At 40.1% G+C, this 57,671-nt stretch carries 47 protein-coding genes (1 of these 47 running past the window's edge); 7 read left to right on the top strand and 40 right to left on the bottom strand.

All coding sequences use genetic code 11. The annotated features are described in order from the left end of the window. From MWU56_RS08580 to MWU56_RS08600, 5 genes are all read right to left on the bottom strand, one after another. Window positions 1–503 (bottom strand): hypothetical protein (locus MWU56_RS08580; RefSeq protein ID WP_247043734.1); only part of this gene is annotated, 503 nt, incomplete at its 3' end. Window positions 504–676: 173 nt separating this feature from the next. Beyond that, entirely contained in the window at window positions 677–1,561 is an 885-nt protein-coding gene (gene fabD, locus MWU56_RS08585; RefSeq protein WP_247043736.1) for an ACP S-malonyltransferase, read from the bottom strand. Between the two features lie 112 nt (window positions 1,562–1,673). Continuing rightward, complete coding sequence (locus MWU56_RS08590; RefSeq protein WP_247043738.1) at window positions 1,674–2,189, bottom strand: gamma carbonic anhydrase family protein; 516 nt, start codon at window positions 2,187–2,189, stop codon at window positions 1,674–1,676. Window positions 2,190–2,246: 57 nt separating this feature from the next. Further along, window positions 2,247–2,978 (bottom strand): LytR/AlgR family response regulator transcription factor, encoded by a 732-nt coding sequence (locus MWU56_RS08595; RefSeq protein ID WP_247045216.1) that lies wholly within the window; start codon window positions 2,976–2,978, stop codon window positions 2,247–2,249. Next, window positions 2,978–5,194 carry a histidine kinase gene (locus tag MWU56_RS08600; RefSeq protein WP_247043739.1) on the bottom strand — a complete coding sequence of 739 codons (2,217 nt, stop codon included), beginning with the start codon at window positions 5,192–5,194 and terminating at the stop codon, window positions 2,978–2,980. The genes MWU56_RS08595 and MWU56_RS08600 overlap by 1 nt, the downstream gene beginning before the upstream one ends. Window positions 5,195–5,394: 200 nt before the next feature. On the opposite strand from MWU56_RS08600, the gene MWU56_RS08605 reads away from it, so the two are divergent. Next, entirely contained in the window at window positions 5,395–6,564 is a 1,170-nt protein-coding gene (locus MWU56_RS08605; RefSeq protein WP_247043740.1) for a vWA domain-containing protein, read from the top strand. Window positions 6,565–6,618: 54 nt separating this feature from the next. On the opposite strand, the gene MWU56_RS08610 is transcribed toward MWU56_RS08605, so the two are convergent. Next, window positions 6,619–7,614: a type IX secretion system membrane protein PorP/SprF gene (locus MWU56_RS08610; protein ID WP_247043741.1), complete on the bottom strand. Its 996-nt coding sequence runs from the start codon at window positions 7,612–7,614 to the stop codon at window positions 6,619–6,621. 125 nt (window positions 7,615–7,739) lie between these two features. On the opposite strand from MWU56_RS08610, the gene MWU56_RS08615 reads away from it, so the two are divergent. The 4 genes from MWU56_RS08615 (at window position 7,740) to MWU56_RS08630 (ending at window position 11,932) form a co-directional block, all read left to right on the top strand. Next, window positions 7,740–8,636 carry a NifU family protein gene (locus tag MWU56_RS08615; protein ID WP_247045218.1) on the top strand — a complete coding sequence of 299 codons (897 nt, stop codon included), beginning with the start codon at window positions 7,740–7,742 and terminating at the stop codon, window positions 8,634–8,636. Window positions 8,637–8,708: 72 nt separating this feature from the next. Next, window positions 8,709–8,909 carry a dodecin family protein gene (locus MWU56_RS08620; protein WP_247043742.1) on the top strand — a complete coding sequence of 67 codons (201 nt, stop codon included), beginning with the start codon at window positions 8,709–8,711 and terminating at the stop codon, window positions 8,907–8,909. 80 nt (window positions 8,910–8,989) lie between these two features. Then, complete coding sequence (locus MWU56_RS08625) at window positions 8,990–11,020, top strand: thioredoxin domain-containing protein (protein ID WP_247043743.1); 2,031 nt, start codon at window positions 8,990–8,992, stop codon at window positions 11,018–11,020. 84 nt (window positions 11,021–11,104) lie between these two features. Further along, a complete protein-coding gene (locus MWU56_RS08630) occupies window positions 11,105–11,932 on the top strand; it encodes a mechanosensitive ion channel family protein (protein ID WP_247043744.1) in 828 nt (275 codons plus the stop codon). Here MWU56_RS08630 and tsaB read toward each other — a convergent pair. From tsaB to ruvB, 24 genes are all read right to left on the bottom strand, one after another. After that, window positions 11,929–12,609: a tRNA (adenosine(37)-N6)-threonylcarbamoyltransferase complex dimerization subunit type 1 TsaB gene (tsaB, locus tag MWU56_RS08635; RefSeq protein ID WP_247043746.1), complete on the bottom strand. Its 681-nt coding sequence runs from the start codon at window positions 12,607–12,609 to the stop codon at window positions 11,929–11,931. The genes MWU56_RS08630 and tsaB overlap by 4 nt on opposite strands. 16 nt (window positions 12,610–12,625) lie before the next feature. Then, window positions 12,626–13,975, bottom strand: a complete 1,350-nt coding sequence (locus MWU56_RS08640) for a TolC family protein (RefSeq protein WP_247043747.1) — start codon at window positions 13,973–13,975, stop codon at window positions 12,626–12,628. A gap of 42 nt (window positions 13,976–14,017) precedes the next feature. Beyond that, window positions 14,018–15,136, bottom strand: coding sequence for an efflux RND transporter periplasmic adaptor subunit (locus MWU56_RS08645; RefSeq protein ID WP_247043749.1), 1,119 nt, complete (start codon window positions 15,134–15,136; stop codon window positions 14,018–14,020). Window positions 15,137–15,175: 39 nt separating this feature from the next. Beyond that, window positions 15,176–16,375: an ABC transporter permease gene (locus MWU56_RS08650; protein WP_247043751.1), complete on the bottom strand. Its 1,200-nt coding sequence runs from the start codon at window positions 16,373–16,375 to the stop codon at window positions 15,176–15,178. 59 nt (window positions 16,376–16,434) lie between these two features. Continuing rightward, window positions 16,435–17,664: an ABC transporter permease gene (locus MWU56_RS08655; protein ID WP_247043753.1), complete on the bottom strand. Its 1,230-nt coding sequence runs from the start codon at window positions 17,662–17,664 to the stop codon at window positions 16,435–16,437. Then, on the bottom strand, window positions 17,657–18,358 hold the full coding sequence (locus tag MWU56_RS08660; protein ID WP_247043755.1) for an ABC transporter ATP-binding protein: 702 nt from the start codon (window positions 18,356–18,358) through the stop codon (window positions 17,657–17,659). Before MWU56_RS08660 ends, MWU56_RS08655 begins: the two co-directional genes overlap by 8 nt. Window positions 18,359–18,634: 276 nt before the next feature. Further along, complete coding sequence (locus MWU56_RS08665) at window positions 18,635–18,847, bottom strand: hypothetical protein (protein WP_247043756.1); 213 nt, start codon at window positions 18,845–18,847, stop codon at window positions 18,635–18,637. Window positions 18,848–18,854: 7 nt separating this feature from the next. Continuing rightward, window positions 18,855–19,391 (bottom strand): DUF420 domain-containing protein, encoded by a 537-nt coding sequence (locus tag MWU56_RS08670; protein ID WP_247043757.1) that lies wholly within the window; start codon window positions 19,389–19,391, stop codon window positions 18,855–18,857. Continuing rightward, the gene (locus MWU56_RS08675; protein ID WP_247043758.1) at window positions 19,388–20,131 is read right to left on the bottom strand and encodes an SCO family protein; all 744 of its coding nucleotides are present in this window, start codon (window positions 20,129–20,131) and stop codon (window positions 19,388–19,390) included. Before MWU56_RS08675 ends, MWU56_RS08670 begins: the two co-directional genes overlap by 4 nt. After that, entirely contained in the window at window positions 20,112–20,744 is a 633-nt protein-coding gene (locus MWU56_RS08680; RefSeq protein WP_247043759.1) for a hypothetical protein, read from the bottom strand. The genes MWU56_RS08675 and MWU56_RS08680 overlap by 20 nt, the downstream gene beginning before the upstream one ends. Window positions 20,745–20,813: 69 nt before the next feature. Then, entirely contained in the window at window positions 20,814–21,197 is a 384-nt protein-coding gene (locus MWU56_RS08685) for a cytochrome C oxidase subunit IV family protein (RefSeq protein ID WP_247043760.1), read from the bottom strand. A 14-nt stretch (window positions 21,198–21,211) separates the two neighbouring features. Beyond that, window positions 21,212–22,186 carry a cytochrome c oxidase subunit 3 gene (locus MWU56_RS08690; RefSeq protein ID WP_247043761.1) on the bottom strand — a complete coding sequence of 325 codons (975 nt, stop codon included), beginning with the start codon at window positions 22,184–22,186 and terminating at the stop codon, window positions 21,212–21,214. Between the two features lie 92 nt (window positions 22,187–22,278). After that, window positions 22,279–22,860 carry a heme-copper oxidase subunit III gene (locus MWU56_RS08695; RefSeq protein WP_247043763.1) on the bottom strand — a complete coding sequence of 194 codons (582 nt, stop codon included), beginning with the start codon at window positions 22,858–22,860 and terminating at the stop codon, window positions 22,279–22,281. A gap of 1 nt (window position 22,861) precedes the next feature. Next, window positions 22,862–23,764, bottom strand: coding sequence for a heme o synthase (cyoE, locus tag MWU56_RS08700; RefSeq protein WP_247043765.1), 903 nt, complete (start codon window positions 23,762–23,764; stop codon window positions 22,862–22,864). 155 nt (window positions 23,765–23,919) lie between these two features. Continuing rightward, complete coding sequence (locus tag MWU56_RS08705) at window positions 23,920–24,624, bottom strand: energy transducer TonB (protein ID WP_247043767.1); 705 nt, start codon at window positions 24,622–24,624, stop codon at window positions 23,920–23,922. A gap of 61 nt (window positions 24,625–24,685) precedes the next feature. Next, the gene (locus tag MWU56_RS08710) at window positions 24,686–25,036 is read right to left on the bottom strand and encodes a VanZ family protein (RefSeq protein WP_247043769.1); all 351 of its coding nucleotides are present in this window, start codon (window positions 25,034–25,036) and stop codon (window positions 24,686–24,688) included. Window positions 25,037–25,085: 49 nt separating this feature from the next. Next, window positions 25,086–25,466: a glycine cleavage system protein GcvH gene (gcvH, locus tag MWU56_RS08715; protein WP_247043770.1), complete on the bottom strand. Its 381-nt coding sequence runs from the start codon at window positions 25,464–25,466 to the stop codon at window positions 25,086–25,088. 89 nt (window positions 25,467–25,555) lie between these two features. After that, complete coding sequence (gene sprA, locus MWU56_RS08720; protein ID WP_410548931.1) at window positions 25,556–32,659, bottom strand: cell surface protein SprA; 7,104 nt, start codon at window positions 32,657–32,659, stop codon at window positions 25,556–25,558. 5 nt (window positions 32,660–32,664) lie between these two features. After that, complete coding sequence (gene ruvA / locus MWU56_RS08725; protein WP_247043774.1) at window positions 32,665–33,246, bottom strand: Holliday junction branch migration protein RuvA; 582 nt, start codon at window positions 33,244–33,246, stop codon at window positions 32,665–32,667. A 16-nt stretch (window positions 33,247–33,262) separates the two neighbouring features. After that, on the bottom strand, window positions 33,263–35,560 hold the full coding sequence (locus tag MWU56_RS08730) for an NADP-dependent malic enzyme (protein WP_247043776.1): 2,298 nt from the start codon (window positions 35,558–35,560) through the stop codon (window positions 33,263–33,265). A gap of 126 nt (window positions 35,561–35,686) precedes the next feature. After that, window positions 35,687–37,012: an MFS transporter gene (locus tag MWU56_RS08735; RefSeq protein WP_262917813.1), complete on the bottom strand. Its 1,326-nt coding sequence runs from the start codon at window positions 37,010–37,012 to the stop codon at window positions 35,687–35,689. Between the two features lie 126 nt (window positions 37,013–37,138). Further along, complete coding sequence (queG, locus tag MWU56_RS08740; RefSeq protein WP_410548932.1) at window positions 37,139–38,065, bottom strand: tRNA epoxyqueuosine(34) reductase QueG; 927 nt, start codon at window positions 38,063–38,065, stop codon at window positions 37,139–37,141. A gap of 77 nt (window positions 38,066–38,142) precedes the next feature. Then, window positions 38,143–39,201: a c-type cytochrome gene (locus tag MWU56_RS08745; protein ID WP_247043780.1), complete on the bottom strand. Its 1,059-nt coding sequence runs from the start codon at window positions 39,199–39,201 to the stop codon at window positions 38,143–38,145. A 178-nt stretch (window positions 39,202–39,379) separates the two neighbouring features. Next, on the bottom strand, window positions 39,380–40,402 hold the full coding sequence (gene ruvB / locus MWU56_RS08750) for a Holliday junction branch migration DNA helicase RuvB (protein ID WP_247043782.1): 1,023 nt from the start codon (window positions 40,400–40,402) through the stop codon (window positions 39,380–39,382). 129 nt (window positions 40,403–40,531) lie between these two features. Between ruvB and MWU56_RS08755 the strand changes: the two genes are divergently transcribed. Further along, window positions 40,532–42,784 carry an acyl-CoA dehydrogenase gene (locus MWU56_RS08755; RefSeq protein ID WP_247043784.1) on the top strand — a complete coding sequence of 751 codons (2,253 nt, stop codon included), beginning with the start codon at window positions 40,532–40,534 and terminating at the stop codon, window positions 42,782–42,784. A 3-nt stretch (window positions 42,785–42,787) separates the two neighbouring features. Here the strand turns inward: MWU56_RS08755 and MWU56_RS08760 are convergent, their stop codons facing one another. The 9 genes from MWU56_RS08760 to MWU56_RS08800 form a co-directional block, all read right to left on the bottom strand. Beyond that, complete coding sequence (locus MWU56_RS08760) at window positions 42,788–43,615, bottom strand: GIN domain-containing protein (protein WP_247043786.1); 828 nt, start codon at window positions 43,613–43,615, stop codon at window positions 42,788–42,790. A 117-nt stretch (window positions 43,616–43,732) separates the two neighbouring features. Next, window positions 43,733–45,556, bottom strand: coding sequence for a cbb3-type cytochrome c oxidase subunit I (locus tag MWU56_RS08765; RefSeq protein ID WP_247043788.1), 1,824 nt, complete (start codon window positions 45,554–45,556; stop codon window positions 43,733–43,735). Between the two features lie 35 nt (window positions 45,557–45,591). Beyond that, window positions 45,592–46,719 carry a cytochrome c oxidase subunit II gene (locus MWU56_RS08770; RefSeq protein ID WP_247043790.1) on the bottom strand — a complete coding sequence of 376 codons (1,128 nt, stop codon included), beginning with the start codon at window positions 46,717–46,719 and terminating at the stop codon, window positions 45,592–45,594. A 28-nt stretch (window positions 46,720–46,747) separates the two neighbouring features. Continuing rightward, window positions 46,748–48,082: a quinol:cytochrome C oxidoreductase gene (locus MWU56_RS08775; protein ID WP_247043792.1), complete on the bottom strand. Its 1,335-nt coding sequence runs from the start codon at window positions 48,080–48,082 to the stop codon at window positions 46,748–46,750. A 17-nt stretch (window positions 48,083–48,099) separates the two neighbouring features. Next, window positions 48,100–48,669 (bottom strand): c-type cytochrome, encoded by a 570-nt coding sequence (locus MWU56_RS08780; protein ID WP_247043793.1) that lies wholly within the window; start codon window positions 48,667–48,669, stop codon window positions 48,100–48,102. 4 nt (window positions 48,670–48,673) lie between these two features. Next, on the bottom strand, window positions 48,674–49,201 hold the full coding sequence (locus tag MWU56_RS08785; protein ID WP_247043795.1) for a DUF3341 domain-containing protein: 528 nt from the start codon (window positions 49,199–49,201) through the stop codon (window positions 48,674–48,676). 2 nt (window positions 49,202–49,203) lie between these two features. Continuing rightward, entirely contained in the window at window positions 49,204–50,955 is a 1,752-nt protein-coding gene (gene nrfD, locus MWU56_RS08790) for an NrfD/PsrC family molybdoenzyme membrane anchor subunit (RefSeq protein ID WP_247043796.1), read from the bottom strand. Between the two features lie 34 nt (window positions 50,956–50,989). After that, a complete protein-coding gene (locus MWU56_RS08795) occupies window positions 50,990–54,112 on the bottom strand; it encodes a TAT-variant-translocated molybdopterin oxidoreductase (protein ID WP_247043798.1) in 3,123 nt (1,040 codons plus the stop codon). 32 nt (window positions 54,113–54,144) lie between these two features. Next, entirely contained in the window at window positions 54,145–55,506 is a 1,362-nt protein-coding gene (locus MWU56_RS08800) for a cytochrome c3 family protein (RefSeq protein WP_247043800.1), read from the bottom strand. A gap of 235 nt (window positions 55,507–55,741) precedes the next feature. On the opposite strand from MWU56_RS08800, the gene MWU56_RS08805 reads away from it, so the two are divergent. Beyond that, window positions 55,742–56,119, top strand: coding sequence for an SPOR domain-containing protein (locus MWU56_RS08805; RefSeq protein WP_247043802.1), 378 nt, complete (start codon window positions 55,742–55,744; stop codon window positions 56,117–56,119). A gap of 52 nt (window positions 56,120–56,171) precedes the next feature. On the opposite strand, the gene infB is transcribed toward MWU56_RS08805, so the two are convergent. After that, window positions 56,172–57,671, bottom strand: partial view of a translation initiation factor IF-2 gene (infB, locus tag MWU56_RS08810; protein ID WP_247043804.1) — the 3' portion only. 1,263 nt of this gene lie beyond the right edge of the window; only the last 1,500 of its 2,763 coding nucleotides appear in the window; the start codon falls outside the window, past its right edge — the gene reads right to left on this strand; it ends in the stop codon at window positions 56,172–56,174.

The raw sequence follows: 57,671 nt of genomic DNA on the forward strand, positions 1-57,671 counted from the left end.
AACGGGTCCGCAACGTCAAGACTGACCGTGAAGGTCAACGTCGCGGTGAGCGCATCGCCCTCCGCAACAGGAGCCGGGTCGTCTATCGAGACAACCACCGAGTCGTCGTCCGTGAAACTGCTCGTCCCCTCGCCATCAGTTGCACTGAGCGTCCCGTTGTCAGTGGAGTTCAGGGTAACGGTGACCACCTCGTCGGCCTCGATCACCGTGTCACCGTTGGTCGTGACATCTATCGTCGCACTCGTGCTGTTCGCGGGGATGACAACATCCGCCGTCGTGCCGTCCTCGTTTCCGCCGCTTATGGTATAGTTGACCGTGGTGGCGTTCAACGGGTCCGCAACGTCAAGACTGACCGTGAAGGTCAACGTCGCGGTGAGCGCATCGCCCTCCGCAACAGGAGCCGGGTCGTCTATCGAGACAGTCTGCCCAAAGCCAGTTCCAATTCCCAAAAAGAGAAAAAAGAACCCTAATAGACCGAAACGTCCAAAAATGATAGGAAGCATAGTTGAGGCTTTTGTATGTAAGTTCGACATCACCGGTTCAATCAGTTTCAATTGGGTTAAACACATTGCAAAAAGTAGGTGATTTGGTAGCCCCCAATATTACAAAAAAGGCGAGGAACATCCTCGCCTATTAGTTTAAATTTCCATTTAATCGGATAAACTGTGTTGCTTGCCTACGAAACCACTGCAGAGCTGGTTTCGGCCTCTCGGTGAATTTTCTTTACCAAGCCTTGCAATACCTTGCCAGGCCCCACTTCCACAAAGGATGTGGCCCCGTCTTTTACCATTTGTTGCACGCTTTGCGTCCACTTTACGGGAGCGGTCAACTGCAATATCAAATTCTTTTTTATTTCCTCGGCATCGGATACTGCTGTAGTGGTCACATTTTGATAAATGGGACAGCTGGGCTTCTTAAATTCCGTGGATTCTATGGCTGCGGCCAATTCTTCGCGGGCAGGTTCCATCAAAGGGGAATGGAACGCACCTCCCACAGGCAATAACAATGCTCTTCTAGCCCCGGCCTCTTTCATTTTTTCACAGGCTATGTTTACGGCATCCACCTCACCGGAAATCACCAATTGTCCGGGACAGTTATAGTTGGCCGGTACTACAATACCTTCCACCTCTGCGGTAATTTTTTCCACCACCTCATCTTCCAAGCCTAAAACAGCGGCCATGGTACTGGGTTGTTTTTCACAGGCTTTTTGCATGGCCAAAGCACGTTGGGACACCAATTTTAAACCGTCTTCAAAATTTAGGGTGCCGTTCGCCACCAAGGCAGAAAACTCCCCCAAGGAATGCCCTGCTACCATATCGGGTCTGAAATTATCGCCCAATACCTTGCTCAGGATCACGGAATGCAAAAAAATGGCCGGTTGCGTCACCTTGGTCTGTTTTAGATCCTCGGCATTCCCCTCGAACATGATATTGGTTATGGAAAACCCAAGAATATCGTTTGCTTTTTGAAAAAGTTCCTTTGCTTCTGTATGGTTTTCGAACAAATCTAGGCCCATACCTACAAATTGTGCGCCCTGTCCTGGAAAAATATATGCGTTCATCTTAGTCGAGTTTTTTTAAGTGGAACAAAAATAGGGAATATTCTTTGATAGCTTTTGAATGGCCATACGCTCAATTGCTGGATTCATTGAAGGCCGCGCAACCTTACATACATCAATCTTCTTTGAACCAGCTAGAATATTTTACATAATTTTCGGCAATCCTATCTATCTCCCCCTTCGAAAGTTCGGGACTGATATCCTTTATTTTTTTGGCGGGCATCCCAGCGTAGATACTTCCAGCCTCCACATGGGTACCTTTGGTAACTACCGCACCGGCAGCTATAATGGAGTTGCTCTCCACCACACAATCGTCCATAATTATGCTTCCCATTCCAACTAGCACATTGTCTTTTATAGTGCAGCCATGTACAAGGGCATTATGCCCAATGGATACATTATTACCAATGGTTGTTGGGGATTTTTGATAGGTACAATGGATTACCGCCCCATCTTGCACATTTACTTTGTTGCCCATTTTTATAAAATGGACATCGCCACGGATCACAGCATTGAACCAAACACTACATTGGTTGCCCATGCTAACCTCGCCCACAATGGTGGCGTTTTCGGCGATAAAACAATCTTCTCCTATTTCGGGTGATTTTCCTCTTACGGTTTTGATAATCATTAAATTATAAGTTTTTGAGGTTTATTGACCTAAGTGCTGATTTAAATAAGGGGCAATTTATTTAAAAAACGATAAAAGATCGGCTTTTTTGGACGCGGATACGGAAAGTTCCTTGCCATTGGAAAGCACTACGCTGCCACCTTTTCCTTTTTTGTATTTCACTACCTCGGATACATTGACCAAATAGGATTTATGAATGCGAGCAAAAGAGTACGGTTGCAGTGCCTCATCAAAATACTTGAGGGTTTTGCTCACCACTATCTTTTTATTTTCCAGGTAGATTTCGGTATAGTTGTCATCGGCTTTGCAGAAGTAAATATCGGACACGTCCAGCACTTGGAAGCCATCTTGTTGGGGCAATGTGATTTTCCCAGAAGTATGAATGGATTTAGCCTGAAGGACCTGTCCTTCCAAAGCGTTTTCTTTTTCCTTTACCGAACGAACATAATCCACCGCCTTGATCAATTCATCAATATTGATGGGTTTCATTAAATAATAAGCCGCATGATGATTAAGGGCATCCATTGCATATTGATTATAGGCCGTGACAAAAATGGTCTCAAAGGTGCGGTCAGGAATCTTGTCCAACAAATCAAAGGCATTGCCAAAGGGCATCTCCACATCCAAAAAAACCAGGTCCGGACTGTGTTTTTTGATTTGCTCAAGGCCTTCTTGGATGGTACCCCCCTCCCCCATTAGTTGTACACCCTCGCAATACTTAGCCAAATAGTTCCGAAGGATTTCCCGACTATTCGCTTCGTCTTCCACAATGACCGCTTTTAATTCCATCATTGTTTTTTAAGTTTAAGGGATACCCTAGTTCCAGTTTTATCATCATTTAGGTCGGTAATGGAAACATCCACTCTATTTTTATACATATCGTTCAAGATTTGGATTCGTTTTTGAATGTTGCCCATACCCTTCGATTTTTGTTTCTTTTGGTTGGTAGTCTTCAACTCGGCAGACTTCTTCCTTCCGATACCGTTATCCTCGATACAGATTTCCAACATATCATTGGTGATTTGTTTTACCCGTATTTTTAAAAATCCCTTCTCATCCTTATATCGCAACCCATGCCAAATTGCATTTTCGATGTACGGCTGAAGCAACATGGGCGGAATTTGGAAAGCATCTACATCTATTTGGTTTTCTACTTCGATTTCAAAGTCAAACTTATCCGAAAAACGTGAATGTTCCAGTTTCACATAGAGTTCCAACAGCTCCAATTCCTTGGCCAAAGGAATAAAATCCTCTTCGGAATTCTCAAGCACACTGCGCATCAGCACGGAGAACTCGCTCAAAAACCGGTTGGCACTCCGCTCGTCGCTCTTGGCGATATAATTGTTTACGGAGTTGAGCGCGTTGAAAATAAAATGTGGATTCATTTGGGTACGGAGCGATTTGAGGGCCAAAAGGTTATTGGCCAGTTTTTGCTGCTTGTTGCTCCTATAGTACAAAAAGGCAGTGATCGCCATAAAGGCAATCCCAAAAACAAGGGAATAAATAATCCATTTTTGACGTTTGCTGGTCTCCTCGTACAACTGTTGTTCGGTAACCGCCAAACTATACTTGCTTTGGCTAAGTTCCCGATCTTGTTCCAAACTGGATATACGGTTTTGGGTATTCGCTATCTCTCGATTAAAACGGGATGCACGTGATATTTCCTGTTCCTTTCGCACGTACAAACTATCCACCACTGCCACATAGTCCTGATAGGATTCCAAGGCCTTGGTATAATCGCCCTTGTTTCGGTACACTTCGGACAATTTTCGAGTGGCATCTTTTTGTACTGCTAAATCATCGTCCTTATCGGCTTCCACAATACTTTTTTCGAGATAGGGAATGGCCTCGTCCAGTTTGTCTTGGGCGATGTAGGCGTTGGCTATTTTGTAGTTGATGCGCTGTGAGGTAATGGTATCCTTTAACGTTCCGAACTTTTCCTCTTTTGCCAAAGTGGTTTTTGGCAATTGTTCAAGTTCGTTCAAGTTTTTTTTGCGTAATTGGATCTCATCATCGTAGCGATTCTTTTGATTGTAAAAATCTGCTACTTTTTCACTTTCCTGAATCAAACGTTCTGGCGCCACTTGCTTTGAAAGGCTTAACGAATTTTGATAAAACCCTTCTGCTTCGATTACCTTGTCTTCACTTGCAAAGACATCTGCGATTTTAGAACTCAAATCAATTTCTTTGGGTGAAACCTGGTTTTTTTCGGCAATGAGGAGTCCTTCTTGATAGTAGTCCTGTGCTTTATCAAGGTGGGACAGTCCTTTATTGGCATCTCCCAAGGTTTCAAAAAGCAGTATCCGTTGGTAGGGCACCATGTTCTTAACTTCCACCAATGGCTCTAATGTAACGATTGCATTTTCATAATCCGAGGTCAAGACATAGGCCTGGCCCAACATAACTTTTGTCTCATTGGATTCTTGGGCAGCCAGTGCATCTTTCAAATTATCTATGGCTAGATCATACTGTCCATGGATCATATATATTTCACCAAGGGCCCTTAAAGAGGATGATAGTTCACGTTTGTTCCCTGAACTGCCCAAAGGCTCAATGGAACGAGCAATAAAGTCGATACTTTTTTCAAAATCGGTCTTTTTATAAACAGTGGCCGAGTCCAAAAAACGCTGATGATCCCTTAAGTTGGTCATTGCACCCGAAATCCCACGTTTTTCTTTTTTTGACGGAGTACCATTTTTATATCCTTCCACAAGCACATCTACTTTCTCGTCCGACTTTATTGGATAACGCACTGTTTCCAACTCTGCTCCCTCAATAATCAACACATCCCCAATGGATGCTTTTATATTAAACTCGCCCAACGCATTGGTAGTCGTGTACGTGCCCTTATCCGTAGAAACCCGCACACCAGAAATGGGCACATAGTTCTCTCTTCCCTTAACAGTACCTTTGATCTCCAACACATCCTGATTGTTGCCAATCTGGGCAAAAGCGCTCAAGGAGGTCATCAACACCACTATTATTATGTATACTTTCCGAACCATAACTTAGGTAAACATACTGCTTCCAAAGCATTTTAAAAAATAGGATGGTACCGAAACTAGGTGAAAAACACTACGATAGTGCCCGCTAACTAAGTCAATGGTTCCGGTTACTCATGTAAAGCTCCACTTCACTCATTTACGATTTTAAATACATAAAGATGCCGATACATTTACCCCAACATTAAAAAAACCATTATATCATGAAACAAATAAATTATCTATTGAGCTCAGCTCTTTTGCTATGTATAACGGGAACAAGCTATGGTTATAATCTAAAAGCACAAAACGAAGAAAAACCAACATTGGAAATCCAATATAGCGATGCAAAACCTGCAAACCAATACGCAAAGATTGCGCTATTACTGGACACCAGTAATAGTATGGACGGGCTAATCAATCAAGCCAAAGCACAATTATGGGATATTGTAAACGAATTTACCCATGCCAAATGTGGCACCAACGTAAGACCATCACTTCAAATTGCACTTTATGAGTATGGAAATGACAATCTATCATCCCGTGAAGGCTACATTCGACAGGTTTTAGGGTTTAGCAATGATCTGGATGAAATCTCGGAAAAGCTTTTTTCTTTGACCACCAATGGAGGTGAAGAATACTGTGGCCAAGTAATCCATAATTCTTTAAAACAATTGGATTGGGGGAAAAATGCGGACGACTTAAAGATGATTTTTATAGCGGGCAATGAGCCTTTTACACAAGGGAAACTAAATTATACGGATGCAGCTACCAATGCCAAGGAAAAGGATGTGATCGTGAACACTATTTTTTGTGGCAATTACGAACAAGGCATCTCTACCATGTGGAAAAAGGGAGCTATGCTCACCGGTGGGGAATACATGGCCATAGACCACAACAGACAAGTGGTACACATTGAAACTCCATACGATGATGTCATTATCAGGTTAAATTCCAAATTGAACAATACCTATGTTTCCTATGGTTCGATGGGCAGACAAAAGAAAGAATTGCAATCCGTGCAGGATGCCAATGCCGCAGAACTGGAGGAAGTAGCATTTGTAAAACGCGCAGTGAGCAAAAGCTCTAGATTGTACAACAACTCACAATGGGATTTGGTGGATGCGGCAGAGGAAGATGAATCCATTATTTCAGAATTGAAGGACAAAGAGCTTCCCGAGGAGCTTCAAGGAAAATCTGAAAATGAAATCAAGGCTTATGTAAAACAAAAGAAAACGGAACGCGAAGAAATCCAAAAACAGATACAGGAACTCAACAACAAACGTGAAGCTTACATAGCTGAACATCAAAAAGAAGAAACAGGCGAGCTTGAAAGTGCCATGTTGTCTGCCATAAAAGCTCAGGCTTCAAGGAAAAATTTTACTTGGGATTAGGCTTACTTTAGTACCGTTTATTCTAAATGGCCTGCCCAATATGGGTGGGCTATTTTAGTTGTTGGCTGCTGGACAATAACAATCGTATCGTTTGCCTTGATCGCTCTGTCCAAAATCGTACCCTAAAGTAATTTGGTGGAAACCTCCGTTATCAAAACGAATATCTCCAGATTGATAGGAATAATTATAGGAAAACATAAACTTGTTTACATTCACCCCTATAATCGGCGTGAACAACTGTAACCGTTGCTCCCCAAATTCTCCATTGGCTTGGTATTGTGCTCCATCAAAGCTTCTTCGGTAAGAGAGTCCAGCCCATACGGTGCCAAAACTTACATCCCGGTACACTTTGGCGTTCAAATCCACGGTTTTTTCTTTGGTAAAATCCGTCATCTGAAACAAAATGGAAGGTTCTATACGGGTAGTTCTTCCAAAAACATATCCTACAGAGAAAAGGTAACGTCTCAAATTATCAAATTCGGCGGCAGTGTACAGGTCACGACCACTTCCCAATATATTTAAAATGGCAGCATGTGCATAAAATTCCAAATAGTTATACGATGCCCCTAGATCAACATTAAAATAGCTCGAAGTATTTTTTACTCCGGTAACCACTGGGTCTGGAATCACAGATACAAATTCAGTCTCGTCCAAGCTGCTTAAAATGACACCTGCACTCAATCCAAAAGATAATTGGTTGAGCGTTCTAAAATCTCCTGCCAATTGTAAATGATGGGCATAGGTAGCCTTAAAACCTGTTTGTGAATGGTAACCATTGGAATCGTTAAAAAGTATACCCCCTATCCCACTGCGCTCACCAACCCTGGAATTAATGTTCAAGGTTTGCAAACTGGGCGCCTCATCCACATTGAACCACTGTTTTCGAGCTGTCAAACGGATTTTGGTACCTTCAGAAATCCCTGCCATGGACGGGTAGACCAAATAATAATTGTCTGCCAAGTAATCAAAATACACGGGAATACCTTCCTGTGCCTTGGCCATCGACCCAAACAACAGGGCAATGATAATTGAGGTTAAGATACGTCTCATGTGACGGTTGGGGCTAAATGATTGTTCAATGCAATAAAACAATAAGATAACGGTATGCTTCACACATTATTATAATATTTTGCTGTACATCTTAAGTATTGGTACTTTTGTGCCAAAGATTCATGATGAAAGAATACAATATAACAGTAGTTTCGACCAATAACCCCAAGATAATCAAATTGGAGGCGAACCATTTTTTGGTAAAGGGCAACTATGAGTTTAAAAATATAGATGAAGCCAAAGATTCGCCTTTGGCACAACAACTTTTCTACCTTCCATTTGTTAAAACAGTGTACATTTCCAGCAATTTTGTGGCTTTGGAGCGTTTTGACATTGTGGAATGGGATGATGTAAAGGATGAGGTGGCCCAGCAATTGGTGGAATACCTAAATGCCGGTGAGCCCGTGGTGAAGGAGGAAGAAATCAAAAAGAAACAACCTATCACAGTATATGCCGAAGTAACCCCTAACCCAGCGGTTATGAAGTTTGTGTCCAATAAACGCATTGTTCCCTCTACTTACGAGTTTAAAAATATTGATGAGGCCAAAGATTCTCCCTTAGCCAAGGAACTGTTTCATCTACCATTTGTCAAAGAGGTTTTTATGGATGAAAACTACGTGTCCGTAACAAAGTATGAGGTAGCGGATTGGGAAGAAATCAACATGCAGCTGCGTGAATTTATCAGGGATTATTTAGCTGATGGAAAGGACGTTGTAACAGTGGAAGCCATCCAAAAAACTAAGGAAATGGTGGAGCAAACCACCACACAGACCAATTACGATGATACTTCCCAACAAATCATAGATATTTTGGAAGAATACGTGAAGCCGGCCGTAGCTAGTGATGGTGGAAATATTCTTTTTCAGTCCTATGAGGAAGAAAGCGGTACCGTAAGTGTTATCCTTCAGGGTGCTTGTAGTGGTTGTCCATCGTCCACGTTTACCTTAAAGAATGGTATTGAGACAATGCTAAAGAACATGATGGGCGAAAAAATAAAGGAAGTGGTGGCCCTTAACGGCTAATTTAGCTCGTTTTACTGCCGTATTTCAGTCAAAATTTCTTATATTCAAAGGAATCATAAAAATACATTGTACATGGCAGTTTTAAAAGTTATAGAAGTATTGGCTAATTCCGGAAAAAGCTGGGAAGATGCAACCAACCAAGCGTTGGAACAAGCCTCAAGATCAGTGAAAAATATACGTTCCATCTACATCAATGAGCAAAGTGCCACAGTAAAAGATGGAAAGATAGACGATTATCGGGTAAACGTTAAGATTACCTTTGAGGTTAAGTAATTTAAGACCACTTTTATAAAATGCGTCCTTTAAAGGACGCATTTTTTTATGGCCAAAACTGTTAATCAAAATCAAATAAAGTGACCCGTAAATATACCAATGCCCTTATCCACGAAACAAGTCCATACCTTTTGCAGCATGCACATAACCCCGTACATTGGGAAGCTTGGCATCCCAATATATTGGAAAAGGCCAAAAAAGAAGATAAGCTTTTACTTATAAGTATAGGGTATGCAGCCTGTCATTGGTGTCACGTAATGGAAACGGAATGTTTTGAAGATGAACAGGTAGCCAAGGTTATGAACGAGCATTTCATCACTATAAAAATAGATCGGGAAGAACGACCAGATGTAGATCAGATTTACATGGATGCCATCCAAATGATATCAGGTCAAGGTGGATGGCCGCTCAACATTGTTGCGCTACCGGATGGAAGGCCATTTTGGGGCGCAACATATGCCCCAAAAGACAATTGGATAAATTCCCTGAACCAACTCGCTGAACTTTATAAAAAAGATAAACCAAAGGTAGTACAGTACGCCACAGACCTTACCAATGGACTCCAAACCATAAACATGGTGGAGAACGATAAACAAAGTGACCTATTCACTTTAGAAGAGTTAGATAAAGCAGTACAGCATTGGTCACAATACTTCGACACTTTTTTGGGAGGCCATAAACGTGCTCCTAAATTTATGATGCCCAATAACTGGGATTTTTTATTGCATTACGCCACGGTAAACAAAAAACCAGAGCTAATGGAGTTTGTGGACATTACGCTTACCAGAATGGCCTATGGGGGAATTTATGACCATGTAGGCGGTGGGTTTGCCCGATATGCTGTAGACACCAAATGGCATGTACCCCATTTTGAAAAGATGCTGTACGATAATGGTCAGCTGACAAGCCTATACGCCAAGGCCTATGCTGTAACGAAAAATGTATTGTACAAAAATGTGGTCGAGGAGACCATTGGTTTTGTGCAAGAAGAGCTGTTGGATAAATGTGGTGGGTTCTATTCCTCTTTGGATGCCGATAGTCTTGACAAAAACGGTGAATTGCAAGAAGGGGCATACTACATCTGGACCAAAACGGAGCTTATTAATTTGTTGGGCAATGATTTTGAAACTTTTGGTGACTACTTCAATATTAATTCCTACGGACATTGGGAAGAAGAAAACTATGTACTCATCAGGGACAAGAGCGATGAAGAAATTGCGCAAAAATACGAGATTACTGTAGCCGAGCTGAGAAATAAACTGAAAGAAAACCTCAGCCTGTTGAAAAAAGAAAGAGCAACCCGTCCTAAACCACGATTGGACAATAAAATTTTGACTTCTTGGAATGGTTTAATGTTAAAGGGACTTGTGGATGCCTATCGCTATGTAGGTGACCAACAATACCTAGATCTTGCATTGAAGAATGCAACCTTTATTTCTCGTGAAATGATAGCTAAAGACTTTTCCTTGTATCGCAACCATAAAGATGGCAAGAGCACCATCAACGGTTTTTTAGACGATTATGCCACAGTAATTGATGCCTACTTTTCACTATATGAGGTTACTTTTGATGAAACTTGGCTCAATTTGGCCAAAAGCCTGCTCGAATATTCCAAAAAACACTTTTGGGACAATACTTCGGGCATGTTCTTCTACACCTCGGACAAAGATCAATCTTTAATCAGGAGAACCATAGAAGTGGACGACAATGTGATTTCATCCTCCAACTCCATGATGGCCGTAAATCTGTTTAAATTTCATAAGCTCTATCCGGAAGAAAACTATGTTGCTATAGCCAAGCAGATGCTAAAGAACGTTCAAAAAGATTTTGATCGCAGGGCACAAGGTTTTTCCAACTGGTTGCATTTGGTACTGTACCTAAATCAAAATTTTTATGAAATCGCCATTGTTGGCAAAAACTATAAAACCATGGGACAAGAAATAAACAAAGCGTATGTACCCAATAGTATCTTGGTCGGGTCCCAAAAAAATGGAACCATAGCATTGCTAAAAAACAGGGCCTTACCCGGAAAAACCCTTGCCCATGTATGTAGCGAAGGTGTATGCAAGCTCCCGGTCACTAGCGCCAAAGAAGTCTTGGAACAGCTATAACTCCTTAACATTAACAATTGTTTAAAAACCTTTTCTTTTATTTCACCTCAATATTAATTACGTTGTTATTAAACTAAAACTATTATGAAAGAATTAGAGAATTATCAAAAATATGTAGACCAAGCTATTGAATGGGCTTTTGGAGTTATTCCAAATCTTATTTTAGCCATAGTAATTTTTTTCATTGGCCTTTGGGTCATCAAGTTTATTAATAAAATGACACGTCGGTTCTTCATCAAAAAAGATTACGACGAAACCCTTGAAACTTTTTTACAGAGTTTCATCAGCATTACACTTAAAATATTGCTGTTTGTTTTGGTAATTACTCAATTAGGGGTTAAAACATCTTCTCTGGTAGCTATAGTAGGTGCTGCTGGACTAGCTATTGGTTTAGCACTTCAAGGATCACTTGCCAATTTTGCTGGTGGTGTACTTATTCTCGTCTTTAAACCCTTTAAGGTTGGTGATTGGATTTCCGCACAAGGTGTGGACGGAGCAGTTAAAGAAATTTCTATTTTCAATACAAAATTGAATACGTTTGGAAATCAAATTGCCATTATCCCCAATGGACAATTATCCAACGGAAACGTAATCAATTATAATATGGAAAAAACTCGTAGGGACAAGTTTGATGTAGGCATCGGGTATGGCTCCAATATTAAGGAGGCAAAAGAAATTCTATTAAAGATTTGCGCCGACAATCCAGATATCAATACGGAGCCTGCCCCAGAGGTTTATGTAGGTGAATTGGGCGATAGTTCTGTTAATCTTACCTTACGTTTCTGGGCAAACAATGATGTTTTTTGGTCGGCACATTTTTACGTGATCGAACAAACAAAATTACGTTTTGATGCCGCTGGGATTGAAATTCCGTTCCCACAACGAGTCATGCACAAAACCGCTGAAGATTAATTTTTCTTCTTTTTCTGTTGTAGGACAAAATCCTTGAGGTAGTAGGGCTCAAAGTAGGCTACATCTTCAAATTGTTTCGAACCAAATTTTTTAATGGCTATCGAAACCATGTCCTTGGCCGAGGGAACTACGGATTCATCGAAAATAAAGTTGGGGTGTTGTACGACACCCCTACATTTTTCGGCCCCACTGCCCACAACATAAACCTTGTTTTCTTCAATATACTCTGCGAAAGAGTTTTCATTGATGACCTCTGCTCGGGTTTCGCGCACTTCTTTATAATCGGAATCAAACACACTGGAATATACTTCCATGCGTCTGGCATCCAACACAGGAATTATTAATGCCCCTATTTCTACATCCACTTGGTGAGCCATACTTTGAAGCGTTGGAACGGAAATTAAGGGTATATCCAAAGAAAAACACAGTCCTTTTGCAGCTGACACTCCGATACGGAGTCCTGTATAAGACCCTGGACCTTTGCTGATGGCAACAGCATCCATGTCCGATAATGACAAAGAAGCCTCTTTCAAGGCTTCTTTTATATACAGGTGCAATTGTTCCGAGTGCGAATAACTCACTGCATTATTTTCTTTTAGGACAATAATTTCATCATCCCTGGAAATGCTGACGGAGCAATTGGTAGTTGCGGTTTCTAAATGTAATATTATGGCCATAGCGGCCACAAAGATACTAGTTTAATGAAATGGGAATGCCAAAGTAGAACTCCAAAATTTTCAATCTAAAAATATAATCGTACTTGGTTCGGATCACATCGGCCTGGGCATTCTCTACTCTAGATTGCGCTTGGCTAAAATCAAAAGCATTCATCAACCCTACTTCATAGCGTTCTTTTGCATAATCATAGGCCAAACTTCTTGCTTCAAGTGTTTTTTCGGCAGCTGCATACGCTTTTTCAAATGTACCTACATCAACATATGCTTGTTGAATAACATTTTCCAGATCCAGTTTATCTTGCTCCAACTGCAATTTGGCCTTTTCCAAACTAATTTTAGACCTCATTACATTGTTACGCGTGCTCCATCCATTAAAAATCGGAACATTTAACTGTGCTCCATAACTGATCCCATCAAAAATCCACAGTTGGTCTGTTAAACTTGGTGTGTAAGGTAATCCATCCCCATCTGGTATTTGGGTTACATCGGAATACCTTGTGCCATACTGGAAGAAAGCGGACAAGGTTGGCAAATATGCCCCTTTGGCTATTTTAAGGTCTTCTTTGGCAAGATCTACAGTAGTTTCTGAAAATTTGATATCGTTTCTGAATCCCAAAGCTTTATCAAAAATAACCTTCGGAGAGTTTTTAAGAATATCGGAAGGGGGAATAGCAAATTCTTCCTCTGCAATATCAAAATTTTCGTAATCTGTTATCTGTAATAATTGAGCAAGATTTACTCTGGATATCAACACCAAACTTTCACCATTAATTATTTGTTGTTCTTGGTTGGCAGCAGTCGCTTCTATTTCCAACAGGTCGCCACGTGGAAGAACACCGGATTCCACCAATTCCTTGGTTCGTTTTAAATCCTGTTCCGTAACGGCATATTGTGCCCTAAAGGTTTTCAGTTGTTCTTTATTGGATACTACTTGCAAATAGGCATTAGCTACGTTCAACCGGATATCGTCCTTTAGGTTATCTAATCTATATTGACTCGCAATGGCACTCATTTTGGCCCTGTTCAACTGATTTATGTTTCTTAACCCATCAAACAAGGTTATACTGGAAGTTGCGCTAAGATTAAGATTATTGGCCGTGCTATTTGTTGGCAAGTTGTTTGTTGGATTAATGGAAAAACCCGTATTACTTGATGCCGAAGTTGAACCATTCAAACTGGGAAGCAAATTACCCACAGCATCGGATTTATCAATTTTAGCGTTCTCCAAATCCAGTTCAAATTGCTCTACGGACAGATTGTTTTCCACTGCATATTCCACACATTCCTGTAATGTCCATTGACGCGCCTGTGCACTCGAAAAAGTGATGGCAAACAACAATAGAACCAATGTTATGCTATTTTTCATTCGTTTTTTGATTTTGGTTGTTAAAATGATGGTCCGCATAGATTAATCTTCGTCAGATTTTTTCTCAAGCTTGTTCCAAACCTTAATTTTATCATCTTCACCAATCCCGGAAACTATTTCTACATCAATGCCGTCACTTACACCGAGCTCAAGATCTCTACGTTCAAATTCGTTTTCTCCAACTTCCACTTCTACATATGGCTTTTCGGTTTCCTTATCAAATTGAAGCAATGCTTCTTTTAGAGAGAGTACATCTTTCTTCTCCTCTAAAACTATAGATGCATTGGCACTATAACCAGCTCTAACATATGATGTGCTGTCACTTGCTGTAACGTCCAAATCACCTTCAATTTTAAACTGGACCGCTCCTTCTTCTTCTACACCTTTGGGGGCAATAAACTTGAGTTTCGCATTAAACTTTTGTTCTTCCAATGCTCCCAAACTAATCTCTAATGGCATTCCAACATGTAGCTTTCCTACTTCGGCCTCATCTACTTCACCTTCAAAAATCATCTGGTTCATATCGGCAATGGTAGCAATAGTGGTACCATCATTAAAATTGTTACTTTGAATCACTTGATCTCCCTCTTTTACGGGAATTTCCAAGATGGTCCCTGAGACCGTCGCTCTAATATTGGTATTGGCACTTGCTGATCCTCCGGCCGAACCTTTTCTAATAATCTGGTAATCTGCCTGTGCATTCTTTAATTCTTGCATAGCTTGCTCATAAGTCAACTTTAAGTTGTTGTAATCCTGATTGGAAATAACACCTCTTTCAAACAAGGTCTTATTTCGGTCATATTCCAATTTAGCATTGTTAAGCGCCAGCTCGGCATTACGGACCCTACCTGCTGCTTGGTTCATGGATTGTTCGTTGGGAACAACTTTAATTACCGCGATCAGGTCTCCTGATTGTACTCTTACACCTTCATCCAAATGGATCTTATCTATAATCCCGGATATTTGAGGTTTGATGTTGATCTCATCCTCAGGAATAACCTTTCCAGTAACAATTACCTTGTTCACTATATCCTTACGTTCGGCAGTTTCTGTTTTATACAACTCCACTGGAGTACTATTCTGCTTTAAAAAGTATACGGTCGCGGCCAAAATACCAATGACCCCTACCCCTATCAATCCGTATTTTACATACTTGTTCATTACTGTGTATTTGATTTCGTTATTTAATTGTGTTGATTATTATTCTTCTCTTAATGCATCTATGGGCTTAATCTTTACAGCTCGGTTGGCCGGCAACAATCCGATGAGCACACTCAGTCCCACCATTAGAACAAATGATATGATAAACTGCGGCACACTGATCATTGGTTTTACAAAAGGAAAATCATCCCCACTACCGAACATGGCATCCAATATGGATAAAATTCCTACGGCTATTGCAAAACCTATCAATCCGGCAAAGGCTGTCAAAACAATAGCTTCCACTACGATCTGACGTTTCACAACCTTGGGAGTGGCCCCCAAGGCTCGTCTCACCCCAATTTCTTGTGTACGTTCTTTTACGGTAATTAAAAGGATGTTACTAATGGCAATCACACCTGCCAATAGTGTAAAGATTCCAACAAAAAATGAAAATCCCTTGAGCACCGTGGTAAATGCGGTGATATTGTTGAATATTTCCGACATATCAAAACTACCTATGGCACGCTCATCATCCGGATGTATATCATATTTGGCCTTTAGAATATCCTTGATTTGCTTTTCAACGAATGGCACCGGGGTATTATCCTCGACGGCTATTGCCATCCACCCCATTCGGTCGCCAGAATTGAAGGCTCTTTGGAAGGTAGTAAAAGGTATAAATACTGCGTTTTCCCCATCGATATTGATATTATTATTGGGCTTATAAATACCCACAACGGAAAAATAAATTCCATTGATTCGTATATCTTGTCCTATCGCCTTTTCTCCTTTATCAAAAAGAAGTTTATAGGTTTCTTCTCCAATAACACATACTTTTTTTGAACCTTCGATATCATTCTGGTTCAGGAATCTGCCTTCCACCAATTTCTTTTTGGTGATATTGTCTATTTCCGGAAAATCACCATACACCGCAGAACCACTGGTTTGCCCATTTCGGTATACGGTCACAACACCTCTGTGACTTCCAAGCTCAATCCGTGGCGCCAACACCTCAATTTCCGGTATCTGTTTTTTAAGGATGTCGGCATCTTCAACTTTGTATCGGATTCTACGTCCACGTTCAAAACCCTTGTAGGGTTCGGAGGTGGATTGTCCCCAAACAAACAAACTGTTTGATGCCGTTCCAGCGAAAAGTTTATTGAACCCGTTGCTCATACCATTGGCCGACCCCAACAACAGCACCAAAATGACCATGGCGAAGATGACTCCCAGCATAGTGAGAAAGGTCCTGAACATATTTTTGCCCAGCGTATGAAAAATTTCTATCCACAAGTCCCTATCAAATAACCACATATCTATTTATCACTTAGTGCTACAATGGGTTTAACGTTTGCGGCTTTCATAGCTGGTAACAGTCCCGCCAATACTCCTGCAATTATTAGAATAATAGTGGCCGTGACCACTGTGGAAAGGTTTACCGAAGGATTGCTAAAAGCCGGCGTCTGAATCATTGGCCCTACTGCGGCCAATATCATCCAGGCAAACAACAGTCCCACGAAGCCAGAAATGGCAGTGATAAAAACGGACTCCAACAATACTAGGTTCACTATTTGACGGGGTCTTGCCCCAAGGGCTTTCCTCACCCCGATTTCTTTTGTTCTTTCCTTGATTGTAAATACCATGATATTACCGATGCCCACAATCCCAGCAATGAGTATTAAAAAGCCAACACCGATACCGATACCCTTCAGTACCGCGGTAAAGCTGCTGATATTATCAAATGCTTCTGCGTAGTTCCATACATAAAGACCGGCTTGATCTTCTGGATCAATTTTGTATCTGCGTTTCATAAGAATTTCCAATCGTTCCGAAAACTCCAGTGCTTTGGATAAATCGTAGGTTGGGTTATATGTCAATGCTATGACATTGATATCATTAGTATTTCCATAAATACGTTGATAAGTGCTTACCGGAGCGTACACCCTTCTTTCCGCATTATCGTCACCATCATCCGTAAAAACTCCAATTACTCTAAAAGGCAAACCATTGAACTCTATAAATTTCCCCAATGGTTCTTCCTTTTTAAAAAGGTCTTCTGCCACTTTTCTACCAATGACCGCAACTTTTGCCTTGTTGATGACATCGGCTTCGTTAATATACCGACCTGCGACTACCAATGTTTTTTCTATCGCTTGATGATCTGGATGGGTGGCGTGAACGGAATACGACCCTGTTTCGCTTTTATATCTTGCCGTTGCATTGGCGTAATATCTGGCACTTATGTATTCAATATCGTCCGGAAAGCTTTGTTTGATGTATTCTAAGTCTTCGTTCTTCAACTGGATACGTCTACCTGCTTCAAAACCGCCGTATGCCTTTGAAGTGGTTCCTGGACGCACAAAAATGGAGTTGGTGGCATCATCGTTAAATTGACCAGTGAAACCGTTTTGCATACCGTTTACCGAGGCGAGGAGCATCACCAAAATAAAAATGGCCCACCCCACGGAGAAACCTGTCAAAAAGGTCCTCAGCTTATTGGTCTTAAGCGTATTGAAAATTTCCTGCCAAATATCCCGATCAAACATATTGTTCCGCTCTTACCTGTTCGATTTTTTTATCCTCTACTATAATACCATCCTTTAGGTGTACTATACGTTTGCACATATGAGCAATATCCTCCTCGTGGGTTACCACCAAAATGGTATTGCCGTCATCATTAATTTTTTGGATAAGATCCATTACCTCGTAAGAAGTTTTACTGTCCAAAGCTCCAGTGGGCTCATCTGCCAATAGGACCTTGGGTTCTGCAGCCATGGCACGTGCAATGGCCACCCTTTGTTTTTGTCCTCCAGAAAGTTCACTGGGCAAATGGTGTGCCCAGGGTTTTAAGCCAACTCTTTCCAAATACTTCAAGGCTTTTTCTTGGCGTTCTTTTCTGGGTACTTTTTGGTAATACAGTGGAAGCGCTACGTTTTCCAAAGCGCTTTTATAATTTATCAGGTTAAAGGATTGAAAAATAAATCCCAAGAACTTGTTTCTATATTGGGCAGCTTTGGTTTCGCTCAAGTTTTTGATAGGTACACCATCCAAGGTATATTCCCCGGTGTCAGCGCCGTCTAACATTCCCAGAATGTTCAACAAGGTTGATTTTCCCGACCCTGAAGATCCCATAATGGCAACTAGTTCTCCTTCGCCAACATTAAAATTAATTCCTTTTAAAACATGGAGGGAGTTACTCCCCATTCTATAGGACTTATGAAGATCTTTAATTTCTATCATGATTGGTGTAGTTAGCTATCTTACTTTAACCTCTGCTAATAAGACTCAACTGTTGTTGATTTGTTACAAAAAGTTTTATTTTTTTTTTAACCTGTGATCAAAAGGATTGTGATTGTTCATAAAAACATGGTAGCTACATTTTCAATTAGTACCACAATTCACGTATCATTTATATACGAAAAACAATGGTTCGTAATTTTGATCAATGAATTACGCAAACGAACAGCATTAATCCAATTAAAGTAGCTTGAAGAGAAAATTCTTCACAAGGGTTTTCTAGCCTCTCATTTTTTTATAAATGAAATAAAATAGGCCAGCTATCAAAATGTAGGGAATTACCATTAGGTAAACAATTCCATTATTGATTGCTTCTGCTGTTTTTCCATCAGATTCGCTTTCCACAACTGCACGGCACATGGCACACTGTGCTTCCATAACAGTGGGAAGAACCAATAGAATAAGCAGTACAATCAAGAATTTTATTTTCATGGAAAAATTAATAAGGGTAATAAGGTGAAATCATGATATATACCAAAACGCCCGTAATCGCAACATACAGCCAGATTGGAAAGGTGTATTTGGCCCATTGCCTATGGCTTTCAAAATCATCCAAATAAACTTTGGAATACGTTATCAATACCAAGGGGATTACCGAGATGGACAACACTATGTGCGTCATCAAAATAAAATAATAAATAAATTTAATAGGACCCTCGCCGCCAAAAATAGTGGTTTCGGAAGTCATGTGATAGGCTACGTACATAACCAAAAACAGTGCTGACAATACAATATTGGCGGTCATTAATCTACGATGGATCAATTGACGCCCGTTTTTAATGGCTATAATAGCTATAATTAGTAAAATGGCAGTAAGGCCATTGATTCCTGCATATATTGGGGGCAAAAAAGACAATGGCTTTGCGTTTGGGATCTTATATCCAAACAATAAGGCGACTACCAATGGTATCGCGACTGAAGTAATGGTAATAAGTCTATTGTACCTTTTCTCTTTTATAGAAATCTCCTCTGTCATTCTTCCAACAGTTTTTTAATATCCTCTTTTAAGATGGTAATTTGTTGGGTCTCCCCCTCGGCGTTTACCCCTTGTTCCTCGGTAATGGTTCCTCGGTAATAAATAATCGGGTTACCAAATTCATCCTTACGTGAACGAATGTACCCATTTTTATCAACCAATGCGAACATACCGGAATGCTCAAAACCTCCAGGGGCTTCCTCATCTTCATTGGCAAAGATATAAAACCCTTCTTGCGCCAATTGATATATCTCATCTTGATTACCTGTAAGCAAATTCCAATCTTCATCGGTAATCCCATATTTGTTGGCATATTCAGTTAATACGGATGGGGTATCATATCTTGGGTTTATTGTAAAGGATGCAACTCCGAAATCATCATTATTTGGAAAAGTGTTTTGAAGTTCCACTAAGTTCTTGGTCATTACCGGGCAAATGGTAGGACAGGTAGTAAAAAAGAAATCGACCACATATACTTTGCCCAAATAGTCTTTATTGGTGACCAAAACGCTGTCTTGATTATAAAATGAAAAGTTGGGCACTTTTCGTTTTTCGCCTTGGTTCACAACAAAACCTACTTGTACATCTTTGGAACTGGCGCTTATGCGGTCGTTTTCGACAATTGTACCAGTTTTAACACGTTTAGTAATTTCGTAAACGGCAAATATTCCGAAAATTAAAATAATCGCAGAGACCCAAACGTAGGTGTGTTTTCTTTTATTATTTGCTCCTGTCGGCATTGTTCTTTTTTAAGGCCAAACGATATTCAGCCAAGATAATCTTGACATCGTCCACCATTTTATTATTCAATTCGGCTACGGAAGAGGTGTCAAAACCATATTTCACACCTTCATCTTCATCATCATTTCTCCCCCTTAACTTAAGGTCTTTGTCAATTATAAAAACATTGGGGGTGAATAAGTTTTCATCCAAATCTATATTTGTTTTTAATGATTTGAAAAACTCTTTTATTTCAGTTTCGGTACCAAAAGTAAAATGCCATTTGTCAACATCGGACAATTTGCCAAGTTCATTCTTCAATTCGGCTATTTGTTCTTCATACCCATTGGGAACGATCATTACAATTTGAAAATCGTTGAAATCGCCAAACCTTTTATATATTTTTTGGTTTAAATTAAAAGCATTCCCTTGCTTGGCATCAATATTGTTTCCCAAAAAACCCAAAATCGTGATTTTATCTTTGAGTTGTACAGTGGGGTGGAACGTGGAAACATTTGAAATGTTTTCACTAAGTACGGGCAAGCGTCCAAAATTATTTACCCCTGATGCAAAAAATAAATACACCACTACAGGGAGAATAAAAAGGACTGCTAAAACTATTTTCTTTTTCATAGTATTGAACCGTACAAAAATAAAAAAAGACGGTTGGAAAACCGTCTTTTTGTTCTGTTAAATAAGTTCTTAAAAGTCCCAGGTTATAAAACCATCCTTAAATACGCTATAGATGTAATCTGCTTCAAAAAGTAGAATAAACATTAAATAAAAAACAAGGAATACGGGAGTCCAAACAATTACCCTTCTCAAAGAAGTTTTCTCATCTCTTAGGTGCATAAAATCCCATGCAATATAATATGCCTTTACCAATGTTAAGATGATGAATATCCAGTTAAGCAACTTCATACCCAAAAAGTAGCTATGGGTAAGTGCCCTCGGCTTTATTATCCCCAATACAACTTCTATAATTGTTACTATGGAAAGGAAAATAAGTACACCCCAAATTTTTTGGGTGTTGGACTTAAATTTTAAAAGTCCTCTGAAAATTGCAAGTTTATGCTCGTGTGCCATTTATAGTCAATTTTTTAAACCAAATAAAAGAATGTAAATACGAATACCCATACCAAATCCACAAAGTGCCAGTACAGTCCAACTTTTTCGACCATTTCGTAATGGCCTCTACGTTCATAAGTACCCAATATTACATTAAAGAATATAATAATATTGATTACGATACCACTGAATACGTGGAATCCGTGGAATCCTGTGATAAAGAAAAAGAAATCGGCAAATAGTCTGTGCCCATATTCATTATGAACAAGGTTGGCCCCTTCAACCACTTGATTGGCATCCAGTATTTTTGCCAAGGATTCTTTTCTATCCAATAGGGTTTTTTCGCCCTCTTCGTTCAACTGTTCGGTACGAATTAAAATATTTGGCGTTGCTTTGAATCCTTCCACAACTTCATTTAAGGAGTAAGAGGTTTGGGATCCTTCCGCTTCAAACCAAATACCTTCACTCGATTGGTGTTTCACCCTTTCGCTTGGAAGTGTTTCGGCAAAATCGGCCAAAGCGGCTCTTTCACCTGTTTCTGCATTCACAAATTGAAGGATTCTACCTGAGTTGGTTTCTACGGCTCCGTAATCTCCTTTTATAAATGTTGCCCATTCCCATGCTTGCGAACCCACAAAGATGATACCACCAATTATGGTAAGAAACATATAAAGCGTAACCTTCTTTTGCTTTAATTTATGACCAGCATCCACAGCAAGCACCATGGTCACCGAGGACATAATCAAAATAAAGGTCATAAAGGCCACATAATACATGGGGTAGTTCCCATGGAAAAAAGGAACGTGCGTAAATACCTCATCGGCTATAGGCCATAGTTCTATGAACTTGAACCTTGAAAAGCCGTAGGCTATTAAAAATCCAGAAAAAGTCAAGGCATCCGACATGATAAAAAACCACATCATCATTTTTCCATAGCTAGCGCCCAGAGGTTTATTTCCACCTCCCCAAACACTGTCTTCTGTACCGGTACTTACCGTTGCATCCATATAAAAGGTCGTTTTATTAAAACTTTCACAAATTTACATTTTTTGATTTATTGGAAAAGATAAACTTGAATGAAAACTGCTTCAATCAAAATTTATTTCACGAAATACATAAATAGAATTAGATATACCCATATAAAATCCAAAAAATGCCAGAAAGTGGCTCCCAATTCCATCCCCAGCATATTTTCCGGGTTGTATTTATTTCCAATTTGCCGTACCAAAACCACCAAAAGTGTTACTAAACCAGCAACAACGTGTGCGATGTGTACCGCTGCCAACAAAAATACGTAGGACATTTTTATATTACTAGTAGGACCGGTAAAATAATATCCGCTCTCCAACATTTGTGAAAATCCGACAAATTGCAATGAGATAAAGGTAATTCCCAAGGCCAAAGTGGTGAACAAGAGTGTGGTTCCCAACTTTTGATTGTTTTTACCTACTGCCTTTTTTGCCATAAAATAGGTAATACTACTTAAAATTATTATGGCTGTACTTATAAAAAATGCACCTGGAAGCTCCAAATCGCTCACCCAATCCTCCCTTTTACTGCTTACGATATAAGCACTGGTCCAACCAGCAAAGCTCATAACCAAACTCACTATACCAAACCAGAGCATCATTTTTTTTGCTCTCGCATTCTTCTCTTTTGCTGTTCCTTGGGTCAAATCCATATTAACTTATAAACTTATCTATTACGTATACTATTTGAATCAATGATATGTAAGTAACACTGGCCAACATTAGCTTTCGAGCTGATGGATTGTCCCTATTCTCGTATAGTTTGAATGCAAAAAATAGCATCGCCAATCCAGCTAACAATACTATTGCTGCAGCGGAAATGGAAAGATGCAAACGTCCTGTAAAACCAAATACCGGAATAATTGAAATAACAATCATCCATATGGTATAAAGAATAATTTGCAATGCAGTGCCTTTATCTTTATTACCCGTAGGCAACATTTTAAACCCAGCTTGTTTATAGTCTTCATCAAGCATCCAACCAAGCGCCCAAAAATGAGGGAACTGCCAGAAAAATTGAATCATGAACAATGTACCTGGTTCTATACCAAATTCGTCAGTTGCAGCAACCCAGCCCAACATAAAAGGGATGGCTCCGGGAAACGCCCCAACAAAAACAGACAGCGGTGACTTGGTTTTTAATGGAGTGTACACACTAGTATACAAAAAGATTGAAATGGCTCCAAACATAGCCGTTTTTGGGCTTAGTGCAAAAAGTGCCAATATGCCAAGTATTGTGAGGAGTACCGCGATGATCATCGCAGTACTTACAGATATTCTACCTGAAGGGATAGGCCTATTTTTGGTTCGCTTCATTAAAGCGTCCAAATCTCTTTCTATAATTTGATTAAAGGCGTTTGATGCCCCTACCATACAGTAACCACCAAACATGAGCAAGAGTAAGGATAAAAGATCAATCTCATAGGCTCCCAACAGATATCCAGCAATGGACGAAAAAACCACACTGATAGCCAACCTAGCCTTAGTAATCTCCTTAAAATCAGTAAAGAGCAAGGAAAGGGTGTTATTTTTTACAGAACCTACGGCAGATTTCATCCACATGTTTATTGGCTGGCAAAGATAACGCCAGTGTACATCTTTTGCAACCAAAGACGATGTTTTATGATAGTTATGCTTAAAGCCAAAAAAGCCCGAGTGAAGATATCACCCGGGCTTTTTCCATTCCTGTCTCGACAGGAACAATATAAATTTTACTGCAACTTAAATGTAATTGGAATACTAAAAGGTACTTTTACTGCTCTACCTCTCTGTTTCCCAGGAGTCATATTTGGCAATTTTTTGATAATACGCATTGCTTCGGCCTCCAAGTTCTTGTCTGGTCCACGCATTCTAATATTACCTATACTACCATCTTGTTGAATAACGAAAATAACGCTTACCCTACCTTGAACACCCATTTCCTGAGCAATTTCAGGGTAACGGAAGTTTTTACGGATGTGTTTCTGCATCATTTCTTGGAAACAAGCTTTCTTATCACTTGCCCCTTCGCAACCTGGAAATACAGGAACATCTTCAATTACGGCAAAAGGAACACTAATATCCTCTTCCACCTCTTCAACTTCTACTTCTTCAATTTCAATTACCTCTTCCTCTTGACTTGTTTCCGTGGACTCGATAACGGTTTCTTCCACTTCTTCTTCATCTTCTACAACCTCGATTATTTCCGGGGCAGCAGGTGGCGGTGGCGGTGGCGGTGTTTTAATTTGCTCGGTCATTGGCACTTCTTCATCCAATTGGTCTTCAACATTCATTGAAATGTCGTAGTTACTGACCTCGTCATATTTTTTCCACTCCATGGCTCCGTAGACCAAAGCCAAAACAGCTGCCAATCCTATAACAAAATAGAGTGCACTGTTTCTACCTACGTCCGCTTTTGGGTTCTTTTTTGGTTCCATCCTTTTTCCTTTTCTAAATTTAGTGTTTGCTAATTTAATTATTAATTGGTTAAATAAACAATTAAAATTTCCATTTTAACGGGTTTTTCTTGGAAAAACCCCATCTAATCAACCCAATCCCTGCAAATGTGCCTAAAATATTGGCTAATACATCACCAAATTCGGCCATTCTATCCGTTGTAACGGTATACTGTAATATCTCAATAATTATGCCATAGACAATAGCTGTAATCACCACAATCCTAATAGTTCTATTTATATTTAAGACTCCATTAGTTCGCTCACGAAAACATAACACTCCCAAAAAAGCGAACCCAGAATAAAATATAAAATGTGTGATTTTATCGGCGTATGGGACATTTAAACTTCCTGTATCCAAATCCATACCCGAGAAAGAAAATAAGCTGAGCATTGTTATGAACATTGCCCAGCTTACAAACAGTATTGTGTATTTGTATTTTTTAAGCACCTATCAATGCCTTGTAATCTTCAGCACTCATAAGGCCATCTATTTCCGAGGCCTCACTGATTTTTATTTTTATCATCCAACCATCGCCATAAGGGTCTGAATTCACCTTTTCGGGCTCATCTTCCAGAGATTCATTAAACTCAACTATCTCTCCACTCAATGGTAAAAAAAGATCTGAAACTGTTTTCACGGCTTCAACAGTACCAAATACCTCTTCTTTATCCAATGTTTCATCCAAAGTCTCCACTTCCACATAAACTATATCTCCAAGTTCACTTTGGGCAAAATCGGTAATACCTACGGTGGCGATATCTCCATCCACCTTAATCCACTCATGGTCTTTTGTATACTTTAATTCTGATGGTATGTTCATTACTATATATTTGAATTAGTCAATGAACAAATGTAATGGATCGCTGAAAGCTTTTCAAAGAAACTTTTTGACAAAAAAAGAAAAGTGAATTAGTTACCAAAGTTATACCTCAGTGTAAAGCCGGCATTAATTGTCGTCTGCGGAAATGCGGTGGAGACTGCAAATTCCGAAAAAGAATGGTCGTAAAAGAACAACGCATTTAAACTTTTGCTTAAAGCATAGTCGGCCGTGAACTTTACGGACATTAATTTTTGACCGGAGGTAATTTGATTGTTATCGATATCCAAATTACGGATAATGGTTATATTATCTCTAAGTGAAAGATCTGCTTTAAGGTTTAAATCTCCTTTTAAACGTGTTTTTTCACCACCAATATTGGTCACAAAGTTTACATCTTTAAAGCGATACCCAAGTCCCAATGTAAATTCATTTCCATTAATCTCTGTCAAAAGATTGTTATCAAAACTAAGGGACAAAGTTCTACTTGTCCTCACTTCGGCCAAGAAACTAAACGAATTTTGCATTTCGAAATCCACCCGCATTAAAGGACTAAACTCATCGGTAAGCACTACATTATTAATAAGGGTACTAGGCAGCAAGTCTCCATTTTCCGAATCAAAAGTAGTGTTCTGGCGCTCCAAATTCGTCTGAAAGGAGTTGACACTATATGCCGCACGATATCCATGGCTCAAGGAAAAACGCTTGAATTTCTTTTTAAACCATCGGTTCTTCATTAACCCCGTATACTTAAGGTTCCAGTTTGGGATTGGGATATCCCTGAAGGCATCCATGTTCACTCGTTCAACATCTTGACCTGTATAGGCGGCAAAGAAAGCCGGCAGTAATACATCTTGTTGGGTTTTTCCATAACGCTCCGGAAACCCATCCTCATCCAGTTCACCTAAGTTTTCTCCTCTATCGGAGACCAACCTATTAGCTATGGTTATCCTGTTTTGCTTGAACTGTTCAAATGTTTCCGAATCAAATTCATCGCTTTTATTGAACACCGTCCCAATCATTACCGTGGAAATACTAAAGTTCCCCATTTCATTGATCAATCCATCTTGACCGTTCATCCATTTTTCCGGACTGTAACTTTCTTGGGAGGAACTCATATAATTTCTATCGGCACTTAAATCTATGGTCAAATCCTGAGTAGGTTGTGCAGTTGCAGTAATATTTAATTGTTTGTTCATATTTTGCATAAACTGCGTGCTGTATTCGGGATAACCGGTCAACCAACCATTACGGGCCGCTTCAAAACGCACGTCGGATTGACTTCCAAAAACAAAACCTAAGGTTGGGCGGGTTGTTCCAATGAATCCGATTGACTGTGTGTAACCGGGCAGCACTGTTCCCCTGTTTTCACTATAGTTCACATTCACCCGTTTTACCATGGTAATGATATCCACTAAAGTATTAAACCCTTTGCTAGTTTTGCGAGGACCATTGGAGCCAGTATCGTTTACAGGATTACCGGCCTTGTCCCTTCTTACCGGAGGCTGATTGGTATTTACTTTGCCATTACGCTTTTTTAGACCCAAAAAGTCATAAAAACGCTGCATGCTCATATTCGCTGTTAGATTGTGGGTGCTGGCATTCTGAACCACATTGATATCTTCATTGGCCACCTCGCGCAATGCATCTCCTCCTCGTTGCCAATCAAAATTACTGGTATAGGTATATTGTGCATTTATAAAGTTGAGGAAAGGAATTTTACTAAAAGGAAGCTCGTAATTCAACTGCATTTGTTGGGCATGCCTATTGGGCTCTCCTATATCAAAAAAACCATCCCAGAGATCAAGTGCCTCATTTATTCCTGAGTCGGTGTCATCGTCCACATTAAAATAATTACGGACTATATTATTATTGGAAGAGGTTAAATTCAATCTCAAGGATTTGGTAATACTATAATTGAGCGCGTATTGCCAATTAAACAAATAATTACGCTGTTGCAGTAACGGAAGTTCTAACGCATCCACTCCTGGCTCCAAGACATCCCGGTACCTTTGTTGGTTAAAGGAACGGTTATAGTTGGTGTTAACGGAAAGGCTGGTCGGCAATACATTAAAGTTCAGATCTTTTAACCACTGCCAATATTTACCTGTTAACATTGAGTCTTTTTTGGCGAATGGTGCCACAGGTGCGGGTTTAAAATTATGATTGTAGACAAATCCTGTTGAAATATTTTGATCCCTAAGCTCGGCCACCTCAAAATCCCGATGATCTGTTTCGTTGTATGAGTAATTAAAGGTGAAATTTTCCACATCGAAGAAATTTTCCTCTGCTTCTTCTCCTCTATTTTTTCTGACACCAATTAAATTAATACTCGTACGCTTGGTATAATCTTCTGCTTGTTCTTTGATTGTTTCGGCCTCCTCTGCTGTTGCCGCAGCTGCAATCCTATCATCCAATTTTAGATCATCGTATACCGGGTCATATTCTGGAGTAATCAGGGTTTCTGAAATCCCATAATTAAACGGCAATTGCAAATTCCACTTTTTTGGAAATAATTGTCCCACATTTACATTTGTCACCACATCATAGGAGATGGCATCTTCCAAAGCACGTTCGGTCGGGGTCTGATCTATAGACCCAAAGCCCGAAGTACTCCTGCTCCCAGTAGCCGTTACATTCGCAAAATCGGCCATGTTAGCATCCAAAGCTGCAGTTGCGGCCCATCCTCCACTATTTTCAAGACCAACCAAGCGAAGTTCATTGAACCACACTTCTCCACGGGCCGGAATATTATCAATATTTTTAATACCAACCATCATTCCACGGATACTGCCCAAAGAGGGGTTTCCTCGAATCCCTATTCTAACCCTACCCAATGTACGTGGAGCAAATTCATCCACCAGAACTGCCTCACCATTTATAATCTCATAATAGTTAATATCATTTAAGGTCTGATCAGAAATCCCTTTTGATTTTACTTTGTTCAAATCACTTAATGCCACATCGAGCTCGTTGACATCCGGCCAAACTTCTTCTGCCGAGGATGCTCCAAACGAAGTAAATTGAAGCGGCAACTCTATCTGATAAAAGTTTTCCGAAAAATCGGTGCCAATCCTTAAGAAACCGACCAATGGCGTATCGCTATCGGAATAATCTGCATTGAATATTTTTTCTGAATGCATGAACATTTTTAAACGTTCGTACTGGCGCACATCAATGTTCACATTTTTAAATACTCCTCGGGAATCCTCAGGTTCCAAATTTTCCACCACAAATGATAACGATTGCTCATTTTGTCGGATAATCGTATTGTTATTGTTCAATTGTTCACGAACCACCCCAGGAGGCAAAACATATGGTATGGGCTGTCTCCCATAGTTTTCTTCAATGTTAACCGTGTTCACATCGGTTACGGTAGCATCATCCGAGGGGTCATTGTCCACATCGGGCTGCAAAGAGTTGGTATACGTCCTCCAATCACCACGCACCAAATCCAAAGTTGCAAAACGCAAGGAAACATCACTAGTAAATCCAGTAAGATACATGCGCATAAAGCTAATGGACCTAAAATCCGAAATTCCACCGACCGCATCGGTAAAATCACTCAAAGGAATTTTATATTGAATCCATCTTCGGTTCAATTGGGTACCGTTGGGCAATGTTGGAGTTTGTCCTTCACGGATATCGGTTACGTACTGATCATCTATAGTGGTATTGGGTTTAATTTGGATTCGGTATTCATAATAACTATTCACCGTATTCATTGTCAAATCCCTATCAATATCTTCAACATCGGGCAAGGTGGTGGAACCTCTATTGGTATCGGTAACAGCAACTGGAGAGTTCCCTTGCGTATTATTAAAGTCCAAATAGCGTTCTAGGATTCCTCCATCCCGGTTTAAATAATATTGATAATTATCCAAAGCAGGATCTTCCGCTGGCCCGTTATAAATGGCCGCTTCTGCAGTATCATTCAATCCGTCCAGCCCTACATCTTGAAGAGTCCTATTGGTTTCATCAGCATCAAAGGCATATACCAAAGATTGTGTGGAAGGTACTTGTCCCCAAATAGTTTCCCTTGGCACTTCGTTGTTGGTGCTTGCCGGCAGTCCATTTTCGTATTGCTTTCTTCCATCCTTTAAGATGTCCTCAGAAATATTTCCCAAATTAAAGATCAACTCTCCAGCATTGGAATCAGTAGTTTCACCGTCAACATACGGATCTAAGACCCAAAACTGAACAAACTCCACGTTGGACTGCTCAAAATTGGTACTACTTAACGGTCTCATAATACCCGCCCATTTTGCTTCTGGGGTTTCTGACTCGAAACTAGGGTTGGCGTTATATGGTCCTTTTTGGTTAGGATAGTATACTACATCCAAAGTACTCTGTACTTGGGTTTGTCCTTGTGCAATATCTGTTTCGGTAAACACTTCATCAATAAAAACCCTACGAGTAGCGTTCAAAGAAATATCGTTGTCAGACATTCCAGAAGGTCTTTGGTTGGTGTAAAAAATGGGGTCAATAGTATACCAGGCCATTTTTGCCCGCTCGTGCCCCACATCAATACCTGTTCTATCATCCACAAATTCCACGGGCGGACTTGCCAACGTCCATCCCAATGAGGAACGGATGTCGATCAGAGCCTGTGCGCCTTCAAAATCATCCAAATAAGTTGTGGTTTCACCTTCGAAATCTGCGTTTTTTGGTGAATTGGGTCTTAAAAATGCTACTTCGCCTCGCAAGGACAGGTTGGAGGGCACATCCGTATCAATGTTCGGCAATTTATTTGCCAGTCGAGTCAAAAGAGGGATTTCGGTGCTAAAATTTCCATTTAAACCGAAAATGGTATTGTTCACTGGCTCTATGCCATAGTTAGATTTTTGGGTAAGTGGTCGCTCATTCAAATTAAGCATGGTCCCTCCCAAAACAAATTTATCATTGAATTTATGCTCAACATTTACCCCTGCAAACCTTCGTGTTTGTTGACCGAACACAGCATTATTTTCTACAGAAATATTTATCGGTGTATTGGATGCTTCCAAACTGGGGTCCAATAATTGAACTGTTCCCGCTTGATAATTAACCGTATAATCGATTCCTTCTTGTAATTGACGACCACCAGCAGTTACGTTTACGGAACCTTGTGGCACATTGAAAGCTCCAATTGGAATGCCATTGCCAGATTGTGAAGTGTACTGCCCTTTTATCTGGAAACGATTCTTTTCGGCATCCTGTAAAGAAGCTGCTTTGGTCTTGGCATACATATTCCGGAACACATACCGTGCTTGGTTAGCGTTATATCCCTGATCGTTGTCCACATCATACACACCGCCACCTAAAACTTCAAATAGATATTCTCCAAACGGTTCTGTCTTTGTAAAGATTATACGTCCAGATTGTGAATCCACAGTGATTCCTTCCACATAATCAAAAAATCCATCACCTCCAGCTTGCACATCATTATAAGTGTTCAAACGGTCCAAATTAAACACGTTGAGCAATATTTGATCCTCCAAACCTATTGGCCAACTAGCATTGGGGTCCACAGGAGTTATATAATTTCTTGGCGTAGGATCGGAATATAGGATGTTCAGTTTAAAATCTTCTTGATTTAATTGATAGGCTCCGGTCGAATAGATATTTTTCATCATCAGATCCCAAATAGGATCTTGCACATTAGTAATGTTGCTCTTTAATAGTTTTAAGACCAATGAATTGTTTTCGATAAAACTGGAATCTAGAGAAACTGATGTTGCATCGACACCTCCATTGGCAAATTCACCAACTTGATATACTTGTCCATTATAGGTATATTGAAAAGCAACACCAAGCACCTCGTCGTTACTCAGACTTTGGCTCAAGGAAATGTATCCCAACTGCGAATCAAATTCATAATCCCTTCCTGGTTCGAGCTTTCTGGCATTTTCCAAAATAGCGTAGTCAAAACCTTGATTTACGTTATATCCAGGAACATTAAAACCTGCTTCTACCGTGGCAATATCTCGAATGGATTGCGTAAGCGCTCCGGATCCAATTTGATTGGGGTCATAAGCGTTTGCAGCATTTTGAGGCAACCCGGTTGCCACTGCCGATGCATTGAAAAAACCAGCTGGATCCCCGTTGTTGGCTCCAATACGGGTATTGTCGGAAATGGCTTCCCCAAGATCCTGTATTGCCACTACATTTCTTACATTTTGTGTTTGTTGGTTCCTATTGGTCACCCAAACTTCTAGTCGGGTAATTTGCACCTGACTTTGAATAAAGGGATAAAATTCAAGGGCACGGTCATACGTATCACGGAAATAATGCGCTAAAAAAAAGTGACGGTCTTCATCATAATCCAATGCGGTAAGCGAAAATTCATTTACTGTTCCTCCACCTTGGGCCACCACCGTATTACTTTGTGAGCGTTGTTCAGAAAAAACTGCAGTTACGGTAGTTTTACCAAATTGCAACTGTGTTTTTACACCAAATAAGCTCTGCGCCCCAGTAATGAGCGAACTGTTTAAAGGCATACTTACATTTCCCACCTCTATCTTACGGAGAATATCGTCTTCCGTTGGGGTGTAATCTAATTTTACTAGGTTCTGAAAATCGAAAGTTGCTTCGGTATCATAGTTGGCGGTTACCTGAAGTCGTTCTCCCACTTTCCCCAATAAACTTAGACTTATTCGTTGATCAAAATCAAAAGAGAGGTTTGTTCTGTTTCTTGGTGATAGTGCAGGATTATCATTTTTTTGCCATAAAACACCGAGGTCCATAGCAACGGACCCTTGTGGAATTACCTCAATAGTACTTCCTCCAAAAATAGTTTCAAAAAAGTTACTGTTCACATAAAAGTTGGGCAAAAGATTTTTCCTAGCTTCCTCGCTGCCCTCCTTCTTTCCAGCATAGGCATCCGCTTTTTGTTTGAAGTAGGATTTCATTTGCTCCTTTTCAACAAGATCGTAGTATTGTTCAGGAGTGAGAATTACCGGATAGTTGACATTGAAATCGCCAATACTTTCGGTATAGACATAAGTGTTCGTTTCCGAATCGTAGGTATATTTTGCAACAATGCTATCAGGGTTTTCCATGATAAGGCGACCAAGCTCAACTCCTGTCTTTACAGAATCCTGTGCCTGCTCGTTGGTTTCCTGTGCCATTATTGTGGATATGGACAGCAAACAAACAACAAAGAAAATGTACTTAAAACGTATTGGTTTAAGTATTGGTTTTGCCCCTTTTTTCAAACTAGTTACAAATTTTTCAGCGCCAGTTTAATAATGTTCTCTACGCTTATCGAAGTGTCTTGGGAAAGTACCTTGTCAACCACCTTTTCAGATTGCTTTCTGGTAAAACCAAGAACCTCTAAAGCAGATAACGCTTCTTCTTTATTTGTATTGTTTGATTTTTGTGAAACTTCACCGATGTCGTAGACTTTTAAAATCTTGTCCTTTAAATCCAAGATTACACGCTGGGCCGTCTTTGCGCCAATCCCTTTCACTGACTGGATTGTTGGCACATCCTCATTGGCAATGGCATCCCTTACATCGGAAGGGGACAAGGAAGATAACATGGTGCGCGCTGTGCTTGCACCAACACCAGATACAGAAATCAATAAACGAAAAACTTCTCGTTCCGATTTCTCAGCAAAACCGAATAGGGTATGAGAATCTTCCTTGACCAATAATTCGGTATAAATAAATATGTTCTCCTCATCAGAAAGCAAGGAAAAAGTATGCAAAGAAATGTTTAAGAAATAACCCACGCCACCACATTCCACTATGGCATATGTTGGCGTTTTCTCTACAAGTTTTCCTCTTAAATGGGCAATCATCAACTATTCGTTTTAGTTATTTCCCTTGCATTTTTGCTTTCTTTCTTTTTTCTCGTTCTTGGGCATCGATTACAGCAACGGCGGCCATATTGACCATTTCATCTACACTGGCGCCCAACTGCAAAATATGTGCAGCACGAGTTAATCCAACCATGATTGGCCCTACGGAATCAGCATTGTTAAGGCCTTTTAATAATTTATACGTAATGTTGGCAGATTCTAAATTAGGAAAAACTAAGGTATTTACTTTTTTTCCTGATATTTTAGAAAATGGAAAGTTATTATTACTCAATTCAGGGTCTAAAGCAAAGTCTGTCTGAATCTCTCCATCTACTACCAGTTCAGGATTTCTTTCATGAAGAATCTGAACAGCTTCTCTGACCTTTCGTGCATTGGGATGACTTGAGGACCCGAAGTTAGCATATGAAAGTAGTGCCATTACTGGTTTAAATCCAAAAGTTTTGGCCACATTGGCCGTCATCTGGGCAATTTCAGCCAATTCTTCAGCATTGGGATCAATATTTATTGAGGTATCTGCCAAAAAGAGTGGACCGCGATCTGTGATCATAATGTTCACTGTACTGGCATTTTTTACATTTTTCGCTCTTCCCAAAACTTCAAATACAGGTCGCAATACTTTTGGATATGCTCTGGAGTAACCGGAAATCATACCATCGGCATCTCCCTCTTTGAGCATCATAGCACCAAAATAGTTCCGTTTGCCCATATTAACGCGAGCGCTATATTTAGTCTCTCCTTTTCGTTTTCTCAATTCCCATAACCTCAAAGCATATTTAGACCTTATTTCACTAAACTCATCGGAACGGGGATCTATAATCGGCACCTCTGCATCAAAATCCAGTTCTTTCTTTAAATTCTCTATAGTCTGCTTATCACCTAACAAAATTGGGGTGGCAATTCCTTCATCATACACAATTTGTGCAGCTTTCATCACGTCCAGCAATTCGGCTTCTGCAAAAACAATACGCTTAGGATTTACCTTTGCCCTATTGTGCAATAATCGAACTACTTTGTTATCATTACCAGATCTCAGATACAACTCTTCTTCATAACGATCCCAATCTTGTATTGGTAACCTAGCCACTCCACTTTCCATAGCGGCCTTTGCTACTGCAGGTGGAATTTTGGTGATCAATCTAGGGTCGAAGGGTTTTGGAATGATATACTTTCCGCCAAAAGTCAGCCTTGTGGCATCATAGGCTATGTTCACCTGCTCGGGTACTGGCTCACGAGTCAATTCGGCCAACGCGCGAACCGCAGCCATTTTCATCTCTTCGTTTATTTTAGTGGCCCGTACATCCAACGCCCCCCTAAATATAAAAGGGAAACCCAACACGTTGTTTACTTGATTGGGGTGATCGGAGCGGCCAGTTGCCATTATAATATCTTTTCTTGTCTTGCATGCCAAATCATACTCAATTTCTGGGTCTGGGTTGGCCATTGCAAAGACAATTGGGCTCTCCGCCATGGAAGTGAGCATTTCTGGAGTTACAACATTAGCAATGGATAGTCCGATAAACACATCGGAATCTTTCATAGCTTCTTCTAAAGTATCAATCTTTCTATCGCTTGCAAATTCCTTTTTCTGGGAAGTAAGGTTTTCTCTATCACTACGGATAACGCCTTTACTGTCCAACATGACAATATTTTCAGATCTTGCTCCAAAGGCCTTGTACAAGCGCGTACAGGAAACTGCTGCTGCACCGGCTCCACTCACTACAATTTTGACCTCTTCAATTTTCTTGTTGGCAATTTCCAAGGCATTCAACAATGCCGCAGCCGATATTATTGCAGTACCGTGCTGGTCATCGTGCATCACTGGAATATCCAGCTCCTCTTTTAATCTACGTTCTATTTCAAAAGCTTCAGGAGCTTTAATATCCTCAAGGTTGATACCCCCAAAAGTTGGAGCTATCGCTTTAACTGTCTCAACAAACTTATCAACATCGGTAGCATCAAGCTCTATGTCAATGCCATCGATATCCGAAAAAATCTTAAATAGAAGACTTTTACCTTCCATTACCGGTTTTGAAGCTTCGGGGCCTATGTTGCCCAAGCCCAAAACTGCCGTACCATTGGAAATTATGGCAACAATATTTCCTTTGGCGGTATACTTATATACGTCATCTTTGTTCTTTTCAATCGCCAAACAGGGTTCCGCGACCCCAGGGGAGTATGCTAATGCCAAATCCCTTTGCGTGGAATAAGGCTTTGTTGGTACTATTTTTATTTTTCCTGGTTGTGGCTTTGCGTGGTATAGCAATGCTTCGCGACGTTGTTTTTCCTTGCTCATATGATCTAAAATGAAGACGTAAAGTTAGGGTATTCCTCGGTTTTATCAGAACATCTATAAAATCAAATTTCGACAAAAGTAAGAATCAAAAAAATAACGTCAGCTAATCTACTGCCATGCCATCAGTTATGAATCCAACGCATGTTGTTCCTTTGCTTTTGTCACACTAAGGCGCATGGCCAAAATAGCTGCAATGGCAAAAAACACGGCTGCAAAGAGCATGGCGTTTACAGAATTTGCACCTAAAAAGTTTTTAAAAATAGCTCCAAAGGTGAGTGTTTGTATACCCATTGGGATTACGATCATCATATTTAATATACCCATATATACACCTCTTCGTTCTTGAGGTACAATTTTGGAAACCATACTATAGGGAATACCCATCATTGCGGCCCACCCAATACCGAACAGCACCATAGGGAACAATACGTAAACCGGATCTTGGATATAAGGTATTGCAAACAGGGCCATTGCAGTGCCGAACAAGCTTAACGCATAGACCTTTTTTCCGCCATATTTTAATGTAAGAGGAACCAATACTAAAGCAACCACCGCCGTAACAACATTGTACGTAGTACTCATTTTAGCTGCTTGGGCAGCAGCCTCTGAAGTATCAAAACCAAGTGACACTCGAAACAAAGGGGTGATAAATTGCCAGTATACAAAAAGGGCGTACCATTGAAATAAATATACTGCGGAGAGTTTCCACATAAACTTGGGCATCTCCTTAATTGCTTGTGCTATTTCCCTAAACGGCACCTTGAACCTTTCCGCAAAAGAAAGAGCCTTATGTTTATTGATTTCGTGTAGCTCCTCATCTGTCGGTGGAATTTCCGGTGTTTTTAAGACCGACCACAAAATAGTAGCAATGGAAAGAAATGACCCTATGAAAAAGGAGTAATACAACCACTTAGGAACAGTTCCCTCTACTTCTTGACCTCCTCCGAACCAGTCTTGGAACAAAAAAATGGAAGCGTTGGCCAAAAGTATACCCGCCCCAACAAAAAGGCTCTGCATTTGATAACCAATACTGAGTTGAGATTCGGGCAGTTTATCGCCCACAAATGCACGGTATGGTTCCATAGCCATGTTGTTCCCGACATCCAAAATCCACAACAATCCCACTGCGAACCATAAAGTCGGACTTAAAGGAAAAGCAAATAGACACAAACTTCCGAGTATGGCACCAATTAAAAAGAAAGGTTTCCTCCTTCCCCACCTTGGCGACCATGTTTTGTCCGATATGGCACCAATAATCGGTTGTACTATTAATCCCGTTACAGGACCTGCTATATTCAAAATTGGGAGTATTTCCTCTTTGGCTCCCAAAAAGAGAAATATTGGGTTAATCGCACTTTGTTGAAGTCCAAAACTATATTGAATCCCAAGAAATCCAACATTCATATTAAAAATGTGCCAAAAACTTAATTTGGGTTTTTTGATTTTAATCATTCTTTAGGTTTAGCTGGTCCTCAAAAAAATCCTTACATAAATATAATTAATTCAAAAACATTGTTCAATATAATGTTTTTTCTGCTTGGGGTGTGCACACGCTTACTGTTTTGAATTTACCTACAGCTATTTCTTTTTCCTCAGAAATTCAATGTTTTGTTTAAGACCCGAGAATTTGGTTCTTTTTACCGCAGATTTTTTAAAAACTTTTTTAAAAACATCTTCCGTAATTTCTTCCCAATCCTTCTTGGTAAACGACAAAAGTTCTGGATTTGGATTAAACAGGGGCTCGCTATGTGATTTGGAAAAACGGTTCCAAGGGCAAACATCTTGACAAACATCACAGCCAAACATCCATTCATCCAGTTTTCCTTGAAACTCGTTCGGAATCTCGTTTTTTAGTTCAATTGTAAGGTAGGATATGCATTTACTTCCATCTACTTTATAAGGCTCCACAATGGCTTCCGTGGGACAAGCATCGATACAGGCGGTACAAGTGCCACAATGATTGGTTACAGGAGTATCGTATTCGAGCGCTAAATCCACTATAAGTTCGGCCACAAAATAAAAAGAACCTACTTGCTGGGTAAGTAAGTTACTGTGCTTACCAATCCATCCAAGGCCACTTTTCGCCGCCCAAGCCTTATCTAATACGGGAGCCGAATCCACAAAAGCCCTTCCGTGTACCTCACCAATTTCTTCTTGAATGAAATGGAGCAAATCCTTTAGTTTATCCTTTATCACAAAGTGATAATCCATTCCATATGCGTATTTGGAGATTTTGTAAGAATCAGAATTCTGCTCTTCGGAAGGAAAGTAATTCAATAGTAATGAAATAACCGACCGGGAACCCTCCACTAATTTCGTTGGGTCCAATCGTTTGTCAAAATGGTTTTCCATGTACTGCATTTCACCATGCATATTCTGGTTGAGCCATTTTTCTAATCGAGGGGCTTCTTCTTCAAGAAATTCAGCTTTGGAAATGCCACATGATAAAAATCCGAGACGCTTGGCTTCGGCCTTAATCAATTGTGTATGTTCTTTGGTTTTCACCAAGCTAAGATAGCTATAGTTTTACCCAATTATGTAGGTTTACAACCACAGGCGTGATCGTGAAGAATAATGATACACTATTTTGTTTTGATAATATCATACTCCTCTTGGTAATAATCAATTATAGGTTGAAACGGTCCTAGCTGATGTTGCTCCTCGGTAAAAGGGTCGACATAAGGACCGTAAGGAGTAGAAACTGGTTTTTTGGCCAAATCTGGAAAGTCTACTTCTCTATTAGGCTTTGTTGGACGATTTTTTTGATTGATGTATCCTGCTACGTCATAAGCTTCCTCATCGGTAAGTATGGGATTATCAAAAGTAGCACCAAAGGGCATATTCCCTTTTATAAATTGAGCAGCAGTAATCACACGGGTCATTCCGGCTCCATTATTATAGGAATCATCTCCCCATAAAGGTGGATAAAGATATAAATCATTCTCAGGCAGCCTTTGTCCTTGCCCATCGGCACCATGACAAAGCACGCAGTGTTTTATAAACACAGTTTCTCCATGTGCTAAATCAACAGCTCTTTCCGGTATCTCCACTTTCACAAATCCTTGCCCTTCAATTTTTCCGTTTGATGGTGCTGTCCGGCCCAACCAATCCATATAAGCAATCAATGCTTTCATTTCTAGGGCTGATTCCGGCATCACCTTACCATTCATGCTCCGCTCCATACACCCATTGACTCGTTCTTCGATGGTACCTATTTTATTCTCACGTCCTCTAAATTGTGGAAAACGTTTTACCACACCAATAAGGGGTGCTGCATAAGGTTTTGTTCCTCCGTCGATATGGCAACTTGCACAGGCAAGGTTGTTTCCTGCAAATATTCTTGTAGTGTCTTTCTGTTTGGGACCTATATGTACCGATGTATTTCTAAATATCTCAAAACCTAACTTGATTTCTTCATTTTTTGAAGAAGATGACAAGTTATACACATTGTAATCCATATGGTATACATCATCTAGAATTGGGGAAGTTTCATTATTAAGTCCATCAAAATAGCCTAATCCCCCCAACACAATGGCAAATGCCAACACAAATATGAGAAAAACACAAATGCTTAATTGCAAACACAATTTTTGTACTTGCTTTATCATTTTTCCTACTGCTTTTGAATTGGATGTATCCATGTATCTTTTCAGTTACCACGCTCTTTACCAAACTACATGAATTAAACTGGAAGTCGAGGCTATTAAACAACAAATTAGGAACAGTTGTATTTCACCTTAAAAACAAATTTTTCCGGAAAAACACAACAAACGTGTAAATTACAATTTTTTGTCAAATTAGGGAAGTTGAGTCCAGTTTTTAAAACAATCCTTCCTGCCCACCTCTTTGCACTTTACCTAAGTGTTTGTAGGCAAGTTCAGTTACTTCTCGGCCTCTTGGGGTACGCATTATAAAGCCTTGTTGAATTAAAAAGGGTTCGTACACCTCTTCCAAGGTTTCTGCACTTTCAGATACAGCTGTAGCCAGTGTTGTTATACCAACAGGACCACCTTTAAATTTTTCAATAATGGTGCTCAGTATTTTATTGTCCATCTCATCCAATCCGTGGGTATCCACATTTAAAGCCTTCAACCCAAATTGGGAAATTTCAAGGTCAATCTTCCCGTTTCCCTTGATTTGCGCAAAATCGCGAACCCTTCTCAATAAGGCATTGCATATTCTGGGTGTGCCCCTACTCCGCCCTGCTATTTCTATCGCTGCATCGTTTGTAATTGGAACCTTCAAGATTTCCGCACTACGTTCAACTATGGTGGACAATAGTTCGGTATGGTAATATTGCAATCGGCTTTGAATGCCAAATCGGGCTCGCATGGGTGCCGTAAGCAAACCAGACCTTGTAGTAGCTCCTATCAACGTAAAGGGACTTAAGTTTATCTGTACGGTTCGGGCATTGGGCCCCGATTCAATCATAATATCAATTTTATAATCCTCCATTGCAGAGTACAGGTATTCTTCAACGATTGGACTTAATCTATGGATTTCATCTATAAAGAGAACATCGCGCTCTTCCAAGTTGGTCAAAAGTCCGGCTAAATCGCCTGGTTTGTCCAAAACAGGCCCAGAAGTAACTTTGATATTAACACCAAGTTCATTTGCCAAAATATGGGCCAGAGTGGTCTTTCCCAATCCCGGGGGTCCGTGAAAAAGGGTATGATCTAAAGCCTCTCCCCTTAGATTGGCGGCCTGCACGAAAATCTTTAAATTTTCGAGCACTTTGGCCTGTCCCGTAAAATCATCAAAACTAATGGGCCGAAGCGCCCTTTCAATATCAAATTCTTCTGGGGACAGATTTTCGCCTGATGGATCTAAATTTTCGTTCATGGTTCAACAAATATAGTTGAAAACACAAACCACCTAAAGCCATAGTTACTAAAATACCATTAAGCATCACTTCTTAAATATCTAAACCTTAACTTAGATATGTTTTTATACACGTCAATTTAACCCTATATGATTACGACAAGTTATTCCGTTGGAATTCTACAATACATCCCTTTTTTCTATGTTATTTGGTCCGATGACCTACTCTCTGCTTCAGAAATTTCGGTTGTTCAAAAAGCAATTGAGAAGGATAGCTCTCTTACCTCAAACGAAAAAAAGCAATTGCAAAAGTGGTTGGTCAGAGAACAGCCACCTGTTGATGATGAAATAAAAAACTGGAGACAAGCAATTACCAATTCCCGCACTAAACTTATAGAGAGCGACACCTATCCCCTTTCCTCGCTTAGTAAACGATTAGTGAGTGCCAACAACCTGAACGAACAATTAAAACACATTGAGGTTCATCTGGGAATACAGCCAAATCATTACAATCATCTGTTTGATGTGGAAGTAGTCCAAGAAAAAACTTCCGATGAATATGATGCTAAAATTTTGGATGAAATCCTTAAAGGAAATCATGCTGAGGTTATAGACGGGTTTAGGAACTTTTTGGACAAGCCCGATTTTGATTGGGAACTTATTAGAAAGAAAGAAGATTTTAGAAATAGGATTTTACAACAAGTACAACTTTTAGGCAAAAAGGGGTACGGCGCCATGGCATACCCTACGGAGTATGGCGGCACCGGAAATATGCCCGCTTATGCATCTATTTTTGAGCACTTGATGTTCGTGGATGGCAGTTTGGCCGTAAAATTTGGTGTTCAGTTTGGGCTTTTCGGCGGAAGTATCCAAAAATTGGGTACAAAAAAGCATCACGACCAATATTTGACCGATGCTGGAACAACGAAACTACTGGGTTGTTTTGCCATGACAGAAACTGGGCACGGTTCTAATGTTAGAGGAATTAAAACAACGGCTACCTATGAAAAATCATCTGACTCCATTATTATTCACACACCAGGAAAAAACGATAACAAAGAATACATTGGCAATGCCCTGCATTCTAAAATAGCAACGGTTTTTGCCCAATTGATCGTAAACGGTAAAAATGAAGGAGTACATGCCATTTTAGTTCCGTTGAGAAATGAAAAGCATGAAGAGTTGGAAGGAGTTACAGTTGAGGATAACGGATACAAATTAGGTTTAAATGGAGTGGACAACGGAAAAATCTGGTTTCACAACGTAAAGGTCCCACGTGAAAATCTTTTGAACAAATACGGTGAAATATTGGAAGATGGTACGTATGATTCACCCATTAAAAATCCGAACAAACGATTTTTTACCATGTTGGGCACTTTGGTTGGAGGACGCATTTGTGTGGCTCGTGGTGCTCTTGGAGGCAGCAAAATGGCGTTGGCCATTGCTGTAAAATATGCACTGAACCGAAGACAGTTCAATGACAATGTGAAAGTACAGGAGGATCTTATCATGGACTACCCAACGCATCAATTAAGGCTCACCCCGGCAATTGCGGGGGCGTATGTGTATCATTTTACTTTAGAGGAGGTAATGAAACGTTATAGCGATGATACCCAACCTGATAAAAGAAAAATTGAAACCCAAGTGGCTGGATTAAAATCAATCATTACTTGGTTTGCCAATGATACAATTCAGGAATGCAGAGAAGCTTGCGGTGGTAAAGGGTATTTATTGGAGAACCGCATTGCAGACCTTAAAGGCGATGTAGATATTTTTACCACTTTTGAAGGTGACAACACCGTATTGCTTCAACTTGCGGCCAAAGGTATTCTTTCCGATTTTAGGGCAGAGTTCAACAGTGCCGGATTTGCATCGGTTTTAAAACTTTTACAAACTCAACTTACGGATAAGCTTACGGCTATCAACCCTTTATATTCCAATAAGGTTGATGCGGAACATTTGTACAATCCAAAATTCCATAAACATGCATTTAGCTATAGGACCAGAAGACTGACCTATACCTTAGCGATGCGTATCCGTAACTACATGAAAAAAGGAATTCCGTCCTACCAAGCATTTCTTAAAGTACAGACCCATTTATTGGCTTTAGGGAAAGCCTATAGCGTGGAACTGGCCTACACTATCTTTTGCGATAAATATGAAAATATATCGGACTTAAAGTACAAAGCGTTGATGGAGAAAACAGGCTGCCTTTACGCTCTTGATCAAATAAATTCGGATGCTAGATGGTATTTGGAACAAGGATACATTGGTAATACAAAATCAAAAGCTATCCGACAACGAGTGGAAAGGCTATCTACGGAACTACGACCTCACATTGAAGTGTTGGTGGATGGTTTCGGTATTCCCGAACATTGTCTAACTGCCCCGATTTCAAAGTAATTGTCAGTTTTGTTTTTTAATAAGTTGGGAAGTATCCAAAAACTCGTTTATGATGATTTTAGGTGTACCATAAAGGTAAATACTTGCACCTTCTGTAGCATTCAGAATTAAGTCTCCAAATGCATGTACTCTTGCATTAGCCTTACCTGTAATGGCAAGTTCACAGTAACCTATTTGCATGAGTTCACCCCTGTATTTGGCATCTTCCAACAAATTGATCTGCAGTCTTTCGGAAGTACCTTCCATTGTCAACGCTGAGCTCCCTTCCATATCCAAAACTCCCGCATTAATTTGTGCATAGACATAGGCCTGAGCTCTTTGATTCAGGTTAACGTTTAAAGAGTCAACCTCCACATGAAAATCACCCCTACTGGTATCTTCCAAGTTGATATCCATAACCGCTGCGTTAGCTTTTATATCCAACTTAGTGTTGTTGAAACCATCTATAAATAATTCATCTGATTCAATCACATCTTGAGAAGTTATACTTCCATTTTTGACAGTGATTGCCAAGAGTTCGGTATAGTTAACAGTAATCTTCAATTCTTTTTTAGCGGTAATATTATAGTAAGAGCTAATCACCAAAGTACCGTCCTTGACATCAAATTTTAGAACATCGACCAAATTATCATCAGCGATAAGATGATATCCAGGGCCTAATGATTTATTAAGGTTGATTTCAAGATCATCATTTAAAACAATGGCGTTGAACGGAGGGAGTTCTTCTGTAATCTCCGTCACTACTCGGCTACCTTTTAGTTTAGGTTTTCGTTGTGCAATGGATATAATTGGACAAAGGATAAGTAAAACTATAAGCGACTTTTTCATCATGATTGTCTTTTGAGAGAGGACTAATACTATTTAAAGATATACAATTCACCCCAAAAAGGAATCCAAAAAAAAAGCCCATCCAAAAGGACGGGCGTTTTTACACTAATATAAATCTTTTTAATGATTGAGTTCTTCTTCGTTCTCCTGAAGTGGCACGTCTTGTGGAACAAAATCCTGCCCTGCAATAATATACTCACCATTCTCGTATGTTTTACTATAATCGTAAGACCAACGATAAACATGTGGAATTTCTCCCGGCCAATTTCCATGAATATGCTCACGTGGAGTTGTCCATTCCAAAGTATTGGCATTCCATGGGTTAACGGGTCCTTTTTTACCATAAAAAATACTGGAAATAAAGTTGTAAACGAAAATCAATTGGGTGAGTGCAGCTATAATCGCGAACACTGTCATCAATACTTGAACGTTTGTCAACTCATCAAACATTGGAAATGCCGTATTTTCATAATATCGTCTTGGAACCCCTGCCATACCCACAAAGTGCATAGGGAAAAATATACCGTAGGAACATACAGCCGTAATCCAGAAATGGATATAGCCCAAGTTCTTGTTCATCATTCTTCCATGGAACATTTTTGGGAACCAATGGTAAATACCAGCGAACATACCATACAATGCTGAGATACCCATTACCAAATGGAAGTGAGCAACTACAAAATAAGTGTCGTGAACGTTAATATCCAAAGTACTATCTCCTAAAATAATACCAGTAAGACCTCCTGTGATGAATGTAGATACCATTCCTATGGAAAAGAGCATACCAGGGTTGAGTTGTAAATTCCCTTTCCACAAAGTAGTTATCCAGTTAAATGCTTTAACGGCAGATGGTATGGCGATCAAAAGTGTTGTAAACGTAAATACCGATCCCAAAAATGGGTTCATACCGGATACGAACATATGGTGACCCCATACTATAGTAGATAAAAATGCAATTGCAAGAACAGAGGCAATCATGGCTCTATAACCAAAAATTGGCTTACGGGCGTTAACGGCCATTACCTCCGAAACAATTCCCATAGCAGGCAAAATAACTATATAAACCTCAGGGTGTCCCAAAAACCAAAACAAGTGTTCATAAAGTACTGGTGAACCTCCTTGGTAATGCAAAACCTCTCCTTGGATAAAAATATCTGACAAGAAGAATGATGTACCAAAACTTCTATCCATTATCAGCAACAAAGCAGCTGAAAGTAGTACGGGAAAAGAGACGACACCGATTATGGCTGTAACAAAAAATGTCCATATGGTCAAAGGCAAACGTGTCATAGACATTCCCTTTGTTCTTAGGTTTATAACTGTAACGATATAATTTAAAGAACCTAACAAGGATGACGCAATAAATATTGCCATGGATATTAACCATAGGGTCATACCCATACCTGAACCAGGCTGTGCCATTGGCAATGCACTTAATGGTGGATATACAGTCCAACCAGCAGCTGCAGGTCCTGCTTCTACAAACAATGACATGATCATGATTACTGATGAGACGAAGAACATCCAATATGAAACCATGTTCATAAATCCGGATGCCATATCTCTTGCTCCAATTTGCAATGGAATTAAAAGGTTACTAAAAGTACCACTCAATCCCTGTGTAAGTACAAAAAAGACCATAAGGGTACCATGTATGGTAACCAATGCCAAATAGATATCGGCATCCATTACACCGTCTGGTGCCCATTTACCCAAAAACGTTTCGAAAATTCCAAAAGATTCACCTGGCCAAGCTAATTGCATTCTAAACAATATTGACATGGCTATACCAATGAATCCCATAATAAGACCAGTAATCAGATATTGCTTGGATATCATCTTATGGTCCTGACTGAAAATATATTTTGTGATGAAAGTTTCCTTATGGTGATGTCCATGATCATCGTGGTGATCATCGTGACTTACATGGGCTACTTCAGACATATTCCAATTAATTTTTTTTCGTTATTCTATTTTTGTTAGTCTACCTGGGCTGTATCGTCCAACTCAATATCAACACCTTCTTCCGTGTTGAATGCTTGCTCTTCAGTTTCATCAACCATCACAGTTTCTTTGAAAGTTTTTTGTTCTGCAAGCCAATTATTGTATTCCTCCTCGGTTTCAACTATAATCTTCAACTGCATATTATAGTGTGATTTTCCACATATCTTGTTACATAACAAAACATAATCAAACTCCCATGGATCCGAGTTGGGTTTTCCTTCGGCAGCCCTTTGCGCCCTAATTGCGTTGGTTCGTTTTACCTTATCCACTACATCAGGATTCAAACGCATTTCTTCCGTGGTTACCGTAGGCGTAAACGAAAACTGTGTAATCATTCCAGGGACACAGTTCATTTGCGCTCTAAAGTGAGGCATGTAAGCAGAGTGCAATACATCTTGAGACCTCATTTTAAAGTTTACTTTTCTTCCTACAGGCAAATGCAGTTCTTTTACTATGATATCATCCTCTGCATTAGGATCAGATTCATCCAATCCAAGTACATTGGCATTGGCAATATCAATCAATCGTACGTTGGCATCACCGAGTACATTATCTTCTCCTCCATATCTAGCAGTCCAACTAAATTGTTGAGCGTAAAGCTCTACCACCAATGGATCATCATCCTCGTTGATATCCATGATATTGGTCCATGCATACAATCCCCAAAGTATTAAACCTGCCAATACGATTACAGGAATAATGGTCCAGATAAATTCCAATTTATCGTTATCCGCAAAAAAGAGTGCTTTTTGCCCCTTTTTACCTCTGTATTTGTAACCAAAATAATGTAATAGAGCTTGGGTAATTGTTTGTACAAAGAAAATAATGGCCATAGACGCAAACATCAATTGGTCATATTCCGTACCATGTTCAGATGAGGCATCAGGCAATAATATCTTTCCATATTTAGCAAAACTAAAAATGGTTATCCCGTAAATAAAAATCAAGAAAATGAACAAAAGATAGCCATTGTACTTATTGTCAGAATCTGACGCTATCTCCGAGCGCTCTGTTTTAGTTTGCGATAATTCAAAAATCTTGGTCATCTGCCATATAGCAATCGCAACCAATACTAAAACAGTCAATGTTAATAATGCAGTCATCGTTTATCTATCTAAGACTTAAATCGTATTAATAATGAAAATGTCTACTCTCCTCTATAAATGGATTTCGTTTGGGCTGCAATGGGGCTTTTGTCAAAGCAGTAAACACCCAGTACACAAATAATCCTCCAAAGAACAAAATACCGCCAATCTCAGGAAAACCAATATACCATTGGTCACCCACTGTTGCAGGCATAACCATATTATAAATATCTAAATAATGGCCGAAAAGAACCACAACACCGGTCATAATAACAAACCAGTTCACTCTTTTATAGTCACTGTTCATAAGAACCAATAACGGGAAAACAAAGTTCAGCACCAACATTCCAAAGAATGGTAATTGATAATCTTGAAAACGAGCTATATAATAGGTTACCTCTTCGGGTATATTAGCATACCAAATAAGCATAAATTGTGAAAACCATAGATACGTCCAAAATATACTTATTCCGAACATGAACTTGGCCAAATCATGAATATGGCTATTGTTAACCTGCTCCAAATATCCTTTTGATTTTAAGTATACCGTTACCATAGCGATTACAGTAATTCCCGATACAAACATACTGGCAAATAAATACCATCCAAACAATGTACTGAACCAATGTGGGTCCAAACTCATAATCCAATCCCAAGACATCATTGATTCGGAAATGAGATAGAATACCAAGAATGCCGCTGACCATCTAAAGTTCTTTACAAAGTTGCTATTGTCATCCGACTCATCTTGTGCCAAGGATAGTTTTCTTGAATGTTGACGGTAAAAAATCCATCCACCCAAGAAAATAGCAGCCCTGATCAAGAAAAATGTTGAATCCAAATATCCAGCTTTACCTTGTAATAATTTATCGTGAGCCACAGTTTCTGCATCCATCCACACAAACATATGGTTCATGTGCATGGTAGAAAGAAGCAAGATTACAAACACTATAATCCCGCCAGGGATCAAATAAGCTGTTATTCCTTCCATTACCCTGAACAGCAATGGCGACCAACCAGCCTGTGCGGCACGTTGTATAGCGTAAAAAGCCAATACTCCCAAAGCTATCATAAAGAAAAAGAATGCAGCCACATAAAGTGCCGACCAAGGTCGGTTTTGCAACTGATGCAATAAATGTGTATCGTGAGAAGCATCATGCTCTTCGCCATGCGAAACCTCTGCGCCATGACCTTGTTCTTCTCCATTAACCACAGCTTCTTCTGCATGTCCACCGCCATGTCCATCGTCATGCGCTGCCACCATGGCCTTGGCTTCTTCCACTGTTGATGGAGCTGACAAAAAACCGATTGCCAAGAAAATAACTCCAAGCCCCATGGCAATGAAAGATCCTATTCTAAGTTTGTTTGAAAAGGTGTACATAGTCTATTCTTATCCTATTATTTTGTTAGGTCTTCCTTTAATTTCATCACATATTCGGACACTTGCCACATTTCTTTTTCATTGGCGAACTGTGCGGCATATGACCCCATGGAGTTCAACCCATAATAAATCGTGTGGTACGTAGTACCTACTGTAATATCTCTAGCCATGTCGGCATAGCTGGGAACACCCAATATTTTTTCTCTTTTTACAAGATTCCCTTGTCCGTCACCACTTGGACCGTGACAAACAGCACAGTAAATAGCATACAGCTCTGCACCTTTTGCCATATTATCTTCATGGTTCAAAGAATCCAATGGACTTGTATTCAATCTTGCAAGTTCTTTACCTTCTGGAGTGTTTTCAAACTCATAGGGCATGTATCCTCTATTTATGGTTCCCTCTACAGGCAACAGGGCTACTGTGCCATCAGGAAACAACCCATTGTCAACTCCTTGATAGGTTTCATATCCTACAGGTTCGTACATGTTTGGCATGTATTGGTAGTTTGGACTGTTTTTATCTGCACAAGAAGCTGCAAACAGCACCAAGACCAAAGCAACACTTATTTTACCTAATTGCTTCATATTATTAAGACTCCTTTTCTGTAACTTTTACTTCCACCGCACCTGTTTCCCATAACAAATCGGCAAGTTCTTGTTCGTTATCATGAATTCCCAACTCCATTAAAAAATGGTCATCAGTTGTTCGTTTATCAGGGTTTTCTGCTTTTTTAAACGGCCACATTCTACTTCTCAAATAGAAAGTGATTACCATCAAGTGGGCTGCAAAGAAAACCGTGAGCTCAAACATAATTGGCACAAAAGCGGGCATGTTTTCGATGTAGCTAAAGCTTGGCTTACCGCCAATATCTTGTGGCCAATCCTCAATCATGATAAAGTTCATCATAACAATAGCAACCGTTAATCCTAAACATCCGTAAAGGAAAGATGTAATTGCTATTCGGGTATCCGCCAGACCCATTGCCTTATCTAGACCATGTACTGGAAACGGTGTATACACCTCCTCAATATGATGGTGCTCTGCCCTAACTTTTTTTACGGCATGCATCAACACATCGTCATCGTTGTAAAGTGCTTGTATAACTTTTGATGCCATGATTATTTTTTATCGTTTAACAACTTTGCCTGACCTGCCCAATCGTCGCGTTGCGCACGACCAGGGAATGTTCCCGTAATGGAGTCCAGCAAATCATATTCTTTTTCGGTCATCCTTGCAACCTGAGCGTAGGTATATATGCCAATTTCGTTCAAGGTACGCTCCATTTCCGGCCCAACACCTTTTATCTTTTTCAAATCATCGGGTGTTTCGGTAACAGAATCAAAGGACCCAACGGCACTCAACAATTCAGACACACCCACTTTATCTCCTACAGTAGGTTTCACCTCTCCCATTAAAACATCATCCGTAATAATTTCATCTTTGCTCACCACTCTATTAACACCTTGTGGCATTTGGTACAACGGCTGACCAGAATCTCTCAACTTTTTATATTTCTCTCCAGATGCCTTCAAGATTGATTTTACTTCAGCTTGAGCGATTACCGGGAATGTTCTTGAATATAACAGGAACAGTACAAAGAAGAATCCGATAGTTCCGATAAAAATTCCAATATCCACGAACGTTGGCGAGAACATTGTCCAAGAAGATGGCAAGTAATCCCTATGCAATGAGGTTACGATAATTACGAAACGCTCGAACCACATCCCTATGTTCACCACAATAGAGATAAAGAATGAGAACATAATACTGGTTCGTAATTTTTTGAACCACATGAACTGTGGAGAGAACACATTACAAGTCATCATGGACCAATATGCCCACCAATAAGGACCTGTAGCCCTGTTCAAGAATGCATATTGTTCATACTCCACACCGGAATACCAAGCAATAAACAATTCTGTGATATAAGCACATCCCACGATAGAACCTGTAATCATGATTACAATATTCATCAATTCGATATGCTGTACTGTAATATACGCTTCTAAACTACACACTTTACGCATGATAATCAAAAGCGTGTTCACCATGGCAAAACCAGAGAAAATTGCACCAGCAACAAAGTATGGTGGAAAAATAGTGGTATGCCATCCAGGAATCACCGATGTGGCAAAGTCAAAAGATACAATGGTATGTACAGAAAGTACCAGTGGTGTGGCCAAACCAGCCAATACCAAAGAAACTTCTTCAAAACGCTGCCAATCTTTGGCTCTACCTGTCCAACCAAAGCTCAACAGGCTGTATATTTTCTTTTGGAAAGGCTTTACTGCCCTATCACGAATCATGGCAAAATCAGGCAAAAGACCTGTCCACCAAAACACCAAAGACACTGATAGATACGTTGAAATTGCAAAAACATCCCAAAGCAATGGTGAATTAAAGTTCACCCAAAGTGACCCAAATTGGTTAGGAATTGGAAGTACCCAGTATGCCAACCAAGGACGACCCATGTGAATAATTGGGAACAATCCTGCCTGAACCACCGAGAAAATGGTCATTGCCTCTGCAGAACGGTTAATTGCCATTCTCCATTTCTGACGGAACAGCAAAAGTACCGCTGAGATCAGTGTACCTGCGTGACCAATTCCCACCCACCATACAAAGTTGGTGATATCCCAGGCCCAGTTAACGGTTCGGTTAAGACCCCAAACCCCAATACCTGTGGAAACGGTATAAATGATACATCCTAGACCCCAGAGGAATGCCACTAATGCGATGGTGAAAACAATCCACCATTGTTTATTGGCCTTTCCCTCAACCGGACGGGCAATGTCCACTGTTACATCGTGGTATCCTTTGTCTCCGACCACTAAGGGCTTTCGAATAGGTGCTTCGTAATGCGACGCCATAATTTATCTTCTAGTTACTTCTTTTTTTTATTGATTAAGCCTCGTTGGTGTTTCTAACTTTTACACGATAGAAAACATTTGGTTTTGTTCCTACATGCTCCAACAAATGGTACATTCTATCATCTTCCTTCAACTCCGCCACTTTACTATCTTGATCATTGATATCCCCAAACACCATTGCACCACTGCTACAAGCTGCAGAACAGGCTGTTTGGAACTCACCATCTTTTATAACTCTTCCATCCCTCTTAGCATCCAAAATGGTCTTTTGCGTCATTTGGATACACATGGAGCATTTCTCCATTACACCTCTTGACCTAACATTTACATCAGGGTTAAGTACCATTTTACCCAAATCGTTGTTCATGTTAAAATCAAACTCATCGTTGTCACTGTACAAGAACCAGTTGAACCTACGTACTTTGTACGGACAGTTGTTAGCACAATATCTTGTACCCACACAACGGTTATATGCCATGTGATTTTGTCCTTGTCTACTGTGAGATGTAGCTGCCACCGGACAAACAGTCTCACAAGGAGCATGATTACAGTGTTGGCACATTACAGGCTGAAATGCTACTTGTGGATTGGCAGATGGATCTTCCATTTCCCTAAATCCTCCAAGTGAACCATTATCTCCCCAAAGACCATCCATATTCTCTTTCTTCTGATTATCCCCTTCAAAGGTTTCTTCGGAAGAATAATATCTATCAATTCGCAACCAGTGCATATCTCTAGAGCGACGTATTTCGAGCTTTCCTACCACAGGAACATTATTCTCGGCATGACAAGCGATTACACATGCACCACAACCGGTACAAGCGTTCAAGTCTATGGACAAGTTAAAATGATGTCCTATACTTCTATCAAATTCATCCCACAAATCAGCATCTGGAGAGGTAACTGGTATCTCATTGTGATTAAGGGTCACCTGCGGCATATGGTTCCATTCCGTATGATCTTTGGTATTGAAAATCTCCAAGGTAGTTTCCTTGATGATATCACCCCTGCCCATTAATGTCTTTTGCGATTGCACACAAGCAAACTCATGGACACCAGAAGCTTTTTCAACAGCTACAGATTGTACATCGGAGAAATTGCTATACAAAGTATAAGCATTGACTCCCGTTGCCATTTCTTCTTGCATTCCAGCTTGTTTACCGTAACCAAAAGATAGCCCAACAGTTCCCACTGCCTGACCCGGCTGTACGATAACAGGAATATTATCCAAGACTTTTCCGTCTACGGTAAGGTTCACATAATTTCCATTAAGACCTCCATCAGCCTCAATTGTATTCTCCAACCCCCAAGTTTCGGCGTCAGCTTTGGAAACAGTTACATAGTTGTCCCAAGAAACCCTTGAAATAGGGTCTGGAAACTCTTGCAACCATGGATTATTGGCCTGACGACCATCTCCCATCCCAACTTTGGAATAAAATACCAACTCAGTACCTGGACTTGTTGAATTGACCAAGGCGCGAATTGCCGAGGCAATTGGTACAATTTCTGGCTGTTCTATTCCTGAATCAGAATTAGTAGACCCCTGATTAGCATCCTCAACATTTGTTATGGCAGCTTCAAAGACACCATCTTGCAACGCTTTGTTCCAAGAGCCTCCTTGCAACACATCCGCATTCCAAGTCTCCTTAATATATTCGTAATATGTTTTCTCTACACCCATCCATGTTAAAAGTGCTGTTTGAAACTGTTTTGTATCAAACAACTCACGAATCGCAGGCTGCATTAAACTATATTGTCCTTTTTTAAATTCGGCATCACCCCAAGACTCCAAATAATGTGAAGCCGCAGCAACGTAATCCGATGACTGGGCGGTTTCGTCATTTATGTAAGCAAAGTCCACCGAAACATCTACTTGCTCAAGACCGGAAAGAAACTCCTCGGGATTTGGCAAAGTATACATAGGATTAACCCCATCCATGATCAATGCTCCTACTCGACCTGCATTCATATCAGCAATTAATTTGCCGACTTTTGCAGTATCACCTTGACGCACATATTTTGGTTGTTCAGCATCAAAAGCTTCACTTCCCAATAACTTATTGATGGCCAATACAACTGTCTGTGCATTCTCGTCGTTAAGACCACTCACCACTACAGCTTTACTACCAGCCTTTTTAATTTCGGCAGCTACCTTATCCACAGCTTCATCAACATCAGATGTTCCACCACCAACATTACTACCATTTAACTTGCCATACAATTTGGCCAGCGCAATCTTTTGCTGGGTAGGTGTCATTGGATATCGCTTATCGGCATTAGCACCAGTCAGTGACATATTGGATTCCAACTGTACATGCCTGGACATTTTCCCATCCTTTGGGATACGACCTTTGGCATAGCCAGTGTCATAACCCCCTCCTTGCCAATCACCAAGAAAATCTGCCCCAAAAGAAACAATTAGATCAGCTTTCTCAAAATCGTAATCCGCCAAGGCTCGTTCACCGTAAGCTTTAGTAAATGCATTTAAAGCAGCATCTTCAGAAATTGCATCGTAAACCACATGATTTACATTTTCACCATAAGATGCTTTAAATTCAGAAATCAATTTTGTAGTGGAAGGGCTAGCGTAGGTCTGCGTCAACAACACCACTTGCTTACTGGAACCCTTCAAGGCATTCAATTTAGCAGTAACGGCAGCATCTAAAACATTCCACTCCACTGGCTCCCCATTTGCCATAGGTCCCTGCACTCTTTTACTGTCATACAAAGACAATACAGAGGCCTGCACTCTGGCATTGGCACCGCCGTTTATTTTGGCAACGGTATTATTTTCAATCTTGATAGGCCTTCCTTCCCTAGTTTTTACCAAAATACTGGCAAAATCAAAACCATCCGCAATAGTAGTGGCGTAGTAGTTGGACACACCAGGAACAATGTTGTCCGGCTGAACCACATAAGGAATGGATTTACGAACAGGACCTTCACATGCCGCAACAGTAGCAGCGGCCGTACTGAAACCTACATACTTCAAGAAATCCCTTCGAGATGTATTGGAGGCAGACAAATTTTCCTTGTCCCCCAAAAACTCATCAACGGGAATCTCCTCTGTAAACTCGTTGTTTCTTAGCGCCTCAACAATGGAATCGTTCGGATTCAACTCCGCTTCACTTTTCCAATATTTTTTGTTTGATGCCATACGATATATCTGAGATTATCTTCTTTTAATTCTTAATAGTGACATTTTCCACACTCCAAACCACCCATCATTGCAGCGGTCAATTTCTCAACACCATACTTTTTGGACAATTCCTCATGGATTGCCTCATAGTACGCATTACCCTCAACCTTAACATCGGTCTCACGGTGACAGTTTACACACCAACCCATAGTTAATGGAGAGAATTGCTCAACAACTTCCATTTCCTCTACCGGACCATGACAGGTCTGACATTCTATTCCAGCAACGGATACGTGCTGAGAGTGATTGAAATAAGCAAAATCAGGTAAATTATGTATTCTCACCCATTCTACAGGTTGCGAATCCCCGGTATAACTTTGATTTTCCTCATCCCATCCAACGGCCTTGTACAACTTTTTAATTTCACCTGTATAAAATTCATTGGTATGCCCAGCAGCTAAATCTTCTGCAGACGGCCCCTCCGGATTACCTGCATATTCATATATAGACTTATGACAGTTCATACAAACGTTAAGCGAAGGAATGCCTGATGTCTTAGAAACTCTTGCTGAAGAGTGACAATACTTACAATCTATCTTATTGTCACCAGCATGTATTTTATGTGAAAAGTGTATAGGCTGCACAGGAGCATATCCTTGGTCCACCCCTACTTGCATCATCCATCCATAAGCAAAGTATGCACTTGCCAGAAGCAAGAACACAACACTCACCATCACTAAAAATTGATTTTGAACAAACGCCTTCCACAACGGTAAACGTTTTGCTTTCTCTTGCTCCAGAACAACACCATTTGCTTCAGCGATTCTTCTCAAGGTCTTGTTCACCAAAACCAACATTATAACCAACAGGCCAAACACCAGAACCAGCGCACCCAATATAACCTCATTGGATATTCCAGAACCAGAACCCGATGATTCACCTCCAGCAGCAGTTGCAGCAGTAGCAGCAGCCGGCGCAGGTGGCGGGGCAGCGGTATAAGCCAAAATATCATCGATATCTTGATCGGACAACGTTGGAAAAGGCGTCATTGCCGCTTGATTATACTCCGCATAAATTTTGTTGGCATAAGTATCTCCAGAAGCGATCATTGCAGGACTATTTTTAATCCATTCATAAATCCACTCCTTGTCCAATCCTTCATCCTCAGCTAACCTAGCCTCTACATTAGCCAATGCAGGACCGGTCATTTTACGCTCCATGGCATGGCATGCCGCACAATTCTGATTAAAAAGCTGTTTTCCATTCACTGGGTCGCCCCCAGTAGCTGGCTCCTCCGTAGCCACCTCGGCAACGGCTTCGACTTCTTCCTGTGCATAAAAAGGTGCGGAATACAGTAGGAGGGTTAAACCTAAAACTTTAGAAAATAGATGGCGGTATAAAACCTTTTTCATATTCATTAAATTTCTATCGAAATCTTTGGCATGATTCTTTCTATTGAGTTTGAGAGCAATAGCTTTTTACCCTACCAAGAATGGCAACAAAAGTAAGACATACAGGCATTTTTTGAAATGTTAAGGTATTTATAACTTATAATTTATAAAGATTCTAAATAACTTTGTCCCAACTTGGTTATTTTAGAATAATCTACATTTGCAATAAGCTTAAACATCACAACACTGGAACAACATGAAAACCAAGGCATTTACAGTTATTTTAATTAGTTTGGCCATCCAAGTTTCCGCCCAGGAAGCACAAGTGACCATTGAACAAGATTCAAAAATCAACGAACTGGTTAAACTTTACACCAAAGCACAAGCAAATAGTGGTTTTTATCAGATTCAGGTCGGTTTTGGCAATTACAAGAAAGCACAAGAGCTGTTGAATCAAGTTGAAATTGATTTCCCTACCTGGTATTCCAAAATAGAGTTTGAATCACCCACCTATCGCGTAAGGCTTGGTAGGTTCAAAACCAAATTGGAAGCTGAACGGAAATATTTAGAGGTTCGAAAAAAATACCCTGAAGCTATGCTTCTTAAACCCGACGAAAGAGAATCGAAGTCATAAAAAAAACCCGCTTTATTATAAAGCGGGTTTTTTTTATTTGCATTAATATGTATTATAATTTCTTCTTTACCGCTACTTCTTGGAAAGATTCTACAATATCCCCTTCGCGTATATCATTATAATTCTTTATCTGTAGACCACAGTCATATCCTTTGGAAACTTCTTTGACATCATCTTTAAAACGTTTCAACGAAGCCAATTCTCCAGTATAAACAACTACACCGTCCCTAATCAACCTAATACGTGAGTTTCTAAAGATTTTACCGCTAGTAACCATACAACCGGCAATGGTCCCTATTTTAGAAATCTTGAAGGTCTCCCTTATTTCCGCATTACCCGTGATTTCTTCTTTCATTTCCGGAGACAACATACCTTCCATTGCATCTTTCAGGTCATTGATCGCATCATAAATGATAGAGTATGTTCTGATATCGATTTCCTCTTTATCTGCAATTGATCTGGCATTGCCCATTGGACGCACATTAAATCCGATAATAATTGCATCAGAGGCACTTGCCAACAATACATCAGATTCTGTGATTGCACCAACTCCTTTATGAATAATATTTACTTGGATTTCATCTGTTGATAATTTTTGGAACGAATCCGTTAAAGCTTCCACCGAACCGTCAACATCACCTTTAAGGATAATATTAAGTTCTTGGAAATCGCCCAACGCAATCCTACGTCCAATTTCATCCAATGTAATATGACGTTGCGTTCTCACAGATTGCTCACGTTGCAACTGTGAACGTTTCGCAGCAATCTGTTTTGCTTCACGCTCATCTTCCAGAACGTGGAATCTATCTCCTGCTTGCGGAGCTCCATCCAGACCTAAAATTGAGATTGGCGTGGAAGGCCCGGCACTTTCAATATTATTCCCTCTTTCATCATGCATAGCTTTGACCTTCCCACTACAAGTTCCGGCCAACACATAATCACCAATGTTCAAGGTACCGGTCTGCACTAATATAGTGGCAACATAACCTCTACCTTTATCTAAGAAAGCTTCCACAACCGTACCAACTGCAAATCTATCGGGATTTGCTTTTAGTTCCAATAATTCAGCTTCCAACAATACTTTCTCCAATAATTCAGGAACTCCTTGACCTGTTTTGGCAGAAATATCTTGGGATTGGACTTTTCCTCCCCAATCTTCCACCAACAAATTCATACTGGCCAATCCTTCTTTTATTCTATCTGGGTTTGCCGTTGACTTATCAACTTTGTTGATTGCAAATACAATCGGCACTCCCGCAGCTTGTGCATGACTTATAGCCTCCTTTGTTTGAGGCATAATATCGTCGTCCGCGGCAATTACAATAATTGCAATATCAGTAACTTGAGCACCACGTGCCCGCATCGCGGTAAACGCTTCGTGACCAGGAGTATCCAAGAATGTAATTTTCTGTCCATCTTGCAATGCAACTCCGTATGCTCCAATGTGCTGAGTAATTCCACCGCTTTCACCAGCAATTACGTTTTCTTGTCGAACATAATCCAACAACGACGTTTTACCGTGATCCACGTGACCCATTACTGTAACTATAGG

Origin of the sequence: Allomuricauda sp. F6463D (genome assembly GCF_023015965.1) — a bacterium.
In the GTDB taxonomy this organism is placed as follows: domain Bacteria; phylum Bacteroidota; class Bacteroidia; order Flavobacteriales; family Flavobacteriaceae; genus Flagellimonas.

Bases quoted from the DNA above. Each gene is read 5' to 3' on its own strand.
- MWU56_RS08765 (WP_247043788.1), bottom strand. From the start codon at position 45,556: ATGTCTGAAGTAGCCCATGTAAGTCACGATGATCACCACGATGATCAT.
- MWU56_RS08615 (WP_247045218.1), top strand. From the start codon at position 7,740: ATGAAAGAATACAATATAACAGTAGTTTCGACCAATAACCCCAAGATA.
- MWU56_RS08665 (WP_247043756.1), bottom strand. From the start codon at position 18,847: ATGAAAATAAAATTCTTGATTGTACTGCTTATTCTATTGGTTCTTCCC.
- MWU56_RS08800 (WP_247043800.1), bottom strand. From the start codon at position 55,506: ATGAAAAAGGTTTTATACCGCCATCTATTTTCTAAAGTTTTAGGTTTA.
- MWU56_RS08645 (WP_247043749.1), bottom strand. From the start codon at position 15,136: ATGAACAAGTATGTAAAATACGGATTGATAGGGGTAGGGGTCATTGGT.
- fabD (WP_247043736.1), bottom strand. From the start codon at position 1,561: ATGAACGCATATATTTTTCCAGGACAGGGCGCACAATTTGTAGGTATG.
- cyoE (WP_247043765.1), bottom strand. From the start codon at position 23,764: ATGAAATCTGCCGTAGGTTCTGTAAAAAATAACACCCTTTCCTTGCTC.
- MWU56_RS08795 (WP_247043798.1), bottom strand. From the start codon at position 54,112: ATGGCATCAAACAAAAAATATTGGAAAAGTGAAGCGGAGTTGAATCCG.
- MWU56_RS08710 (WP_247043769.1), bottom strand. From the start codon at position 25,036: ATGCTCAGCTTATTTTCTTTCTCGGGTATGGATTTGGATACAGGAAGT.
- MWU56_RS08705 (WP_247043767.1), bottom strand. From the start codon at position 24,624: ATGGAACCAAAAAAGAACCCAAAAGCGGACGTAGGTAGAAACAGTGCA.
- MWU56_RS08620 (WP_247043742.1), top strand. From the start codon at position 8,709: ATGGCAGTTTTAAAAGTTATAGAAGTATTGGCTAATTCCGGAAAAAGC.
- MWU56_RS08600 (WP_247043739.1), bottom strand. From the start codon at position 5,194: ATGGTTCGGAAAGTATACATAATAATAGTGGTGTTGATGACCTCCTTG.
- ruvB (WP_247043782.1), bottom strand. From the start codon at position 40,402: ATGAACGAAAATTTAGATCCATCAGGCGAAAATCTGTCCCCAGAAGAA.
- MWU56_RS08680 (WP_247043759.1), bottom strand. From the start codon at position 20,744: ATGAAAAAGAAAATAGTTTTAGCAGTCCTTTTTATTCTCCCTGTAGTG.
- MWU56_RS08650 (WP_247043751.1), bottom strand. From the start codon at position 16,375: ATGTTCAGGACCTTTCTCACTATGCTGGGAGTCATCTTCGCCATGGTC.
- MWU56_RS08595 (WP_247045216.1), bottom strand. From the start codon at position 2,978: ATGGAATTAAAAGCGGTCATTGTGGAAGACGAAGCGAATAGTCGGGAA.
- MWU56_RS08590 (WP_247043738.1), bottom strand. From the start codon at position 2,189: ATGATTATCAAAACCGTAAGAGGAAAATCACCCGAAATAGGAGAAGAT.
- MWU56_RS08775 (WP_247043792.1), bottom strand. From the start codon at position 48,082: ATGTACACCTTTTCAAACAAACTTAGAATAGGATCTTTCATTGCCATG.
- MWU56_RS08670 (WP_247043757.1), bottom strand. From the start codon at position 19,391: ATGACAGAGGAGATTTCTATAAAAGAGAAAAGGTACAATAGACTTATT.
- MWU56_RS08640 (WP_247043747.1), bottom strand. From the start codon at position 13,975: ATGAAAAATAGCATAACATTGGTTCTATTGTTGTTTGCCATCACTTTT.
- MWU56_RS08770 (WP_247043790.1), bottom strand. From the start codon at position 46,719: ATGACTGCATTATTAACATTGACTGTTTTAGTATTGGTTGCGATTGCT.
- MWU56_RS08785 (WP_247043795.1), bottom strand. From the start codon at position 49,201: ATGGCATCAAAAGTTATACAAGCACTTTACAACGATGACGATGTGTTG.
- MWU56_RS08610 (WP_247043741.1), bottom strand. From the start codon at position 7,614: ATGAGACGTATCTTAACCTCAATTATCATTGCCCTGTTGTTTGGGTCG.
- MWU56_RS08755 (WP_247043784.1), top strand. From the start codon at position 40,532: ATGATTACGACAAGTTATTCCGTTGGAATTCTACAATACATCCCTTTT.
- MWU56_RS08690 (WP_247043761.1), bottom strand. From the start codon at position 22,186: ATGGATGCAACGGTAAGTACCGGTACAGAAGACAGTGTTTGGGGAGGT.
- MWU56_RS08805 (WP_247043802.1), top strand. From the start codon at position 55,742: ATGAAAACCAAGGCATTTACAGTTATTTTAATTAGTTTGGCCATCCAA.
- MWU56_RS08760 (WP_247043786.1), bottom strand. From the start codon at position 43,615: ATGATGAAAAAGTCGCTTATAGTTTTACTTATCCTTTGTCCAATTATA.
- MWU56_RS08605 (WP_247043740.1), top strand. From the start codon at position 5,395: ATGAAACAAATAAATTATCTATTGAGCTCAGCTCTTTTGCTATGTATA.
- MWU56_RS08780 (WP_247043793.1), bottom strand. From the start codon at position 48,669: ATGAAGCAATTAGGTAAAATAAGTGTTGCTTTGGTCTTGGTGCTGTTT.
- MWU56_RS08655 (WP_247043753.1), bottom strand. From the start codon at position 17,664: ATGTTTGATCGGGATATTTGGCAGGAAATTTTCAATACGCTTAAGACC.
- MWU56_RS08695 (WP_247043763.1), bottom strand. From the start codon at position 22,860: ATGGATTTGACCCAAGGAACAGCAAAAGAGAAGAATGCGAGAGCAAAA.
- MWU56_RS08675 (WP_247043758.1), bottom strand. From the start codon at position 20,131: ATGCCGACAGGAGCAAATAATAAAAGAAAACACACCTACGTTTGGGTC.
- ruvA (WP_247043774.1), bottom strand. From the start codon at position 33,246: ATGATTGCCCATTTAAGAGGAAAACTTGTAGAGAAAACGCCAACATAT.
- MWU56_RS08745 (WP_247043780.1), bottom strand. From the start codon at position 39,201: ATGGATACATCCAATTCAAAAGCAGTAGGAAAAATGATAAAGCAAGTA.
- nrfD (WP_247043796.1), bottom strand. From the start codon at position 50,955: ATGGCGTCGCATTACGAAGCACCTATTCGAAAGCCCTTAGTGGTCGGA.
- MWU56_RS08730 (WP_247043776.1), bottom strand. From the start codon at position 35,560: ATGAGCAAGGAAAAACAACGTCGCGAAGCATTGCTATACCACGCAAAG.
- MWU56_RS08685 (WP_247043760.1), bottom strand. From the start codon at position 21,197: ATGGCACACGAGCATAAACTTGCAATTTTCAGAGGACTTTTAAAATTT.
- MWU56_RS08735 (WP_262917813.1), bottom strand. From the start codon at position 37,012: ATGATTAAAATCAAAAAACCCAAATTAAGTTTTTGGCACATTTTTAAT.
- MWU56_RS08660 (WP_247043755.1), bottom strand. From the start codon at position 18,358: ATGATAGAAATTAAAGATCTTCATAAGTCCTATAGAATGGGGAGTAAC.
- tsaB (WP_247043746.1), bottom strand. From the start codon at position 12,609: ATGGCCATAATATTACATTTAGAAACCGCAACTACCAATTGCTCCGTC.
- gcvH (WP_247043770.1), bottom strand. From the start codon at position 25,466: ATGAACATACCATCAGAATTAAAGTATACAAAAGACCATGAGTGGATT.
- MWU56_RS08630 (WP_247043744.1), top strand. From the start codon at position 11,105: ATGAAAGAATTAGAGAATTATCAAAAATATGTAGACCAAGCTATTGAA.